The sequence below is a fragment of the Pseudoalteromonas sp. BMB genome (assembly GCF_001709235.1).
GTDB classification, from domain to species: domain Bacteria; phylum Pseudomonadota; class Gammaproteobacteria; order Enterobacterales; family Alteromonadaceae; genus Pseudoalteromonas; species Pseudoalteromonas maricaloris.
Window position 1 is genome coordinate 1 of record NZ_MBQA01000177.1, and the last position, 57,671, is coordinate 57,671.

General features: G+C 43.7%; 49 protein-coding genes and 1 pseudogene (1 of these 50 running past the window's edge). 22 read left to right on the plus strand and 28 right to left on the minus strand.

What is annotated here, in order from left to right:
• Positions 1 to 149: 149 nt before the first annotated feature.
• Together BB427_RS15655 and proB are read right to left on the minus strand one after the other, a co-directional pair.
• Positions 150 to 1,397 (minus strand): glutamate-5-semialdehyde dehydrogenase, encoded by a 1,248-nt coding sequence (locus BB427_RS15655; protein WP_039493024.1) that lies wholly within the window; start codon positions 1,395 to 1,397, stop codon positions 150 to 152.
• Positions 1,398 to 1,400: 3 nt separating this feature from the next.
• Positions 1,401 to 2,507: a glutamate 5-kinase gene (gene proB / locus BB427_RS15660; protein WP_069021860.1), complete on the minus strand. Its 1,107-nt coding sequence runs from the start codon at positions 2,505 to 2,507 to the stop codon at positions 1,401 to 1,403.
• A 565-nt stretch (positions 2,508 to 3,072) separates the two neighbouring features.
• Here proB and BB427_RS15665 point away from each other — a divergent pair.
• Positions 3,073 to 4,944, plus strand: coding sequence for a cation:proton antiporter (locus BB427_RS15665; RefSeq protein WP_069021798.1), 1,872 nt, complete (start codon positions 3,073 to 3,075; stop codon positions 4,942 to 4,944).
• A gap of 348 nt (positions 4,945 to 5,292) precedes the next feature.
• On the opposite strand, the gene BB427_RS15670 is transcribed toward BB427_RS15665, so the two are convergent.
• The 4 genes from BB427_RS15670 to BB427_RS15685 all read right to left on the minus strand — a co-directional run bounded on the left by BB427_RS15670 (position 5,293) and on the right by BB427_RS15685 (position 9,443).
• Positions 5,293 to 5,931 carry a tetratricopeptide repeat protein gene (locus BB427_RS15670; RefSeq protein ID WP_069021800.1) on the minus strand — a complete coding sequence of 213 codons (639 nt, stop codon included), beginning with the start codon at positions 5,929 to 5,931 and terminating at the stop codon, positions 5,293 to 5,295.
• 242 nt (positions 5,932 to 6,173) lie between these two features.
• Positions 6,174 to 7,490 (minus strand): adenylosuccinate synthase, encoded by a 1,317-nt coding sequence (locus BB427_RS15675; protein WP_010378944.1) that lies wholly within the window; start codon positions 7,488 to 7,490, stop codon positions 6,174 to 6,176.
• A gap of 339 nt (positions 7,491 to 7,829) precedes the next feature.
• The gene (recA, locus tag BB427_RS15680; RefSeq protein ID WP_017218478.1) at positions 7,830 to 8,885 is read right to left on the minus strand and encodes a recombinase RecA; all 1,056 of its coding nucleotides are present in this window, start codon (positions 8,883 to 8,885) and stop codon (positions 7,830 to 7,832) included.
• Between the two features lie 66 nt (positions 8,886 to 8,951).
• A complete protein-coding gene (locus BB427_RS15685) occupies positions 8,952 to 9,443 on the minus strand; it encodes a CinA family protein (protein ID WP_069021802.1) in 492 nt (163 codons plus the stop codon).
• A gap of 24 nt (positions 9,444 to 9,467) precedes the next feature.
• Here BB427_RS15685 and mutS point away from each other — a divergent pair, with 24 nt between their 5' ends.
• The gene (gene mutS / locus BB427_RS15690) at positions 9,468 to 12,059 is read left to right on the plus strand and encodes a DNA mismatch repair protein MutS (RefSeq protein ID WP_069021804.1); all 2,592 of its coding nucleotides are present in this window, start codon (positions 9,468 to 9,470) and stop codon (positions 12,057 to 12,059) included.
• Positions 12,060 to 12,105: 46 nt separating this feature from the next.
• On the opposite strand, the gene BB427_RS15695 is transcribed toward mutS, so the two are convergent.
• Entirely contained in the window at positions 12,106 to 13,362 is a 1,257-nt protein-coding gene (locus BB427_RS15695) for an outer membrane protein transport protein (RefSeq protein ID WP_069021806.1), read from the minus strand.
• Positions 13,363 to 13,735: 373 nt separating this feature from the next.
• Between BB427_RS15695 and BB427_RS15700 the strand changes: the two genes are divergently transcribed.
• Complete coding sequence (locus BB427_RS15700; RefSeq protein ID WP_010374094.1) at positions 13,736 to 14,053, plus strand: hypothetical protein; 318 nt, start codon at positions 13,736 to 13,738, stop codon at positions 14,051 to 14,053.
• On the opposite strand, the gene BB427_RS15705 is transcribed toward BB427_RS15700, so the two are convergent.
• From BB427_RS15705 to ftsY, 7 genes and pseudogenes are all read right to left on the minus strand, one after another.
• Positions 14,050 to 15,324 (minus strand): HD-GYP domain-containing protein, encoded by a 1,275-nt coding sequence (locus BB427_RS15705; protein ID WP_069021808.1) that lies wholly within the window; start codon positions 15,322 to 15,324, stop codon positions 14,050 to 14,052. The two genes, BB427_RS15700 and BB427_RS15705, sit on opposite strands and share 4 nt — an antisense overlap.
• Positions 15,325 to 15,549: 225 nt before the next feature.
• Positions 15,550 to 15,885, minus strand: a complete 336-nt coding sequence (gene rraB, locus BB427_RS15710; protein WP_010374098.1) for a ribonuclease E inhibitor RraB — start codon at positions 15,883 to 15,885, stop codon at positions 15,550 to 15,552.
• Positions 15,885 to 16,598 (minus strand): 1-acylglycerol-3-phosphate O-acyltransferase, encoded by a 714-nt coding sequence (locus tag BB427_RS15715; protein ID WP_010374100.1) that lies wholly within the window; start codon positions 16,596 to 16,598, stop codon positions 15,885 to 15,887. Before BB427_RS15715 ends, rraB begins: the two co-directional genes overlap by 1 nt.
• Positions 16,599 to 16,792: 194 nt before the next feature.
• Positions 16,793 to 17,650, minus strand: coding sequence for an RNA polymerase sigma factor RpoH (rpoH, locus tag BB427_RS15720; protein ID WP_010374102.1), 858 nt, complete (start codon positions 17,648 to 17,650; stop codon positions 16,793 to 16,795).
• 298 nt (positions 17,651 to 17,948) lie between these two features.
• Positions 17,949 to 18,935: a permease-like cell division protein FtsX gene (ftsX, locus tag BB427_RS15725; protein ID WP_039493009.1), complete on the minus strand. Its 987-nt coding sequence runs from the start codon at positions 18,933 to 18,935 to the stop codon at positions 17,949 to 17,951.
• Complete coding sequence (gene ftsE, locus BB427_RS15730) at positions 18,932 to 19,609, minus strand: cell division ATP-binding protein FtsE (protein WP_017218471.1); 678 nt, start codon at positions 19,607 to 19,609, stop codon at positions 18,932 to 18,934. The genes ftsX and ftsE overlap by 4 nt, the downstream gene beginning before the upstream one ends.
• 113 nt (positions 19,610 to 19,722) lie before the next feature.
• Positions 19,723 to 21,600 (minus strand): annotated as a pseudogene (ftsY, locus tag BB427_RS23935) (signal recognition particle-docking protein FtsY).
• 262 nt (positions 21,601 to 21,862) lie between these two features.
• Here ftsY and rsmD point away from each other — a divergent pair.
• From rsmD to BB427_RS15800, 12 genes are all read left to right on the plus strand, one after another.
• A complete protein-coding gene (gene rsmD / locus BB427_RS15745; RefSeq protein WP_069021812.1) occupies positions 21,863 to 22,447 on the plus strand; it encodes a 16S rRNA (guanine(966)-N(2))-methyltransferase RsmD in 585 nt (194 codons plus the stop codon).
• Positions 22,448 to 22,633: 186 nt separating this feature from the next.
• A complete protein-coding gene (rpsU, locus tag BB427_RS15750; protein ID WP_010362466.1) occupies positions 22,634 to 22,849 on the plus strand; it encodes a 30S ribosomal protein S21 in 216 nt (71 codons plus the stop codon).
• Positions 22,850 to 22,869: 20 nt separating this feature from the next.
• On the plus strand, positions 22,870 to 23,316 hold the full coding sequence (locus BB427_RS15755; protein WP_010374111.1) for a GatB/YqeY domain-containing protein: 447 nt from the start codon (positions 22,870 to 22,872) through the stop codon (positions 23,314 to 23,316).
• A gap of 177 nt (positions 23,317 to 23,493) precedes the next feature.
• Positions 23,494 to 25,233, plus strand: coding sequence for a DNA primase (gene dnaG / locus BB427_RS15760; protein ID WP_069021814.1), 1,740 nt, complete (start codon positions 23,494 to 23,496; stop codon positions 25,231 to 25,233).
• A 121-nt stretch (positions 25,234 to 25,354) separates the two neighbouring features.
• Complete coding sequence (gene rpoD / locus BB427_RS15765; RefSeq protein WP_010374116.1) at positions 25,355 to 27,205, plus strand: RNA polymerase sigma factor RpoD; 1,851 nt, start codon at positions 25,355 to 25,357, stop codon at positions 27,203 to 27,205.
• Between the two features lie 74 nt (positions 27,206 to 27,279).
• Positions 27,280 to 28,152: a 50S ribosomal protein L11 methyltransferase gene (gene prmA / locus BB427_RS15770; protein WP_069021815.1), complete on the plus strand. Its 873-nt coding sequence runs from the start codon at positions 27,280 to 27,282 to the stop codon at positions 28,150 to 28,152.
• A gap of 303 nt (positions 28,153 to 28,455) precedes the next feature.
• Positions 28,456 to 29,421 (plus strand): tRNA dihydrouridine synthase DusB, encoded by a 966-nt coding sequence (gene dusB / locus BB427_RS15775; RefSeq protein ID WP_010374120.1) that lies wholly within the window; start codon positions 28,456 to 28,458, stop codon positions 29,419 to 29,421.
• 45 nt (positions 29,422 to 29,466) lie between these two features.
• Positions 29,467 to 29,757 (plus strand): DNA-binding transcriptional regulator Fis, encoded by a 291-nt coding sequence (gene fis, locus BB427_RS15780; RefSeq protein ID WP_010374122.1) that lies wholly within the window; start codon positions 29,467 to 29,469, stop codon positions 29,755 to 29,757.
• 211 nt (positions 29,758 to 29,968) lie between these two features.
• Positions 29,969 to 31,555, plus strand: coding sequence for a bifunctional phosphoribosylaminoimidazolecarboxamide formyltransferase/IMP cyclohydrolase (purH, locus tag BB427_RS15785; protein WP_069021817.1), 1,587 nt, complete (start codon positions 29,969 to 29,971; stop codon positions 31,553 to 31,555).
• A 100-nt stretch (positions 31,556 to 31,655) separates the two neighbouring features.
• Entirely contained in the window at positions 31,656 to 32,492 is an 837-nt protein-coding gene (locus BB427_RS15790) for a class I SAM-dependent methyltransferase (RefSeq protein WP_039492706.1), read from the plus strand.
• A 15-nt stretch (positions 32,493 to 32,507) separates the two neighbouring features.
• Positions 32,508 to 33,791 (plus strand): phosphoribosylamine--glycine ligase, encoded by a 1,284-nt coding sequence (gene purD, locus BB427_RS15795; RefSeq protein WP_069021818.1) that lies wholly within the window; start codon positions 32,508 to 32,510, stop codon positions 33,789 to 33,791.
• Positions 33,792 to 33,905: 114 nt separating this feature from the next.
• Positions 33,906 to 34,727, plus strand: coding sequence for a DUF2797 domain-containing protein (locus BB427_RS15800; RefSeq protein ID WP_069021820.1), 822 nt, complete (start codon positions 33,906 to 33,908; stop codon positions 34,725 to 34,727).
• Here BB427_RS15800 and BB427_RS15805 read toward each other — a convergent pair.
• Positions 34,700 to 37,216, minus strand: coding sequence for an EAL domain-containing protein (locus BB427_RS15805; RefSeq protein WP_069021822.1), 2,517 nt, complete (start codon positions 37,214 to 37,216; stop codon positions 34,700 to 34,702). The two genes, BB427_RS15800 and BB427_RS15805, sit on opposite strands and share 28 nt — an antisense overlap.
• Before the next feature lie 76 nt (positions 37,217 to 37,292).
• Here BB427_RS15805 and BB427_RS15810 point away from each other — a divergent pair, with 76 nt between their 5' ends.
• Complete coding sequence (locus BB427_RS15810; protein WP_069021824.1) at positions 37,293 to 37,592, plus strand: DUF4144 family protein; 300 nt, start codon at positions 37,293 to 37,295, stop codon at positions 37,590 to 37,592.
• Here the strand turns inward: BB427_RS15810 and BB427_RS15815 are convergent.
• From BB427_RS15815 to BB427_RS15835, 5 genes are all read right to left on the minus strand, one after another.
• Positions 37,589 to 38,509 carry a histone deacetylase family protein gene (locus BB427_RS15815; protein WP_069021826.1) on the minus strand — a complete coding sequence of 307 codons (921 nt, stop codon included), beginning with the start codon at positions 38,507 to 38,509 and terminating at the stop codon, positions 37,589 to 37,591. The two genes, BB427_RS15810 and BB427_RS15815, sit on opposite strands and share 4 nt — an antisense overlap.
• A 104-nt stretch (positions 38,510 to 38,613) precedes the next feature.
• On the minus strand, positions 38,614 to 40,176 hold the full coding sequence (locus tag BB427_RS15820) for a serine hydrolase (RefSeq protein WP_069021828.1): 1,563 nt from the start codon (positions 40,174 to 40,176) through the stop codon (positions 38,614 to 38,616).
• Between the two features lie 45 nt (positions 40,177 to 40,221).
• Positions 40,222 to 40,752 carry a gamma-glutamylcyclotransferase family protein gene (locus BB427_RS15825; protein WP_039492719.1) on the minus strand — a complete coding sequence of 177 codons (531 nt, stop codon included), beginning with the start codon at positions 40,750 to 40,752 and terminating at the stop codon, positions 40,222 to 40,224.
• Positions 40,752 to 41,375, minus strand: coding sequence for a LysE family transporter (locus BB427_RS15830; protein WP_039492721.1), 624 nt, complete (start codon positions 41,373 to 41,375; stop codon positions 40,752 to 40,754). The genes BB427_RS15825 and BB427_RS15830 overlap by 1 nt, the downstream gene beginning before the upstream one ends.
• Positions 41,359 to 42,150, minus strand: coding sequence for a hypothetical protein (locus BB427_RS15835; RefSeq protein ID WP_069021830.1), 792 nt, complete (start codon positions 42,148 to 42,150; stop codon positions 41,359 to 41,361). The genes BB427_RS15830 and BB427_RS15835 overlap by 17 nt, the downstream gene beginning before the upstream one ends.
• A gap of 81 nt (positions 42,151 to 42,231) precedes the next feature.
• Between BB427_RS15835 and BB427_RS15840 the strand changes: the two genes are divergently transcribed.
• From BB427_RS15840 to BB427_RS15855, 5 genes are all read left to right on the plus strand, one after another.
• Positions 42,232 to 42,561 (plus strand): 5-carboxymethyl-2-hydroxymuconate Delta-isomerase, encoded by a 330-nt coding sequence (locus BB427_RS15840; RefSeq protein WP_017218460.1) that lies wholly within the window; start codon positions 42,232 to 42,234, stop codon positions 42,559 to 42,561.
• Between the two features lie 23 nt (positions 42,562 to 42,584).
• Complete coding sequence (gene rsuA / locus BB427_RS15845) at positions 42,585 to 43,295, plus strand: 16S rRNA pseudouridine(516) synthase RsuA (protein ID WP_045990377.1); 711 nt, start codon at positions 42,585 to 42,587, stop codon at positions 43,293 to 43,295.
• A gap of 99 nt (positions 43,296 to 43,394) precedes the next feature.
• On the plus strand, positions 43,395 to 45,053 hold the full coding sequence (locus BB427_RS15850) for a methyl-accepting chemotaxis protein (protein WP_254663654.1): 1,659 nt from the start codon (positions 43,395 to 43,397) through the stop codon (positions 45,051 to 45,053).
• 246 nt (positions 45,054 to 45,299) lie between these two features.
• Entirely contained in the window at positions 45,300 to 45,425 is a 126-nt protein-coding gene (locus BB427_RS24805; RefSeq protein WP_019647436.1) for a hypothetical protein, read from the plus strand.
• 9 nt (positions 45,426 to 45,434) lie between these two features.
• A complete protein-coding gene (locus BB427_RS15855; RefSeq protein WP_236596530.1) occupies positions 45,435 to 46,055 on the plus strand; it encodes a hypothetical protein in 621 nt (206 codons plus the stop codon).
• 5 nt (positions 46,056 to 46,060) lie between these two features.
• On the opposite strand, the gene BB427_RS15860 is transcribed toward BB427_RS15855, so the two are convergent.
• The 8 genes from BB427_RS15860 to queA form a co-directional block, all read right to left on the minus strand.
• On the minus strand, positions 46,061 to 46,852 hold the full coding sequence (locus BB427_RS15860; RefSeq protein ID WP_069021832.1) for a substrate-binding periplasmic protein: 792 nt from the start codon (positions 46,850 to 46,852) through the stop codon (positions 46,061 to 46,063).
• Positions 46,853 to 46,938: 86 nt separating this feature from the next.
• Positions 46,939 to 48,720, minus strand: a complete 1,782-nt coding sequence (locus BB427_RS15865; protein ID WP_017218453.1) for a bifunctional diguanylate cyclase/phosphodiesterase — start codon at positions 48,718 to 48,720, stop codon at positions 46,939 to 46,941.
• Between the two features lie 112 nt (positions 48,721 to 48,832).
• On the minus strand, positions 48,833 to 49,360 hold the full coding sequence (locus tag BB427_RS15870; RefSeq protein ID WP_069021834.1) for a hypothetical protein: 528 nt from the start codon (positions 49,358 to 49,360) through the stop codon (positions 48,833 to 48,835).
• A gap of 132 nt (positions 49,361 to 49,492) precedes the next feature.
• Positions 49,493 to 50,437: a protein translocase subunit SecF gene (secF, locus tag BB427_RS15875; RefSeq protein WP_039492733.1), complete on the minus strand. Its 945-nt coding sequence runs from the start codon at positions 50,435 to 50,437 to the stop codon at positions 49,493 to 49,495.
• A gap of 9 nt (positions 50,438 to 50,446) precedes the next feature.
• Positions 50,447 to 52,306: a protein translocase subunit SecD gene (secD, locus tag BB427_RS15880; RefSeq protein ID WP_069021836.1), complete on the minus strand. Its 1,860-nt coding sequence runs from the start codon at positions 52,304 to 52,306 to the stop codon at positions 50,447 to 50,449.
• A gap of 24 nt (positions 52,307 to 52,330) precedes the next feature.
• Complete coding sequence (gene yajC / locus BB427_RS15885; protein ID WP_010374166.1) at positions 52,331 to 52,669, minus strand: preprotein translocase subunit YajC; 339 nt, start codon at positions 52,667 to 52,669, stop codon at positions 52,331 to 52,333.
• Between the two features lie 20 nt (positions 52,670 to 52,689).
• Positions 52,690 to 53,829 (minus strand): tRNA guanosine(34) transglycosylase Tgt, encoded by a 1,140-nt coding sequence (gene tgt, locus BB427_RS15890; protein ID WP_010374167.1) that lies wholly within the window; start codon positions 53,827 to 53,829, stop codon positions 52,690 to 52,692.
• Positions 53,830 to 54,206: 377 nt separating this feature from the next.
• A complete protein-coding gene (gene queA / locus BB427_RS15900) occupies positions 54,207 to 55,244 on the minus strand; it encodes a tRNA preQ1(34) S-adenosylmethionine ribosyltransferase-isomerase QueA (protein WP_069021840.1) in 1,038 nt (345 codons plus the stop codon).
• A 320-nt stretch (positions 55,245 to 55,564) separates the two neighbouring features.
• On the opposite strand from queA, the gene BB427_RS15905 reads away from it, so the two are divergent.
• Positions 55,565 to 57,671, plus strand: the 5' portion of a protein-coding gene (locus BB427_RS15905; protein ID WP_017218450.1) for a two-component system response regulator. Its footprint extends 401 nt past the window's final position; 2,107 of the gene's 2,508 nt are visible here — the first part of the coding sequence; its start codon is at positions 55,565 to 55,567; its stop codon lies beyond the right edge, outside the window.

The window sequence follows — 57,671 nt, forward strand, 5'->3', positions numbered from 1 at the left end:
CTTCTTACTTCTTACTTCTTACAAAATTAACACCTTAAATCGAAAAGAAAAAAGCCCAAGTCTTTCGACCCGAGCTTTGCAGTTACTTATGTCATTCTGTGTATACCACTGAGTATGATTCTTCCATCTACTCAAGCAGCATCTGTTCATTATTCTCTGATTTGGCCTTCACCATTCACTAAAAACTTTTCGGTTGTTAGCGACTCCAAGCCCATAGGTCCGTATGCGTGCAATTTGGTGGTAGCAATACCAATCTCGGCACCTAAACCTAACGCTGAACCATCACTAAAGCGTGAAGAGGCGTTAACCATCACAACCGACGCATCTACACCGCGTTGGAACAAATCAGCAGCTGCTTTGTCTTCCGTACAGATAACTTCGGTATGGTGACTACCAAAGCGATCAATATGTGCAAGCGCTGCATTAAAATCAGCAACCTGACGAACCGCTATTTCAAGGCTCAAGTATTCTTCGCCAAATTCGTCATCGCTTAACTCAACTGCATTATCAAAATAAGCTACGGTTTGCTTACACGCATTAATTTTCACACCCCTTTCTGCTAGTGCTGCAGCAACTTTCGGTAAAAAAGTCGGAGCGATATCTTGATGAACGATTAACCCTTCAAGCGCATTACATACACCAGTACGCTGCGTTTTACCGTTTAACAGAAGCGCCATTGCTTTATCGAGATCAGCCGCTTTGTCTATATACAAGTGACACACGCCTTTAAAATGCTGGATCACTGGCACCGTACTATTCTCAGTAACGAAATTGATTAGACCCTCACCGCCACGTGGGATGATAAGGTCGATATATTCTTTTTGCTGCATCAGCTCCATTAACAACGCGCGGTCTGGATCCGGAATAACAGAAACCAACGCGGCAGGTAGATTATGTTTTTCGAGCGCCTTATGCATCGCTTTTGCGATCTCTAACGAACTCGCTAACGCTTCTTTACCACCACGCAAAATAACACCATTACCTGACTTAAAACACAGCGCACCGGCGTCAGCGGTGACATTGGGGCGCGCCTCATAAATCATGCAAACAACACCAAGTGGCACTCGCATTTTGCTGATTTTAATGCCATTTGGTCTTACGCCCATGTCTCTACGTGCACCCACTGGATCGTCCAGTTGAATGATGGTCTCAATGCCCTCAGCCATGCTTTCAATCCGCGCTTGGTTAAGCGTTAATCTATCTATCATGGCGTCGCTAAGTTGGTTATCACGAGCAGCAGCTAAGTCAGCTTCATTGGCTTTAATAATAGCATCGCTGTTATCACGGATCCCTTTTGCCATATCTGCTAACACCGCATTTTTTTGCTCTGTAGATAATAGTGCTAACTGTTTCGCTGCTTTTGCAGCCTGTGATGAAATATCTGTGATTAAACTCATGTCTTATGACTTCTCCAATAATGCAATATCTTGTTCTGAAATAACGGGTCCGATGCTATCTTGAATTCTTTCGCTGATCGGATCCTCTTCATGTTCAGTTAAAAAGTTCAGCAGGCAACTGCTGTAATTGGTGGTTGCTTTGGCTAAGCGCTTACCATCTTTGCTCCTCACGAGCACGGTATCTCCAACAGAAAACTCACCTTTTACTTCAGTGATTTCATCGCCACTTAACTGACCCACCACTTGATTTTCGCCTGAGCCATAATCGCTATCAACGACCAGCTCACCTTGCTCTGATGCCGTGTGAGTCATCCAATGCACCGCTTCTTGCATCGGTTTATCATAGGCTGTAAATACCGTGCCTGGATTTTTTCCCGCCAACAATAATTCAAAGGTTGTTTCTTCGAAGCCGTTAACAATATAGGTATCTATACCGTGAGACGTCGCCTTTTCAGCAGCTTCAATTTTGGTCTTCATACCACCGGTACCAACCTTACTCGTTGGACAACCTGCCATATCGTAGATTTCTTCAGTGATCTCTGTCACCTCTGAGATCAGCTCTGCATCTGCGTGTAAATTAGGGTTTTTGTTATATAAACCACTGACATCGGAGCAAATAATTAGCCCATCGGCATCTGCAGCTCCCGCTACCATGGCAGATAAATTATCGTTATCACCCACCTTCAGATCGTCTGTGGTTACGGTGTCATTTTCATTGATAATAGGCAGTATTCCGTGATCGAGTAAAGTGAATATTGTTTCACGAATACTGGTATATCGCTCCCTGTCACGCAGGTCGCCGTGAGTCAGCAATATCTGCGCCGACGGGAAGTCGAAGAAACGATCCCACGTAGCCATCATCTCGGTTTGGCCAGCTGCCGCCATCGCTTTTTTCACCGCGATGCTAGGCTGATCTGAGTTTGGAAATAAGTGCGATCCTGCTGCGACTGAACCTGAAGAGACGAGGATCACTTCGATACCTCGGGCTCGACAACGCACGATGAATTGCGCGATGCTGAGTAAATAGCGGGATCGACACCCATCTTGCTCTGGCGCGATCAACGCACTCCCGATCTTGATTACTATACGTTTTGACTGTTTCATCGACATAAATTCCTGCATTAAATTAACCACCCACTCACGAGTTGGTACTCCAAATATCTCCTATTAGAAGACAACAGAAAGCGCAATGCATCGACCAAAAAGTCGGCAAATAGATAAAACAGACAGACGTGCGACGGCGAAGACCTTAGTCCCATCATGTCGCCACACATGCTAAACCCAGACACAGCAACAATCGTTAACTGGCTGACATTTCACTAATAGAAGATTGATTGTGACATCAAGTACTTAACCCTTGACGTCGAGCCGTTTCCAACAGGGCCACCATGGTTTGGTGCGGCCGGAAAGGCTGTACCGCAATGAATAATTGCGTAATGAGTAGATTGTGAATGACGGCGCGATTTACTCCACGCCTTGAACGCTTATTACCTTAACGTAAGCTCGGGTAAGATTGCAACCCTATCCCATGTTAATTATTTATGACCACCATAAATCAATTTTATAATACCTTATTTTCAGTAATTTATTCACTTTACCCTCATTCGCGCTGTGTTATAACAGGATGCTAGCTATACTGATAAAAATGTTGGGATAATCCAACCGGGGAGAATCTATGTCAGCAATCTACATTGCAGGTATTGCAGTATGTTCTGTAATAGCACAATGGCTTGCTTGGGCCTTTAAGGTTCCTGCAATTTTGTTTTTACTTCTTATTGGCCTTGCTTTGGGGCCATTTAGTGGCACGCTGGATCCAGATGCTTTACTCGGGGATTTACTTTTTCCCGTCGTCTCACTTTCCGTTGCCGTTATCCTTTTTGAAGGTTCACTAACACTGCATTTTAAAGAACTCAAAGGAATTGGTAAGGTCGTACGAAACCTTTGTTCTATCGGGATGTTAGCAACCTTTGCGGTGATAGCAACGACCGCAATTTTCGTGCTGGAGCTTAACTGGCAAGTTGCCGCCGTTTTGGGCGCAGTACTTGTCGTGACCGGTCCAACGGTTATTGCCCCGATGCTGAACGCCATGCGCCCAGACAAAGACATAGACCGTATTTTACGTTGGGAAGGTATAGTCATAGACCCTATTGGTGCACTCTTTGCGGTACTCGTATTTGAAGCAGTCTCTTTAGTTGGTGGCGAAGGTATCTTTAGTCACACCTTGTGGGCGCTCGTATCAACGCTTGGTGTTGGGATAAGTATTGGTGTCGCATCAGGTTACCTAACCACATACCTAATAAGAAAAGAGTGGCTTCCCTTTGAGCTTCACAAATTCGCCATTTTAGCGCTGGTGTTGTTTAGCTTTACGCTATCGAATCATCTGAGCCATGAGTCTGGTTTACTGGCCGTGACTATCTTTGGTATTTGGCTCGCTAACCAAGATGACTTGGAAATAGACTCAGTGTTAGAGTTTAAAGAAGATCTCTCAATGATCCTGATTTCGAGCTTATTTATATTACTCGCGGCACGACTCAAGTTAGAAGATTTAATGCTGTTAGACACCGACGTCTTTATCTTTCTCGCAGTAGTATTATTTATTGCTCGACCACTGTCGATATTCTTATCGACGTTCAATACTGACTTACCGATAAAGTCTCGTATTCTGTTAAGCTGGATAGCTCCTCGAGGCATTGTTGCTGCAGCGGTAGGCTCAGTTTTTGCGCTGAGTATGACAAAATCACAAATAGCAGATGCGGATAAAATGGTGCCGCTTATTTTCACCGTCATCATTATCACCGTGGTACTACAAAGCCTAACTGCAACACCTTTCGCACGTCTTTTAGGAGTACGTCAACCAAAGCCCAATACCTTACTTATCATTGGTGCAAACCATGTAGCTAGAGCGGTGGCTAAAGGCTTAAAAGACCAAAATATTGATGTTTATCTCTCCGATCCCGCATGGGAAAACTGCAAGATGGCGAGAATGGACGGACTGCCTTGTTACTATGGTAACCCACAGTCGGAACATGCAGAGCGTTACCTCCCGTTGACCAGCTTAAAGTCAGTACTAGCGCTTTCACCTAACCGTCACCACAACGCTTTGGGTGTACAGTACTTTTCTCACTTACTTGGCGATCAATGTGTTTATTCGCTCAAATCATCCACTAACCACGCCAAGGCGAACAAAGATAGCGCCACTTTCCTTTCTCGCCAAATCTTATTTGGCGACGAAGGTAATTACGCCAAGCTAAGTAGCATGATGGCTAAGGGCGGTAAAGTGAGCGTAACGCGGATCTCAGAAGAGTTTAAATGGGAACAGTATAAAGAGGTTAACAGTGAAGCAATCCCGCTGTTTGTACTCACAGAGCAGAACAAAGATGAGGAACCCATCTTGATCCGCCCGTTTACCTCTGATATGAAGAAGCTTCCTGAAGAAGGCGATCGCGTATTGGCATTGCAGCCGCCGAAGTTAACGGTGCTTAAAGATCCAAATGCGAGTAAAGAAGGCCAAATTGGTGCAAAGCTTAGCAGCCAACAAATTACTTAACCTGAGATTTGGATACGAAATAAGCTAGCTTTACCGGCTTTATTTAGAAATAAGTAAAAACGGCGTAACTTACGCCGCTTTTACTTTCCACTCATAATCTGCTGAAAGTAAAACCTATTGATCCAACGGAGTTAACCTAAGCTCAGGTTATATAACCTGAACTCGGAATAAGAAGTAAGTTAATCCACTAAAATCACTAAGCTCAAAAGCGTAGTATCACTCTAGCCAGAAGTTATTTCTTAATACAAGGCAAATTTGTGCGTCAATAGCTGGCCTATTGCAAGCAAATTTAACGCAGTAGTAAGGGATAGCAGCTGCTAGAGAACAAGTTGTTATCCCGAGTTCAGGTTATATAGGCAATCTCGCGCGCTTGACCACACTATCAGGCATTTTGTTTGCCAATTGCCCTAGGGCTACCTGAATCCGCTTATGTAGCTTTTTATCTGCAACTGCGGAATGAAACAACCATCGATAAGCATCTTCATAATCTCTAGGACTACCGTGGCCTTGATTAAACACATCTACGAGCCTTAATTGAGCGTTTAAGTTGCCAAGTGCTGCGGCTTCTCTCAGATAGGTTACCGCCATCGCTTTATCTTCTTGCACCAACTGGCCAACATCATAGTAGCGACCTAATTGTTCAAGCGCCGCGGCAAGGCCCTGCTCTGCTGCCCTTTTCATATAATAAAGGCCGAGCTCAACATCTCTGTCTACACACACGGCATAAGCTAACATGTCACCATAAAGAAACTGATACGAAGGCAGCGCCATGATCTCAGCACGCGCTTCAATATCTTTAACCAGCTGGCACTCATCCGCTTTAACCCTAGCAAGGTGTTGATTTTTTTCAATGAGCGCTAGTAGCTCTTGCTGCGTATACAAAGGCACAGCTTCGATAGCCTCTTCGGCAAATACTTTGCTCTGAATACTGAGACTTAAGGAAACACTCAATGCTGAAGTTGCAAAATAACGAAGTAAGTAATTCATCGAAGACCCATCAAAGTAAAGCTGATTGTTTAACTATAGCAGGCTGCAAAGGCAAATTACTTGCTCTGCAGCAACATCGACACTCAAATTTGATTAAGCATTATTTACGCCAAAGCGAAGTCTAATTTTATCATATGAGCAAAAATTCACTTACTTATCGGCAGGAAGACAAAAACTTGTAGGGTAATAGACACAAAAAAAGCTGCCGTAGCAGCTTTTTTCTTTATCAATCGACAGCAGGATTATTCAGCAAAAGGGTTGCGAACAATCATTGTTTCAACGCGGTCTGGGCCTGTTGAGATGATATCAATTGGCACGCCAGTGATTTCTTCTAGGCGCTTGATATAGTTGATAGCGGCTTCTGGAAGCTGCTCAACAGAAGTTGCACCAAAGGTGTTTTCGCTCCAACCTGGCATTTCTTCGTAGACTGGAGTCACTTTCTCATAGCCTTCAGCAGCAAGAGGAGTCACATTAGTCACAGTGCCGTCTTCTAATTGGTAACCAGTACAGATTTTCACTTTTTCTAGACCATCAAGTACGTCTAGTTTAGTTAAGCAGAAACCACTGATGCTGTTGATTTGAACTGCACGGCGCATTGCCACTGCATCAAACCAACCGGTACGACGTAAACGACCAGTTGTTGCGCCAAACTCGTTACCTTTCTCGCCTAAGTGTCTGCCAACTGGGTCTTGCTTGTCTTGACCATCGTAAAGCTCTGTAGGGAAAGGACCTGAACCAACACGAGTTGTGTAAGCTTTAACAATACCTAAAACGTAATCTAAGTGTAGCGGACCAAAACCTGCACCAGTCGCAACACCACCGGCTGTAGTGTTTGATGAGGTTACGTACGGGTAAGTACCGTGGTCGATATCAAGTAATGTACCTTGCGCACCTTCAAATAGAATATGGTCGCCAGCATTACGCGCTTGATCAAGCAGTTCAGTAACGTCAACAATCATTGACTTAAGTACTTTTGCTACTTCCATTGCATCATCGTATGTCTTCTGGAAGTCTACTGGGTCTACTTTGTAGTAGTTAACCAAGGCGAAGTTGTGGAACTCTAGTACTTCTTTAAGCTTCGCAGCAAATTGCTCTGGGTTGAAAAGATCGCCAACACGTAAACCACGACGTGCAACCTTATCTTCGTACGCAGGACCGATACCACGGCCAGTTGTACCAATGGCTTTTTCACCACGCGCTAGTTCACGCGCTTGGTCTAGTGCAACGTGGTAAGGCAAGATCAAAGGACATGCTTCGCTGATCAATAGACGCTCACGTACAGGAACGCCACGCGCTTCAAGCATGTGGATTTCTTTCATTAGCGCATCTGGTGCTAGTACTACACCATTACCAATTACACATTTAACGTCTTCGCGTAGTACACCTGATGGGATCAAGTGTAGTACCGTTTTCTCACCGTTAATTACTAGTGTATGGCCAGCATTGTGTCCGCCTTGGTAGCGAACAACTAAAGAAGCCTTATCTGTAAGTAGGTCAACTACTTTACCTTTACCTTCGTCACCCCATTGGGTGCCTAATACAACGACGTTTTTACCCATTGCAAATTCACTTAGAAAAAATTAGGCGCAGATTTTACCAGAAAACCATAGTCGAAATCACCCCAATTTGCCTAATTTTTCTGCTTTCAATAAGATTGATGATGTAAAGCATCAAGGCAAGTTACATAACTTGTTGAAAAGGTGGATTAATAGCTGAAAATCAAACAACGTATTTTATTTTTATATCAAAATAGCTGTATTGTTCGGATTAATCGATAACTATCTCTTTGTTATCAAAAGTAAACTTTTATAAAACGTAAAAAGCCCAAAGGTTAACCTTTGGGCTTTTTAAAATATAGCTCAAGCTTGCTCGCGAGCAGTTAAGCTTGAGTGACTAGCCTATAGCTCTAAATCGTCTTCAACTTCAGCAAGGCCTTTATCTTCTCCCTCTTCTGGCATAATAACCGCTTGCGCTAGGAGCATTTCTCTCAACTTGCCTTCAATTTCGTTGGCAATCTCAACATTTTCTTTTAAGAACTTAATTGAGTTTGCTTTACCCTGGCCGATCTTATTGCCGTTGTAGCTAAACCAAGCACCCGCTTTATCAACCAGTTTGTGTTTCACACCTAAGTCTATCAACTCACCTTGTTTCGACGTACCTTCACCGTACATGATGATGAACTCAGCTTGCTTAAATGGTGGTGCTACTTTGTTTTTCACAACCTTAACACGAGTTTCGTTACCAACAACCTCATCACCTTCTTTCACTGAACCAATACGACGAATATCAAGACGTACGGATGCATAGAATTTAAGTGCGTTACCACCAGTTGTGGTTTCAGGGTTGCCAAACATCACACCAATCTTCATACGAATTTGGTTGATGAAAATACATAATGTGTTCGAGCGTTTGATATTAGCTGTAAGCTTACGCAATGCTTGTGACATGAGTCGAGCCTGCAAGCCAACGTGTGAATCACCCATATCGCCTTCGATTTCAGCTTTAGGGGTAAGTGCTGCTACCGAGTCAATAACAACCAAATCAACCGCACCAGAACGAACTAACATGTCACAAATTTCAAGCGCTTGTTCACCGGTGTCAGGCTGTGATACTAATAGCTCATCAACATTAACGCCTAGCTTTTCAGCATAGATTGGGTCGAGTGCGTGTTCAGCATCAACGAACGCACATGTTTTACCAAGCTTCTGCGCTTCTGCAATCGCTTGTAATGTTAGCGTTGTTTTACCTGATGATTCTGGACCATAGATTTCAACAATACGACCAGTTGGTAAGCCGCCGATACCAAGTGCAATATCCAGACCTAGTGAACCAGTTGAGATGGCTTCAATATCTAGCGCCTTGTTCTCACCCAGTTTCATGATTGAGCCTTTACCAAACTGACGCTCAATTTGTGATAGTGCTGCGTCTAATGCCTTTTGCTTGTTATCGTTCATTTGCTTCTCCAATTCAGCGTAATGACACCTAGTATACTGTATGAAATTACAGTATCAAGTAGAATTTTATGATTTTACCATCGCTATAGTATTTTTTAATGCAAATTCAATAGCTTGAACTCTTATTTCAGCCCTATTTCCAGTAAATACTTGGTGAAATGCCTGAACTTTGTCACTATTTGCAATAGCAAACCATACAGTACCTACTGGCTTATCAGCACTGCCCCCTGTTGGTCCTGCTATACCAGACACAGCAATGGCAACTTCAGCATGGGCTGCCCGCTGAGCGCCTTTGGCCATCTCCAAAACCGTTTGCTCACTCACTGCACCAAATTGCGTTAGCGTTTGTTGTGATACTCCTAATAATTCATGCTTAGCTTGATTACTGTATGTCACAAAACAACGTTCTATATATGCAGAGCTCCCCGGCGTATCTGTTAACGCATAACTCACCCCACCACCCGTACATGACTCTGCGGTAGTGATTGTTACGCCGTTATTCGTTAGAATAGCGCCCAATTGTGCCGCATATTCGGCTATCTCTTTGTAGTGCTCCATAGGAAAACCTTTTAGGTATCAACAATGTCGTCAGATCTATATTCAGAACACACTATAAACCAACAAACCCCAATGATGCAGCAATACCTGCGAATTAAAGCTCAGCATCAAGAAATCTTGCTGTTCTATCGCATGGGCGACTTTTATGAACTCTTCTTTGACGATGCCATTAGAGCGGCGCAGCTTCTCGATATTTCTCAAACCTATCGCGGCAAAGCCGGTGGCAATCCAATTCCAATGGCGGGTGTTCCCTATCATGCAGTTGAAAACTACTTAGCTCGCTTGGTACAACTGGGTGAATCTGTTGCTATTTGTGAGCAAGTTGGCGACCCCGCGACCAGTAAAGGTCCTGTAGAACGTAAAGTTGTGCGTATTGTTACTCCAGGTACCGTCACCGACGAAGCACTATTGCAAGAACGCCAAGATAATTTACTTGCGGCGGTCTACCAACATCCAAAAAACTTAGGTTATGGTATTGCCTATCTTGATATTAACTCGGGCCGATTTAATATCGTAGAGCTACAGACTGACGAAGCACTTAACTCTACGCTACAGCGCTTGCAGCCCGCAGAATTGTTATATCCAGAATCATTTCAGAACCTTTTAGTGCTAGAAAGTATTAAAGGCAGTCGTCGCCGCCCGGACTGGGAGTTCGATTTAGACACAGCAAAACATTTACTTTGCCAGCAGTTTGAAACCCGCGATTTAGTCGGTTTTGGTGTCGACAATGCCAATATGGGCTTAATCGCTGCGGGTTGTGTCATGCAATACGTGAAAGACACGCAGCGCACGGCATTACCTCATATTCGTGCGATCACGCTCGAAAAGAATGAGCACGCGGTGATCTTAGATGCCGCGACGCGCAAAAACTTAGAGCTAACACTGAACCTCTCTGGCGGTGTTGAAAATACCTTAGCGCAGATTTTAGATAAGTCTTCAACGGCCATGGGTTCGCGCTTACTAAAACGCCGTATTCATACGCCCGTGCGCGAACGCAAAGAGCTCAATGCTCGACTCAATGCGATTGCGAGCCTTATCGAACAACAACTATGCATGGAAGTTTACGACGCACTAAAACACATTGGCGATATTGAACGAGTTGTAGCACGGTTAGCGTTGTTTACCGCTCGTCCGCGTGATCTAACGCGTTTAAGAAGTGCATTACAAGCATTACCGCCATTGCATGATATTTTACAAGATGCAACGGATGCGAGACTTCAGTCTATCATTAGCCACTCACCGGCATTACCTAAGTTACAAGATTTGTTAGAACGAGCGGTTATCGACAATCCCCCTGTTCTCATTCGTGATGGTGGAGTGATAGCACAGGGTTACAATGCAGAGCTTGACGAGCTACGCGCATTAAGCGCAGGTGCCACGGATGTTTTAGAAAAACTTGAAGAAAGAGAGCGCGAACGCACAGGGATCTCGACATTAAAAATTGGCTATAACCGCGTTCACGGATTTTATATTGAGATCAGCCGCGCCAATTCGCATTTAGTGCCTGCAGAATACATTCGCAGACAAACACTGAAAAATAACGAACGCTATATTATTCCTGAGCTAAAAGAGCATGAAGACAAAGTGCTTGGAAGCCAATCGAAAGCACTAGCACTTGAAAAACGCCTATATGAAGAGCTCTTTGAACTCATCGCTCCTTATATTGAACAATTGCAAGTCATGGCAGCGGCGCTTGCCGATTTGGACGTACTAAACACCTTAGCTGAACGTGCTCAGACACTAGACTATTGCAAGCCCACGCTTACCGAGGGCACTGAAATTGATTTAGTGGATGGTCGCCACCCAGTCGTAGAACAAGTAAGTAAAGAGCCGTTCATTGCCAATCCAGTAAAACTCAATGATGAACGTAAAATGCTCATTATTACTGGACCAAATATGGGTGGTAAATCGACCTATATGCGTCAAACCGCGTTAATTGTGTTGATGGCGCATATTGGCAGCTATGTACCGGCAAGCGCGGCTACCATCGGTATTGTCGATCGTATTTTTACTCGCATTGGTGCCAGTGATGATCTTGCCTCTGGGCGCTCAACCTTTATGGTTGAAATGACCGAAACTGCAACCATTTTAAACAATGCAACCGCCCAGTCGTTAGTGCTGATGGACGAAATTGGTCGCGGGACAAGCACCTATGACGGTTTATCACTCGCTTATGCGACAGCGGATTATCTCGCCAGCAAAATTGCAGCAAAAACACTGTTTGCTACTCATTATTTTGAATTAACCGAATTGGCTGAGCAACAAGCTGGCCTTGTTAATGTGCATTTGGATGCCGTTGAACATAACGATACCATTGCCTTCAAACACACAGTAATGGAAGGAGCTGCAAGTAAGAGTTTTGGTTTACAGGTAGCAAGTCTTGCCGGCGTGCCAAAAGCGGTGATTAAGTTGGCGAAACAGAAACTCGCTTTGTTAGAGCAACATCAGAGCGTCGTTGGCGATAAGCCTGTTCATGTTACAGCGCCTGTACAGCAGAGCTTAATGCTTGCTAATGAGCCTTCTGAGGTTGAAGCGCTACTTGCAGATATGGATCCCGATGATATGACACCAAAGCAAGCTCATGCTTTGCTATATCAACTTAAATCTATGCTATAAAAAGTAAAAAGCGGCTAAAAGCCGCTTTTTTAATGTTCTCTTACAATTAGAACTTGTGGTTATACTGAAGACCAAAGATCATCGCATGGCCTTTAGAGCGATAGCCCCACTCACTGAATCTGTCAGCTTCAGTGAAAGTTTGTGTTTTACCTCTTAAAACACTGATCCCGAAATCTACAGTTGCTTGGTTAGCAAGTGTATACTCCGCACCAAATGAGTACCAAGTACGGTCTGTATCAGGAATTGAGATAGACAGATGGTTTTCATCCGCTGGTGATTCATCATACGCCATACCTGCACGTAGTTTCACCGCATTACTAAGCTGATAGTCAGCACCAACTGCAAAACGTAATGAATTAGAGAAGTTCTCTTCTTTAGTGAATACTGAACCTGCGTTACCAACTACAGCTTCCAGTTCATCAAAACTATTCCAGCCAGTCCAAAGTACACTGTAGTGTAGTGAGGTTTCTTGGTTTAGTTTATGAGAACCTGAGATCTCAGCAATCGCAGGTAACGTTACATCTACTGAACCTGGTAGTGACGCGCCATTCAAGCCGCCAATCGCTGCTGGTAAGTCGTTGCTAAAGTGGCCATCAAATGTGATATCTGTTTCACTACGGTAATGGAAGCCGATTAGGTTGTTTTCATCAATTTGATAAGCAACGCCTAGGTTCCAACCAAAGCCATAATCGTCACCTTCTAAATGTACTGCTTGAGTACTTGCTGGCAAACCTGTCGTTGTCGCGCCAAGGTTACGGACGATTTTAGCATCGGCATAAACTTCATTAATACCAAACGCTACGCTCCATTGCTCATCAATTTGGTAAGCAGCTGAAATGCCTAAGTTAACGGTCTTAATTTCAGTTTCACCCGCGATTTGGCCAGCAACATAATCCTTATCGAATTCTGTAGATAGGCCAAACTGTGAATAGATACCTGCACCAATCGACCATTGGTCATTATATTTGTGTGTTGCATAAATAGCAGGAATAACAGCACTTGGTGCGATGCTGTTGTCATTTAACGCTGCTGCAGGGATACCATTGCTAGTACCTGTTCCCGTCAGGCTTACGTCCGGTTGAACATACATAGCTGCTACTGATAATTGCGTGCCTGATAGCTTACCCATCAATGCTGGGTTACGTGCAACCACTGACGCATCGTCGGCTGCAGATGCTTCACCCGCATAAGCACGACCAAGGCCAGATACGTTTTGTTCCGCAAGTTGAAAGGCGGCAGCTAGTGCTTGTGATGACGATAAAATCGCACCTGATGCGATAAGACCTAATAATACTTTGTTCATACTCTAATCCCCTGTGAACTAACCATTTCCTGAGTAATGGTTAAAAAAACCAATTCGAGTAACACTGCGTAGCCTCACTTTGACCTTGCTCACCTAGCCAATATCCAGCTATGCCACACACCCACCAAATTGGCAGAATAATAAATTCATGACACCCTACCTAAAAGTGGAGTAGAAATCTCCTTTTTTGCGACTTTTCGTTGATTAAGTGAACATATAACGAACAAATTACGCACTTTATAAACTCATCGGATGAGACAAATTATCAAATGATAATAATTACCAATATCATTGACGTACCTTCATCCCTTATATACACTCTTCAATCTGAGTATGAGTCATTCTGTGTGCTAATCGTGCCAAGGAGAACAACATGTCGATAGCATTAATCGTTTGCGCATTGGTATTTTGCGGTCTCAGCGTATATTGCCTGTGCAAAGCAAACTACTGTGCCTGTCGCCACGCAGGAGAGTGTGATAATCCGGTCAGTCAATACTGGCTAGGTGCAATTGTCGCAGCGCTGCTATCACTGCTGCTAAGCTGTGCGGCGTTACATTCGGAAAAGGGAACATTACTGTGGATATTAATGATGGCAAGCTGTATGACTGGCGCAATGCTCTCTGCTAGATGGCAAAATCTCAAAAGACGCTGTAAAAACGCTTTCTTTCCGGTCGCGCAATCCAAACCTTAAATCAATAATTGATCTCTTAGCAATCGTGAGAGGTTAATTTGATAATCAAGCGGCCTGACACTTGCGATCACTTTGATGTCTGACTCGCTTAAATCCAAATCTTTTGCCGTAACATGGTGGAGATGTTTGGTATTGTAAAACACTCGTACAAGAGGCGCCGTGGGCGCATGTTTATTGCCTTCGAGTACCAATCCTAATCGCTCGTTGGTCAGTTTAACAATAGTCCCTACGGGGTGAACCCCCATACACTTAATAAAACGCTGCACTAGAATAGGATCAAATTGCTTTTTACTCGACAGCAAAAAGCGTAATGCATTAATAGGCTCATCAGCCTCTTTGTGGTGCTGATCTGAGGTTATGGCGTCGTATACATCCACAATCGCCATCATTCTTGCCGCGGTGCTGAGTGCGTCGTCTTTAATCCCTCTGGGATAGCCTGTACCATCTAAGCGTTCATGATGGTTGATGATCATGTCCAGCATGATTGGCGTGATCCCTGACTCTCCTTTGCTCAACCCTAAAGACTGTGCCACATGTTTTTTGACCGCACGATACTCAAGATCGGTAAAATTGCCCGGCTTATTGATCAGTCCCTGGGGTAACTTAGCGTGACCAATGTCATGCAACATCGCCCCCATGGCTAATTGTTCAATAATGTGATGTTGCAAACCGAGGTGCTTGGCAAATACGGTGATCAGAATTGCGCAGTTGGTCATATGACGCCAGTTGTACGCATCTTTGTCTTTAATCCGAGTTAAAATCGCCATCGCATTTGAATTGCGCAGTACCGAATCGACGATGTCTTTACTTACCTCATTGATGAGGCTCATATCGACCTTCAAACCCGATGTTACATCTCCATAGAGGCTTTGGATCTGACGGTTACTTTTTTCAAACTTTTGCATCGCAACCGCAAATTCTTGCTGCAAAGTTTGTTCTTTACTCACCGTTTTGGCTTTGGATTTTGGCTTGCTGCGAGCGGTGGAAAGACTGCCATCCATGCCATTTTTGGCGACAGGTTCTTCAGGGGCTTGTGGTGCTTCAGTGACCGGTTCTGCTGGCTGCTGGTATTTCTGTGGTACAGGAATATCGCTCTGCGTAAAGTCGATGGTGAGCTCCAGTACCCCTTTATCAATCAGTTTTTGAATGATGGCTTCATCTCTGACCATTCCCCGAGATTTGATCTTAATGCCCGCGTCAGACTTATGCTTGTGAACATTATCCACAAACATTCCTGGTCTAAGATCTTCAATGGGGAGGACAATCTGCATGAATCGCTTACACTACGTAGTTAGCCAATGAATATTAATACCATTGAATGAGGTGAAACACCATCTATTCAGATTAAATTCACACAAAGGTATGGTGAAATTACAACCACTCAGAAACGCTTGTTATACCAATTTGCTTAATTAAGTGATCTATTTTGAGGTATTCGTGAAGTGTTGCAGGAGGGGAAACCCAACACCGTATACATGCTGGGTTTTATACAGTTGCTATTCTTGGAAATAAGTTCCCCAGCCGTCGTATTCAACGCCAGCGTCTAGTGCAACCTTTTCTAACTTGTCTACGTCTTCCATGATAACGTCGGTATCCAGTTCGGCTTCTACTACAACATCAAAGCCCCAAATTTTACCGCCGTCTTCGAGCTCAAGCTCTGCTGGTTCTTCAACATCATAGCCCAATTTAAATGCCGCTAATGCTGCTGCTTCCAGCTTGTCAAAATCCTCGCTTACAAAGTGATGTTCTACTTCATAAAGGGTTTCAGGGTTTGAACCGTCTTCTAGCAATGAAGAAACGATGTCTTCACTTATCTCACGCCAGTTTTCCATTATTTTAATCTCGCTTTTGCATCTAGTTCAGCTATTCTTTGAGCCATTTTAGCATGGATCTGAGCAGCGTGATCCCTTGCCGGCACTTCTGGGTCTAAATATTCTGGCTCTAGTATATCGATATAGACCTTACCATTATTCCAACGATTGAGCTTTATCTGCTCATGTGTTGAACTCATACATACTGGGATAATAGGCACATTGGCGCTCATTGCAGTATGAAATGCCCCGGTTTTAAATGGCAACAAACCGCGACCATAGCTTCTGGTTCCTTCAGGGAACATCCAAACCGATAGTTTTGACTCGGTGATTTTTTTTGCTGATTTGGTCAGTGTACCTAAAGCTTTAGAGCGATTAGCTCTATCAATCAAAATGTTGCCAGATAGCCAATACATTTGCCCAAAGAACGGGATCCACTTTAAGCTTTTTTTCCCCATGCTGACGGTGTTTTTTGGCACCACGGCCGGCAGCGTAAAGAGATCATAATTATTTTGATGATTTGCAACATACATCGCAGGAACAACATGCTTGGCATTTTCATGCTGCGTGATCACCAACTCAACGCCTATCAACTTTGACATATAGCCATACCATTTGGCTATCGTGTGCACATTGTTGGCATGAAAAGGACGCACAATGCACAATAACAATCCGCAAATACCACTAACAATGATAAACACTGCTAATAAGAGAATTCGTATAATGGCAATCAATTTAACCACTCCAGAATTAAAATCTCGCGCATTATAGTAAAATAAGCGAACACTTGTAAGCTCAAAATGATCATAGTTTTGAGATTGCCAGATGAACCTCTAGGTATGATAGTTAAGGTATTGATCTATTTATAGAAAATAAAAATGCCGCTGGATAGCGGCATTTGACACACGATTTATCATTTTTGCAAAATTTAGCTCATTGCGTTTTGCAGCTTTTTCATTGCTGACTTTTCTAGCTGGCGTACACGCTCTGCCGACACGCTATATTTCTCAGCTAAATCTTGTAGCGTTGCCTTTTCGTCAGCAAGCCAACGTGCACTTACGATATCTTGAGAACGCTCATCAAGCGTTTTCAGTGCTGCAAATAGGCGATTATGTGACTGCTCTTGCCACTGCTCTTGCTCAACTTCTTCGGCAAGGTCACTACTTGTGTCTGTTAAATACTGTACTGGAGAGAAGTTACCCGCTTGGCTTTCGTCATCATCAGCAGATAGGTCAAAGCCCATATCTTGGCCTGCCATACGCGATTCCATCTCGCGAACTTCTTTCTCACTTACACCAAGCTCGTTTGCAACCGTTGTCACTTCGTCTTGGTTAAACCAACCTAAACGCTTTTTATTTTTGCGCAGATTGAAGAATAATTTACGCTGCGCTTTTGTCGTCGCAACTTTAACAATACGCCAGTTCTTTAATACATATTCATGGATTTCTGCTTTAATCCAATGTACCGCAAAAGAAACAAGGCGCACACCCACGCTTGGGTCAAAACGCTTTACTGCCTTCATCAATCCAATATTACCTTCTTGGATTAAGTCAGCCTGAGGTAGGCCATAGCCTGAATAACTTTTTGCGATGTGAGCAACAAATCTCAAATGAGACATAATGAGCTGCTTAGCCGCGTTAAGATCCCCTTCTTCCTGAAGACGTGTCGCAAGTTTTTTCTCTTCCTCAGCGCCAAGCATAGGTATTGTGCTTACAGATTGAAGGTAACCTTCAACACTTGCGCTTTGCTGCCCAGTTAGTGCTAATGCGTATAAATCTTTAGTCATGTTTCACCTCAGTGATAAACCGTTTCGTGTATATTTAGCACTCTAACATCTAGAGTGCTAAATGCAATCTACTTTATCTGATTTTTAAAATCAACCTTTTTAGAAGAACTTCAAAAATAAAATGTAACCTACTGAATAATATTAAAAATATTGAATTAACTAGGCTTCTTTTTACGATATTATTTTTTTATGACAGTGCTAAATTTAATTAGTTCTGATTGTTTGAGTGCTAAAACCTGATAGTAATTGGCAACCGACTGCTACACTTTAGCAGTCGGTTGGTGTTTGTAGCGTTAAATCATACCTTTTCAGGTTCAATCTCTTTGATATAACGGTGTACAGAAAGAAAAGAGCCTACAAACCCTAAAGTAATCGCAGTGCCAAGTAGCACTAGAAGTTCATTCCCTGCCATTCCCTGAAGCACAAAGTTGCTTTGATATACGCCAACAACTGTAGATACAGCTGACTCCAGCCACCACAACATAAGGCCAACACAGATAAAGGCAACCAAACCACCGACTATGCCATACCATACACCAGTCCAAAGAAACGGAGCCTGAATAAAGGTATTGGTCGCTCCCACCAGTTTTAGCACTTGAATTTCTTCTTTCTTGTCCATGATGGATAAGCGTATGGTATTTCCAATAATCAAGATAACGGCGCTAAGCAATAGAAACCCCACGGTGATCACACTTTCTTTTAGTAATCCCAGTAGTGCATTTAGACGCTCTAGCCATTCAATATCCAGCTTACCAAACTCGACCTCGCGTTCTTTTTCAAGTTTAGTGAGAAGCTCTGTTGCGGCTTGTGGTTTTCTAAAACGACTAACAGGCGTTACCAACACAACATTAGGCAGCGGGTTTTCTTCTAAATAGTTAAGCGCCTGACCAAAGCCTGACATTGACTTAAACTCGTCCAGAGCTTGGCTTTTACTAATCAGTACTACTTTTTCTATTTCTGGATAGAGTGCAAGCCGCTTCACCAAGGTTTGTGTCTGTGCCTCAGTCATTTCATCTTTAACGAACAATGATATTTCAGATGCCTCTTTAAACCCGCTACTTACCTGCTGTACATTTTTCACTACCACATAAAGCGTCGCTGGCAATGTCAGGCTGAGTCCCAAAACTAGAATAGTCATTAAAGAGGCCATTGGCGTACGCCACATTTCCCCAAGGCTCTGTACACCTTGACGAATAATCATCAAACAAAAAAAGTAAAAATGATGAAATACCGACTTTTTACTCTGTTCAGCCTGATTTCCTCGTCCTTTAAACAGCAAACTCATAGCGTGTCCTCCGCTAGCGGATCTTGTAGCATGCGTCCTTGGTTAAGCGTGAAGCTACGGTATTTCATACGTGCTATTAACCCCAAATCATGAGTAGCGATAAGAACGGATGTACCACGGCGATTAAATTCTTCAAATAGGTTCAGAATTTCCATCGATAGTTCTGGGTCTAAGTTCCCCGTAGGTTCGTCTGCAAGCAGCAAAGGCGGCGAGTTAACAATCGCTCTTGCTATGCCAACACGTTGCTGTTCACCTCCAGATAACACACTCGGATGGCACTTTGCTTTATCAAGCAAACCCACCTTGTCCAAAGCGGCATGTACTCTTTTGGTGATCTGTTTATGGTGAGTACCTTCAATAACTAAAGGTAGTGCGACGTTATCAAATACGCTGTAACGTTCGAGTAGGCGGTGGTTTTGAAAAATAATCCCAATATCTCGGCGAACGAAAGGAACCTGCCGGTTAGATACCGTATTGAGATCGACACCATTAATGTAGACACGGCCTGCTGATGGCCTTTCCATCACGCTCACCAACTTTAATAATGTACTTTTACCAGCGCCACTGTGGCCGGTTAAAAATGCGAGTTCTCCATTTGCAAGTTCAAAGCTCACTTTTTCCAGCGCTTTGTGCCCACCAGGATAAGTTTTGCTCACTTGCTCAAATTTAATCATGTTGGCCTCTTATACTTATTTTAACCATGACACTCAGTCCGTGGCATTGTAGCAATTCGGCAATCGAATAAAGCGGGCAAATTTGCCCGCTTTATTGCAACTGATGTCTCTATTTATTCTTGACTGAACAATGCCTCGATAAAGTCATCACTCTTAAAGGTGCGTAAGTCATCAATGCCTTCACCTACACCTATATATCGAATTGGTACCTTAAACTGATCCGCCACAGCAAAGATAACCCCACCTTTGGCTGTACCATCAAGCTTAGTTAACGTGATACCAGTTAAGCCAACCGCTTGATTAAACAGTTTTACCTGACTAATCGCATTCTGACCAGTTCCGGCATCAATCGTCAACATCACTTCATGTGGCGCATCAGGGTCTAACTTTTTCATTACTCGAGCTATCTTCTCAAGCTCTTGCATTAGGTTATCTTTATTTTGTAATCGACCCGCTGTATCCGCTATTAATACATCGATATTTCTCGCTTTAGCGGCTTGGAAGGCATCAAATACCACCGACGCAGAATCAGCACCTGTGTGCTGGGCAACAACGGGGATACTGTTTCTTTCACCCCATACCTGCAACTGCTCTACCGCAGCCGCGCGGAAAGTATCGCCAGCCGCCAACATGACGGATTTACCTTCGCTTTGAAACTGTTTGGCAAGCTTACCGATTGTTGTCGTTTTACCAACGCCATTTACGCCAACCATTAAGATAACAAAAGGTTTCTTATCGGCAGGGATCTCAAGCGGTTGCTCTGCCGTATTTAAGATCTCTGACATTTCTTTTTTCATTAGATCATATAAAGCTTCACCGTCTTTTAACTGCTTTCTATCAGCAGCATCAGTCAGGTTATCTATCAGCTTCATCGTGGTTTCAACACCAATATCAGCCGTTAGCAATTGCGTTTCTAGATCTTCGAACAACTCATCATCGATTTTCTTGCCTTTGAATACCGAAGCAAAGCCTGAGCCGATATTGGCCTTGGTTTTCAACAAGCCTTTTTTAAGACGGGAGAAGAAACCTTCTTTTTTCGGCTTTTCTTGTTCTTGAGCTAATTGTGCCTGACGTTCCGTTTCTTCACGCTCAGCCTGTTCTTTCGCTAATTGTGCCGTGCCTGACGTTCTGCTTCCTCACGCTCGGCTTGCTCTTTAGCCAATTGTGCCTGACGCTCTGCTTCTTCACGCTCAGCCTGTTCTTTGGCTAATTGCGCCTGACGTTCTGCTTCTTCACGCTCAGCCTGTTCTTTCGCAAGTTGTGCCTGACGTTCTGCTTCTTCACGCTCAGCTTGCTCTTTGGCTAACTGTTCTTGGCGTTCTGCTTCTTCACGCTCGGCTTGTTCTTTTGCAAGTTGTGCCTGACGTTCTGCTTCTTCACGCTCGGCTTGCTCTTTGGCTAACTGTTCTTGGCGTGCTGCTTCCTCACGCTCAGCTTGTTCTTTCGCAAGTTGTGCCTGACGTTCTGCTTCTTCACGCTCGGCTTGTTCTTTTGCAAGTTGTGCCTGACGTTCTGCTTCCTCACGCTCGGCTTGTTCTTTTGCTAATTGTGCCTGACGCTCCTTTCGCTAGTTGTGCCTGACGTTCCGCTTCTTCACGCTCAGCTTGTTCTTTTGCAAGTTGCGCCTGACGTTCTGCTTCCTCACGCTCGGCTTGCTCTTTCGCTAATTGTGCCTGACGCTCTGCCTCTTCACGCTCAGCTTGTTCTTTCGCTCGTTGCGCCTGACGTTCCGCTTCTTCACGCTCAGCTTGTTCTTGAGCTAATTTTTCTTGGCGTTCTGCTTCCTCACGCTCAGCTCGTTCTTTTGCTTGTTGCGCCTGACGCTCAGCCTCTTCACGCTCTGCTTGCTCTTGAGCTAATTTTGCTTGGCGTTCTGCTTCCTCACGCTCAGCTTGTTCTTTTGCTAACTGTTCTTGGCGTTCAGCTTCTTGTTGCCCTTTATCGGATTTACCAAAGCCCAACCAAGATAAAAATTTGTTTTTCTTTCCCATATTCACTTATGACCGTGTTAGATAAATTGCATAAACCCAAAGCAAAATGTTGATGATCTTGCTACCATACTCGAAAACGCCAATCCGCATCAGCTTATTGCTTTTACTTGGATTGATATCACACTTAATTTTGGGCTCGAAAGGCAAGCCGAGGATGGCAACCTTAGTGCTTAGACAAAATTGCGTGCAAGTGTACCATGTTCCGTAAGGATGAAAAATCCTGACACCAAGAACCTTTAATAAAGAAGCAAATTACGTCGCTATGAGAAAATCTAAGCCCAAGTCAAATACCAAACAGTCTGGTTTCATCCGCCTGATCAGTGGTAAGCATAAAGGTCGCAAGTTACCTGTTCATGATGTTGTGGGATTAAGACCAACAACAGATAGAATGAAAGAAACTGTTTTTAATTGGCTCATGCAGGACGTAAGAGACGCAAAAGTACTCGATTGCTTTGCTGGTGCTGGCAGTCTAGGATTTGAGGCTATTTCGCGCTTCGCTGCAAGCGGGACCTTTATCGAACTGGATAAAACCGCGGCGACGCAGCTTAGCAATAATGCAACTTTACTCAAACTGGATAACGTTGAAATCATTAATACCGACGCGTTAACCATGCTGGCAAATAACCTTAAGCAACAGCAATATGACTTGGTTTTTATTGACCCCCCCTTTCGCAAAGGGCTTGTGACTCCTTGTTGTGATTTACTTGAATCACAATCTTGGCTCAGCGAAGACGCACTCATCTATCTTGAATTTGAACAAGAAGCACAACCTGAAACACCAGAAAATTGGCAAGTGATTAAAGAAAAGCATGCAGGACAAGTGATCTGCCGCCTTTATCAGCGCTGAAATTCCCTCATAAAGAATGAAAAAACAGCCGCTAGCGTATGACATGACAGGGCTGGTGTTTTTAGCTATAATTTAGGCTTTACATGCGGTCTTGCTTCAGATTACAATACCGCACCATTTTTGAACCAATTGGCTAGTTTTTAGCCAGATAGAGCTAAGCTCATTAATTAGGTAGGTGAATTTTTAATGCCAGTAATTAAAGTAAGAGAAAACGAGCCGTTTGACGTTGCACTACGTCGTTTCAAACGTTCATGTGAAAAAGCAGGTATCCTTTCTGAAGTTCGTCGTCGCGAGCACTACGAGAAGCCAACTGCTGAGCGTAAGCGCAAAAAAGCTGCAGCGGTTAAGCGTCACATGAAGAAGCTTTCTCGCGAAAACGCACGTCGCGTTAAATTATACTAATCAGTATTGGTCTTGTATCAATGAGCTTATTAGTTACGCTAAAAGACGCGCAAAAAGAAGCGATGAAAGCCAAAGAGAAACTTCGTCTTGGCGCGATTCGTGCGGTACTTGCTGAAATTAAACAGCGAGAAATCGACAACCAAACAACACTAGACGACGCAGGCATTACTGCGGTTTTAGTTAAGTTGGTTAAGCAGCGTCGCGATTCTTATACCCAGTATAAAGATGCAGGGCGTGAAGACTTAGCTGATATCGAAGCTAACGAAATTAGCGTACTTGAGACATTCCTTCCTAAGCCACTTAGCGAAGATGAAATTGTCGAGCTAATTGATGCCGTGATTGCACAAACTGGTGCGTCAGGCATGCAAGACATGGGCAAAGTAATGGGTGCGATTAAAGCAGAAGCTGAAGGTCGTGCTGATATGGGTAAAGTCTCTGGTTTAATTAAGCAAAGACTTACCGCTTAAGCCCACATACAATTGTATGATTGATAAGTGAACCGAGCCTAGCGCTCGGTTTCTTCGTTTTAGGCGTCATGCGTATCAATGCAGCGCTAATAAGATACCTTAATTGAATTAAGTTGATTTTTTCTCGTTGCTACTTGATATAATGCGCTCACTCACTAGTACAACTTCGGAACTTAAATGAAAGGCAAAATCCCTAGACAGTTTATTGATGACTTGCTCGCAAGAGCGGACATTGTCGAGCTCATAGACGGTCGTGTGGGATTAAAAAAAGCAGGAAAAGACTATCAAGCCTGCTGTCCATTTCACAATGAAAAAACGCCTTCATTTACCGTGTCACGTGATAAACAGTTTTATCATTGCTTCGGCTGTGGTGCTAATGGCAACGCGATTTCCTTTTTAATGGAATACGACAAGCTTGAGTTTGTCGATGCTATTGAAGAATTAGCCGCCCTATTAAACTTAGAAGTACCACGCGAAAATGCACCACAAGGGCCGCAGCGTTCAATGGAAGAAAAAAAGTCTGACTATGACTTAATGCTCCAAGCCGCTAAGTTTTACCAGCATCAGTTAAAACACCATAGCAATGCCACTCAAGTAATTGACTACGTAAAAGGCCGCGGCCTGAGTGGCGAAACTGTACAAAAGTTTATGATTGGTTATGCACCACCTGAGTGGGAGTCATTGTGTAATCAAATAGCCCGCAAGCCTGAGCACAAACAACAGCTGCTTGATTTAAAGTTAGCATCAGAAAAGTCAGCTGGCCGCCAATTTGACTTCTTCCGCGATCGCTTGATGTTCCCTATTCGTGATAAACGTGGTCGTGTCATCGCATTTGGCGGAAGGATAATGGGTGCAGATCAAGGCCCTAAATATCTAAACTCGCCTGAAACACGCATTTTCCATAAAAGTTTCGAGCTTTATGGTTTTTATGAAGCTAAGCAAGCCCATAAACATTTAGATAAAGTGTTGATTGTGGAAGGCTATATGGACGTCGTTGCCCTAGCAGAAAAGGGCATTGATTACGCTGTTGCCGCATTAGGCACGGCAACCACCGCTGAACATATGCAAACATTGTTTCGTAATACCGATAGAGTGATCTGCTGCTACGACGGTGACAGAGCTGGCCGCGATGCAGCTTGGCGCGCACTTGACCATGCTTTACCTAACTTAAAAGATGGTAAGTCACTACAGTTTGTCTTTTTACCTGATGGTGAAGATCCAGACTCATTGGTACAGCAAGAAGGCAAAGATGCCTTTGAAGCACGGCTAGAAACAGCAAGCGATTATACGCAAGTATTGTTTACCAAATTACGTGAGCAATGCGACCTTACAAATGATGCAGGCAAATCCAAGCTGCTTACCGATGCCATTCCACTGATCAGCAAAATACCCAGTGACTACTACCAAGAGAGTTTATTAACGACCTTAGCCAGGTTAATTGGTCGTACTCGTGAGCAACTTAGTGCTAAATTGGCAAGTAACAAACAGCAGAATAAAATTGAGCGCCAATTTAAAGTGACGCCGATGCGTCGAGCGATTGGCTTACTGCTCCAACATCCACAGCTTGCGCAAACGGTTGAGTATATGCCTGAACTCGGTGAAATGGCGATCCCAGGTATTCAACTGCTGCTGAGCTTACAAATGTTATGTCACGATAATCCGCAAATAAACACAGCACAGTTACTTGAACATTATCGCGATCAGGCTGAATTCGACGCCTTGAAAAAGCTTGCGGTGTGGCAACATGGCGTTGCTGAAGATAGGCTAGAAGACGAATTTAAAAATACTTTTCAATTTATTGAAGATCAGTGTTTAAATTATCGCCTAGAGACCCTATTAATAAAGGAGAAAACCGAAGGCCTAACAAATGATGAGCGGCTAGAATGCGCACTCCTTACCCAAGCGCTTAAACAGTAGAAGTTCTAGTCAATAGCAATTTTCGGTGCTATAATGTTCTATTCACTGCGTCATCAAAATTTAGCTGTTAAATAGCTGGCGCCTGTTGTATCAACTTTTCAGAGTGGAAGCAAATTTCTCTATGGATCAATCTCCTCAGTCACAACTCAAACTTCTGATTCAGAAAGGTAAAGAGCAAGGTTATTTAACTTTTGCAGAAGTTAACGATCATCTTCCACAAGACATCATAGACTCAGATCAGGTAGAAGATATCATCAGCATGATCAACGATATGGGTATTCAGGTCTCTGAAAATGCGCCTGATGCTGATGAGTTGATGATGCAAGAAACAACAACAGATGAGGATGCTGCGGAAGCAGCGGCTGCGGCTTTAGCAACAGTAGAAAAAGAAATTGGCCGCACAACTGACCCTGTTCGTATGTATATGCGTGAAATGGGTACGGTAGAACTTCTAACTCGTGAAGGCGAAATCCAAATCGCTAAGCGTATTGAAGAAGGGATCAACCAAGTACAGATTTCTGTTGCAGAATACCCTGAAGCTATTACTTACCTGCTAGAGCAATGGGACAAGTACGAAGCGGAAGAAATGCGCCTAAGCGACATTGTTTCTGGTTTCTTTGATCCTAATGCTATCGAGGAAGACGAAGCACCAATTTCAGCAACACACATCGGTTCTGAGCTAAGTGATGAAGACTTAGATGACGAAGATGATGATGAAGATGATGACGATGATGACTCAGAAGAAGGCGATTCAGGTCCAGATCCTGAAGAAGCTCGTGAGCATTTTGAACAACTTCGTACGCTGTACAATAAAGCGCGAGAAATTTTTGAAAGTAAAGGTCGCTCGCACCCAGATGCGAAAGCTGCAATTCAGGAAATCGGCGATCACTTCCGTACTTTCAAGTTAGTTCCTAAGCAATTCGACCGCATGGTAAATAACATGCGCGACATGATGGATAAAGTGCGTGTTCAAGAACGCATCATCATGAAGCAAGCAGTTCAGATTGCTAAGGTTCCAAAAAAGGTTTTCGTTAAGCACTTTGCTAACAATGAAACCGATACCGCATGGATCGATGCTGAAATTGCATCAGGCGAAAAACACTCAGCAAAACTTGCTGAAGTAAAACCTGAAATCGAGCGTTGTGTTAACAAACTTAAAGCGTTTGAAGATAGCACAGGTCTTAGCATTGAGCGTATTAAAGACATCAACCGTCGTATGAGTATTGGTGAAGCAAAAGCTCGCCGTGCGAAGAAAGAAATGGTTGAAGCGAACTTACGTCTTGTAATTTCAATCGCTAAAAAGTATACCAACCGTGGTCTGCAGTTCTTGGATCTGATCCAAGAAGGTAACATCGGTCTGATGAAAGCGGTTGATAAATTTGAATACCGTCGTGGTTATAAGTTTTCAACATACGCAACTTGGTGGATCCGTCAGGCGATTACTCGCTCAATTGCGGATCAGGCAAGAACTATCCGTATTCCAGTGCATATGATTGAAACAATCAATAAGCTGAATCGTATCTCTCGTCAAATGCTACAGGAAATGGGCCGTGAGCCAAGTCCTGAAGAATTGGCAGAACGTATGATGATGCCTGAAGACAAGATCCGCAAAGTGTTAAAAATCGCCAAAGAGCCGATCTCAATGGAGACGCCAATTGGTGATGATGAAGATTCACATCTTGGTGACTTTATCGAAGACACTACTATCGAGTCACCGATTGATTCAGCAACGATGGAAAGTCTTCGTGGCGCGACCAACGAGGTACTTGCAGGTCTTACCGCTCGTGAAGCTAAAGTACTACGTATGCGTTTCGGTATCGATATGAATACAGACCACACGTTAGAAGAAGTGGGTAAACAGTTTGATGTAACACGTGAGCGTATTCGTCAGATTGAAGCTAAAGCGCTACGTAAGCTACGCCACCCTTCTCGCTCAGATCTATTAAAGAGCTTTTTAGACGTTAAGGGCTAAAAAGTAGCAAATAAGATTAAGGCCGCTATTCAGCGGCCTTTTTTATAGTAATTGGATTAAATAGGTATACACACATGGCTTGGATCCAAATCCGAATTTATTCAGATAAAGCCGATGCCGATGCTTTAAGCGATATGCTTATGGATGTCGGTTGTCCGTCTGTCACATTCATGGATAGTAAAAACAATCCCGTTTACGAACCAAAACCTGGCGAAGTCATCTTATGGCCTGAGACAACGGTGATCGGTTTATTTGAAGCGAACCATGATATGCAAGCAGTCGTTGACTTTGTCCAGTCACAATTTGACAAGCCGTTAAACTACAAGCTTGAACAGCTAGAAGACAAAGACTGGGAACGCGAGTGGATGGATAATTTCCACCCAATTAAGTTTGGCGAGAGATTGTGGATTTGCCCAAGCTGGCGTGATGTGCCAGATCCCAATGCCGTCAATGTGCTACTGGATCCTGGTCTTGCATTTGGTACTGGTACCCATGCCACAACCGCACTTTGCCTGCAATGGTTAGAACAACAAGACCTCAGCGGCAAAACGGTCGTTGATTTTGGCTGTGGCTCTGGGATTTTAGGCATCGCAGCAATCAAATTAGGCGCTGAGCGTGTGATTGGTATTGATATCGATCCACAAGCGCTTATCGCAAGCCGCGATAATGCCGAGCGTAATGGCGTTGCAGATAAGCTAGAAGTGTATTTACCTGAAAATCAGCCGCAATTCAGTGCAGATATCGTTGTTGCTAATATTCTTGCACAGCCGCTGAGAGAGCTACACGAAATCATTCTCGGCTTCTTGGGCGACAAAGGTGCCATCGCCATGTCTGGGATTTTAGAAGAGCAAGCGCAATCTGTTGCGGATGTTTATGCGCCATTTTTAAAGCTAGACAACATTGCTCAACAGGGTGAATGGACGCGCGTCAGCGGTGTGAAAAAATAAGGCTGCTAACGTAACGCTGACAAAAGTATCAGCGAGTCAATGAAAGTTAGTAAGTTTTAACTGGTAAAGCCTGTAATTAACAGGCTTTACGCATTTTTCACAGCTTAAATTTTCGGCTCAAATTGTACCTTTAAAATTGTTTTTGCATAAATTTCGTGCAAATTATCTGAGCTCTCAGGTTGTTATCAAATGTCAACCCATAAAGTTCAAAAAAAAAGCAATTATGTTCAATTTATAACCTTTGATTTTTGCGAAAAAAACCGTAAACTTAGCGCCCCTTGAGGTAAGGCGGATTAAACTGTAGTGCGTATTGGTCCATACCAACTTGAAAACAATCTTATCGTAGCACCAATGGCTGGGATCACCGACAGACCGTTTCGACAACTGTGTCGACGTCTAGGTGCTGGGCTTGCGGTATCAGAAATGTTGTCTTCAAATCCAAAAGTGTGGAAAACCGATAAGTCGCAAAATCGCATGGATCACAGCGGTGAATCGGGCATTCGCTCGGTACAAATCGCAGGAGCAGATCCTGAGTTGATGGCGCAAGCAGCACAATTTAATGTCGCAAACGGTGCGCAGATCATAGATATCAATATGGGCTGCCCCGCTAAGAAAGTGAACAAGAAGCTTGCAGGCTCAGCATTGTTGCAATATCCAGAGTTGGTTGACGAAATCGTAACCGCTGTGGTTGCTGCCGTTGACGTACCTGTGTCGTTAAAAATCCGTACAGGATGGGACACAGACAATCGTAACGGTGTTGAGATTGCTCGCATAGCTGAACGTCGAGGCATTGCTTCGCTAGCCGTGCATGGCCGTACAAGAGCATGTATGTATAAGGGCGAAGCTGAATACGCCACGATCAGAGAAATTAAACGTTCAGTATCTATTCCTGTGGTAGCAAACGGTGACATTACGTCTCCTGAAAAAGCGAAACAGGTGCTGGAATACACGGGCGCAGATGCCATTATGATTGGTCGAGCCGCCCAAGGTCGTCCTTGGATTTTCCGAGAAATAGACCACTATTTGCAAACCGGTGAACATTTGCCAGAACCTGAAATAGCAGAGGTTCGAGCAATATTGATGGAGCACTTAGTAAATCTTCATCAATTCTATGGTGAGCCAATGGGAGCGCGCATCGCACGCAAGCATGTATCTTGGTATTTGCAGGCCCATGACCAAGAAGGTCAATTTAGGCGAGTATTCAATGCCTTGGAGACGCCAGAAGCGCAAATCGAGGCATTAGAAGACTATTTTGAAACATTAGGGTGAATGAATTTATTCATCCTTCAGGCTAACTAAGAAAGAGACATAACGATGTTCGAACAAAATGTGACTTCTCCATTTATTACTAACGCTCATGTTCAGTCACAAGAGAAACCGCAACCTTTGCGCGATGCAGTTAAAAAAGCTGTACATCACTACCTAAAGCAGCTTAATGGTCAAGACGTACAAGACGTTTATGAGTTAGTTCTTTCTGAGCTTGAAGCGCCTCTACTTGAAGAGGTTATGACTTATACTCGTGGTAACCAGACTCGTGCAGCGATCCTTTTAGGCATCAACCGTGGCACACTTCGCAAGAAGCTAAAAAAATACGGCATGAACTAAGCACTGCTAGTAAAATTTAGTTGATAAAAAAGCACCTTCAGGTGCTTTTTTATTGTTTAAAATTCAGCATCTAGCGGACATTTATCCTTTTCATATCGCACTTTTCTCATGTTTATCTCGCCTTTTAACATCGTCATCTTAACAATAATGCGCTAAAATACCGGCTTTCTAAGCTAGCCCTTAACTAATCATTGAGGAAACCTGAACCATCATGGATATACATCGTCCAATTCGTCGCGCCCTACTAAGCGTGTCAGATAAAACCGGTATCGTTGAATTCGCCACAGCACTTGCAGCTCAAGGCGTAGAAATTTTATCAACTGGCGGTACTTGCAAACTACTTGCAGACAACGGCATTAAAGTAACAGAAGTATCTGATTACACTGGCCACCCAGAAATCATGGATGGTCGCGTTAAAACGCTTCACCCAAAAGTGCACGGCGGTATCTTAGGACGTCGCGGTCAAGACGAAGACGTCATGACTGAAAACAATATTTCAGCAATCGATATGGTAGTAGTCAACTTATACCCCTTCGCACAAACTGTTGCGAAAGCTGACTGTAGCCTAGAAGATGCAATCGAAAATATCGATATTGGTGGTCCAACTATGGTTCGTGCTGCGGCTAAGAACCACAAAGACGTGACCATTGTTGTAAATGCGAATGACTACAGCCGTGTCATTGAAGAAATGAAGGCAAACTCAGGCTCTACAACATACAAGACACGTTTCGACCTTGCTATTGCGGCCTACGAGCATACCGCTCAGTATGACGGCATGATTGCCAACTACTTCGGTAAAATGGTTCCGGATTATACGGAAGAGGCGGCTGAGGAAACCAAATTCCCTCGCACTATCAATATGCAATTCACCAAGAAGCAAGATATGCGCTACGGTGAAAACTCGCATCAAGACGCTGCTTTCTATGTTGAAAACAACATTGAAGAAGCATCCGTCGCGACAGCTAGACAACTTCAAGGTAAAGCGCTGTCTTATAACAACATCGCTGATACCGATGCAGCACTTGAGTGTGTTAAAGAGTTTGATAAGCCGGCTTGTGTTATCGTAAAACACGCAAACCCTTGTGGTGTTGCGGTAGATGAAAACATTCTTGCCGCCTATGACCGCGCATTTAAGACCGACCCAACTTCTGCCTTCGGTGGTATCATCGCCTTTAACCGAGAGCTAGACGGCGACACGGCGGAAGCCATCGTAGCGCGTCAGTTTGTTGAAGTTATCATCGCACCTAGCGTATCAGAAGAAGCCGCACAAATCGTTGCTGCGAAGCAAAATGTACGTTTACTAGAATGTGGTCAGTGGTCAAACAAAACCACAGGTACTGATATTAAACGTGTTAATGGCGGTATCTTAGTACAAGATCGTGACCAAGGTATGGTTGGTTTGGACGACCTTAAGGTGGTTTCAAAACGTCAACCTACAGAGCAAGAACTAAAAGATCTACTGTTCTGCTGGAAAGTCGCTAAATTTGTTAAGTCCAACGCGATTGTTTACGCCCGTGATGGTATGACTATTGGTGTGGGCGCAGGCCAAATGAGCCGCGTATACTCTGCAAAAATCGCAGGGATCAAAGCCGCAGACGAGAACCTAGAAGTTCCAGGTTCTGTGATGGCTTCTGATGCGTTCTTCCCATTCCGTGATGGTATTGACGCCGCTGCAGCTGCGGGTATCACTGCGGTTATCCAGCCGGGTGGTTCAATGCGTGATGAAGAGGTGATTGCCGCCGCTGATGAAGCGGGAATGGCAATGGTGTTTACCGGCATGCGCCACTTCCGCCATTAATCAATAAAGCGCGAAACTTATGAGTTTCGCGCTTTTTGTTTCAGCTAATTTCCAGTATTCTGGCTACAGCATAATCATAACAGAATGAAGGAAGCTAACGATGAATCTAGGTATGAAATCTCTTATCGCTGCTGCAGTATTTACTACTTTAGTAGGCTGTAACGCGACAGAATCCAACTCCAGCCAAGCAGTACCAAGCGCGATTGCAAAAGCCGTTGCTAGCGACAATCGAGCTGAGAAAAATAGAGCCCGAGACCAATATCGCCACCCAAGTGAAACGCTTGCTTTTTTTGGCATTGAGCCATCAATGACCGTGGTAGAAATTGCACCAGGTGGTGGTTGGTATAGCGAGATTTTAGCGCCGCTGGTTAAAGGTCAAGGCACCTATTATGCAGCGCACTTCCCTGCTGATTCAGATGTTGGCTACTATCAACGCTCATTAAAAGGCTACAAAGAAAAGGTAGCAACCAACCCAGACTATAGTGAAGTAAAGATCACGGAATTTGCACCAGTGACGCACAGTAATATTGCGCCACAAGGCAGTGCAGACGTGGTACTTACCTTCCGTAACGTACATAACTGGTACATGGGTAAAGGGGATGAAGGTGTACTTAGCGCATTCAACGCATTTAATAAGGCACTGAAACCTGGTGGCATTTTAGGTGTGGTTGAACACCGTCTGCCTGAGCACCGTCAACTTGAGGATCAAAAGTCGTCAGGTTATATGAAGCAAAGTTATGTTGTTGATATCGCCAAGCAAGCTGGGTTTGAATTAGTTGCAAGCAGCGACATTAACGCCAACCCGCTAGACAGCGCCAATCATCCAAAAGGCGTCTGGACTCTGCCACCTCGCTTAGCGCTAGGTGATGAAAAAGCAGCGCAATATAAAGCGATTGGGGAAAGCGACCGCATGACCTTAAAATTCAAAAAGCTTTAATAGGAAAATTTCGCCATGAATGTACTAGTCATTGGCAGCGGTGGACGTGAGCATGCGCTTGCGTTCAAAGCCGCACAAAACCCATCTGTAAAAACAGTTTTTGTAGCACCTGGTAACGCAGGTACTGCGCTTGAGCCTAAACTCGAAAACGTAGCTATCGGCGTTGAAGATATCGATGCCTTGGTCGTCTTTGCTAAAGAAAACAATGTGCAATTAACCATTGTTGGCCCTGAAGCGCCACTGGTTATCGGTGTAGTTGACCGTTTCCGTGAAGAAGGCTTAGCTATTTTTGGACCTACTCAAGCGGCTGCGCAGTTGGAAGGTTCAAAGTCGTTTACTAAAGACTTTTTAGCACGTCACGATATTCCGACTGCGGCTTATCAAACGTTTGAAGAGATTGAGCCTGCGCTTGCCTACTTGAAAGCACAAGGAGCACCTATCGTCGTTAAGGCTGATGGTCTTGCTGCTGGTAAAGGGGTCATCGTGGCAATGACCGAAGCGGAAGCGGAAGAAGCTATCCGCGATATGCTTGCGGGTAATGCTTTTGGCGAAGCAGGCAGCCGTGTGGTTATTGAAGAGTTTTTAGAAGGTGAAGAAGCCTCTTTCATCGTCATGGTTGACGGCAAAAATGTACTTCCTTTTGCCACCAGCCAAGATCACAAGCGTGCATACGATGGTGATAAAGGCCCAAACACAGGTGGTATGGGTGCATACTCTCCAGCTCCTGTAGTCACGCCAGATATTCATGACCGCATCATGGCCGAAGTGATCAATCCAACGGTTGAAGGTATGGCGAAAGAAGGTCACCCTTATACAGGTTTCCTATACGCTGGTTTGATGATCACAGCAGACGGCATACCAAAAGTTATCGAGTATAACTGCCGCTTTGGCGACCCAGAAACACAGCCTATCATGTTACGCCTCCAATCTGATTTAGTTGAGCTAATTGAAGCGGCAAACCGTGAAGAGCTTGATCAAACATCGATTGAATTCGATCCGCGAGCTGCTGTTGGTGTTGTGCTTGCAGCTAGTGGCTACCCAGGCAACTACCCTAAGGGTGATGCTATTTCAGGTCTTCAAGTGAACTACCCTGAAGGTGAAAAAGTGTTCCATGCTGGTACTAAGCAAGATGGCGAGCATGTAGTCACCGCTGGTGGTCGAGTATTGTGTGCAACGGCCCTTGGCCACACGGTAACCGAAGCGCAAAAACGCGCCTACTCTCTAGTGAAAGACATTCACTGGGATGGCGTAGAATACCGCACAGATATCGCATATCGTGCAATCGCACGCGAAAGCTAATTCACATTAAGCTTTGCAAGGCCAGCCCGACGCTGGCCTTTTTCATTTTTACACACTGCGTTTCTAAGTTTGTAATGGTATCCTACCCTTTTATGAGCATTTTTAGGGGCAAAGATGCAAGTACAAGGTACACTCAGCAAGTTAAAGTCAGCGCTTGTTGAACCTATTCAATATCAATTACCCGTGGGTGATAACTTAGTATCGCTCAGCGATTACTTTGGTAAACCAATTACTCTTACTTTCACCGGCAATATATTTTGCAGTAGCTGTGGTAAAAAAACCAAAAAGAGCTATTCGCAAGGCCACTGTTTCGTGTGTATGAAAAAGCTCGCTAGCTGCGACATGTGCATTATGAAGCCAGAGACCTGCCACTATGATCAAGGTACCTGTCGTGAACCCCAATGGGGAGAAGAGAACTGTATGATCCCGCACTATGTGTACTTGGCCAATACCTCAGGTCTTAAAGTTGGGATCACTCGTCATACGCAGATCCCAACACGTTGGATAGATCAAGGCGCAACGCAAGCACTGCCGATTTTTAAGGTGCAGACCCGTCACCAGTCAGGATTAGTGGAAGTGGCACTGGCTCAGTTTATTGCCGATAAGACTAACTGGCGCAATATGCTCAAAGGCATCAATCCTGAAATAGACCTCAAAGCAGAAGCCGCTAAGCTTATTCCCGAGATCCAAGCAAAGCTCGACGAACTTGCTGAACTCTTTGGTGCAACCGCCATTGAAGTGCTGGACGAGGAAGTGGTTGATCTCACTTTCCCTGTAGAGCAGCACCCGAGTAAAATCAGCTCGTTTAACTTTGATAAAGACCCTGTAGTATCAGGTGTGCTTGAAGGGATCAAAGGCCAATACCTTATTTTTGATAATGGCGTGATCAATATTCGTAAGTTTACTTCTTACGAAATTACCTTCTCTGACGAATAAAATGCATGCCAATCGTCTTCTGTAAGTGGCTTACAGAAGACGTAACCTTGGATTGTATGACAACCAAGCTTGCGCAAGTAACGTTTCTGTACAGGCTTTTCTACGCCCTCAGCTACAACTTGCAGGTTGAGCGCCTTAGCCATCGCTACAATTGCCGAAACAATTTCGCTGTTGCCATATTCATCGGGCACTTTAGCAATAAAACTAGCATCTATTTTTAGGATATCGATGGGCAGTTTAGCCAAGTAACTGAGCGCAGAATACCCGGTACCAAAGTCATCAATCGCCAGTTTTACCCCCAGCTCCTTGAGTTTTTTCAAGGTGTACTTAGCCTCAAGCAGATTACCGATAAAGCTATTTTCAGTAAGCTCAAGCTCAAGATACTTGCCGTCGACGTTGTGCTTCTTTAATGCCTGCGCAACACATTGATAAAGATCGCCTTGAGTGACATGTGACGCCGAGATATTAATCGCCAAGCGCCTAATATCCACACCTGCGCGTTGCCATTTAGCCAAGTGCTGACAGGCTTTATCTATTACCCACTGATCTAAGCGAATAATAAGCCCAAGTTCCTCAGCAAGTGGAATAAATTGGGCCGGCGAGATCATCCCAAGATTTGGGTCACGCCATCTTAGCAAACACTCAACACTGGAAATGCGACTGCTGGTTAAACATTGCAATGGCTGAAAATGCAGTTCAAACTCGTCATTTTCCAAGGCATTCTGAAAACGACTTAACATGGATAAACGCTCAAATGAACGTGCATTCATCGAAGCTTCGAATAACTGAAAAGAGTTGCGCCCTACTTCTTTGGAGCGATACATAGCAACATCGGCGTGTTTAAGCAATGTTTCCGTGTCATGACCATCTTCGGGATAAATAGCAGCCCCCATCGAGGCCGTCGCTGCCACCTGCATATCACCAAGTTGAAAGGGGTTCGATAGTGCCATCAACATTTGGTCAGCAAACTCAATGACCTCCGACATGCCATTCACTTCGCTCAGTAGCACAACAAATTCATCGCCACCAAGTCGCGCTAAGGTGTCACCTTCGTTTAGAATAGACTTTATCCGCTCGCTAACCTGTACCAATAACTCATCTCCGGCGCTGTGACCAAGAGAGTCATTCACTTCCTTAAAGCGGTCTAAATCTATAAACATCACACTGAGTTTTTGCTTGTAGCGGTGCGCTGATGCCAATGCCATAGAGAGTCTGTCGTAAAATAAGCGGCGATTAGGCAGCCCAGTCAATTCATCAAAATAGGCTAAGCGAGCAATTTTTTCTTCAGCATTTTTACGCTCCGTAATGTCACTAAAAATGGCTGCGTAGAGCATGTCGTCACTGTACGGCTCTCTGATCTCAATTATCGTAAGCCATTCAACATAAATCTCACCGCTCTTTTTACGATTACAGATCTCGCCCTGCCACACACCTGTTTCTCTCAGCGTTTGCCACATGCTCTGATAATAGCATTCATCATGTAGCCCTGAGCTCAATATGCTTGGGTTTTTCCCTAGTACTTCGTAATCTTTGTAGCCGGTAAGCGCACTAAACGCTGGGTTGATCTGGATTATTTCACCTGAACTTTTGGTGATCATAATGCCATCGAGAGAAGCATCAATGATGCGGTTAGCTAGATAAAGATTCTTCTCCGATTTTTGCAGTGCAATATCACGTTGTACTAGGACTTTTTCCAGCTCGCTACAATACGCAGTTTCAATTTCAGTCAGGACATTTTTGAGCGCCAATAGCCCTATCACTTGTTGCAAGTCTGGGGAAGTCACTACCAAATGACGAATGGAGTTTACCGTCATCAGCCGGTAAGCATCGAATAGGCTGTCTTTTGGCGTCATGGAGAGCATCGGATAGCTGGCTAATTGCCAGCAAGGCTGACGCCAATCAGGGTTGAGAATAATATACGCAATATCTCGCTGAGTAATAATGCCATACTCGTTTAATTCACGGTTATACACCAGCACAGCGGTAAGCTTAAGCTCACGCATATTATTGATAACATCAGAGACGCAGTCTTCACTGTCTAAAATCACAATGCTCGAGTCAAAGTGCTGCTCAATTGGTCTAAAATGCAAATAATGGTCGAGCCCTTGGCTGCGCACAATATCGGATAAAGAGACCACACCACAAGGCAGATTATCCGAGTCCACCACGAGTAAGTGACGGATCCCTAGTTGGTGGAACTTGACCGTCGCCTCACTCAAGGTTTTATCAATTTGAATTTTTTGCACCGGTGTAGTCATCACTTCTCGGATCGGCACCTGGGCAAAGTCAGGATCGTTAAAGTTGAGCTTAACGCAATCCGACTCAGTCCAGATACCAATAATGTCATCGGCACGGGTAATAAAGATCGAGCTCACTCTGCTCGCTCGCATTTGCGCAACCGCATCATATAGACTGGTTTGCTCATCGCAACATAACAAGCTATTGGTAAATACTTCTTTGATCTGTAACTGACGTGAATCACCAACCATAAGCACACTCTCGCAATATTATTCCAATTTGAAGTATACTGGGCGACACTTTTGATAACTTGACCAAGAACAAATTATGGCGATAAAAACCTATCCTTTATTGCTGGTATTAGACCAAAGTATAGAGTTTATCGAAGATGAAAAAGCACTTAGAGATGCAACGCATCTGCTCGATGATGCGTCACTCAAACGGTTAATTCTAGTATACCCAAACGATTGCTGCAGCAACGCACACGGTGCGCCCGTACAAGGTATTGATTTGAAATATTTAACCGAATTAGTGCAACAATATCTCGTTGACGAAGGCCAGTGTTGTGTGAGCAAAATCCAACTGAGAAATACTCAGCAGGCTTTTGATTTATTAAGTCTAACCTAACCGGCTTCAACCAGCGCTTTGATATGTGTCACGGCGCTGCGGCCTAAAGAAGAAAGATCATAACCCCCTTCTAAGTAAGAAATAATCCCCAAACAGTCCGATGAGTTTGCAAACTCAACCACTTGCTCAGTAAACCACTGGTAATCTTGTTCAACAAACTTGAGTCCACCCATATCATCTTCTAAATGACCATCAAACCCTGCGCTGATAAAAATGAGCTGAGGTTTAAATGATTGCAGCTTAGGTAACCATTGTTGCTCCACCAAGGCTTTTAAGTCTGTACCATCCGCTCCCGCACTCAAAGGAGAATTGATAAGTGTTTGATGATTCTCAATTGCGGTATTTGGATAAAAAGGGTGTTGAAACAAAGAGCAAAGTAACACGCTATGATCGTCTTTGAAAATATCTTGTGTGCCATTACCATGATGTACATCGATGTCCAATATAGCTACCCGCTCTACGCCCTTTGTCTTGGCATAAGCGGCGGCAATGGCAACATTATTAAAGACACAAAATCCCGATGAAGTACTTTGATTGGCGTGATGCCCAGGAGGTCTAACAGAACAAAATGCAGCATCAAGTTTACCTGCAACCACTTCGTCCACCGCAAGTATTCCTGCGCCGACAGCGCGTTCAATCGCTTTCATAGAATCAGGACAAAGCCAAGTGTCGCCGTCTAACTCGGTTAACCCTTCATTAGGGATTTTCTCCATTACTTCTTTGATCATGGCTTGATCATGAACCAATGCATAGTGTGAGGTATCGGCTTTCAGCGCCGTTTTGTGTTCAATGGCGATATCAAGTCCAGACGCTAGCAACCGGTCTGATATCGCATCTAACCTCGCAGGACACTCAGGATGTTCCTCGGTCATTTTATGCTTGCGGCAATATGGATGAGTAATAATTGCAGTACGCATAACGAATATACATCCTATGTTAGTTTGCGACGTGGTTGATTTAAGTAGTTATCCTTTCACTATATCAAAGCCACATAGTTGTGGCTTTGATACTTTGGTATATCCTAATGCTGGATTTCTTTCGCCTTTAAATCCAAGTTATGAAAATCGAAACTAAAGTCGGTTATTTCCGGATTAACAAATTCCATTGCAGCAGACTCAACCCGTTGAGATTTATCCATCACAAAATTGATGTAAGCATCTGCTTCAAGTAATGGCTCATCCCAACGTACCACAAAGGTGTTACCGGTTAGGTGCTCAAGTTTCCCCTTTAGGCGCTTCGTATGCGTAAAATCAATGCGCAGTTCCTTACCAAGCTTTTCCACCACCACATCGCCATACCAAGCGCTAGTTAGTGTCCCTGTGTAGTTGTTTAATGGTAAAGCAGGTTGTGGTTTTGCAACTTCGATTATCCCAGCTTTAGCATATTTTTCTTGTTGCGCCTTAAAGTAATCATCGGCGATGATCTGCACCCAGTCTTTATCTTCTAGACCAAGCGCATCTTCAAACACTTCATTGATAATCGCGGAAAGTGCAGGGTATTTTTGCTGGTTTGATAAGACCACCACACCCAATTTTTTCTCTGGGATCATCGCCACTTGTGACACCATACCTAAAATCCCACCGCCGTGACCTACCTTTTTATAACCAAAGTAGTCTTCTACCGCCCAGCCAAGGCCGTACCCTCTAAACTGCTGGTGGTATACTTCTGCGGCTTTTGCTGCGGGAATACGCGTAATGTGTGGGTGCCACATTTGCACTTGTTGCTCTTGGCTAAATAGCTGCTCGCCAGAAGGTAAGCGACCACCTTCAAGCTGAGTTTGCAACCACTTGGTCATGTCATCCACGTTAGACGCAATGGCGCCAGCACCACGGAAATCTTCTAGGTAGTTAACAAAGAACGGCGTAAGTTTGCCATCCATCGGAATATGGCCAGTCGCCCAATTACTATTGTTAGCCGGGATCCGAGAGAATCCAGCCTTTGAGTCATCCATATCTAGCTTGGTAAACATTTCCTGCTCAACAAAATCGCGCCAATCTTTGCCACTGACTCGGCTTACGACTTCTCCTGCAACAACAAACATCAAATTGTTATAAGCGTAATGGCTGCGGAAACTTGAATCCGGTTTGAGATGTGAAATACCTGCCAGCAATTCAGTCATGGTTTTATCAGTATCAGGCCAGATCATAAGGTCACCTGCCCCGAGGCCCAACCCACTTCGATGACTTAATAAATCGCGGATCGTCATCTCTTGAGTTACATAACTATCGTAAAGCTTAAATTCTGGAATGTGTTTGGTGACTTTGTCATCCCAACTCAGTTTGCCTTGATCTATCAACATCGCCAGCGCTGCTGCCGTAAATGCTTTGGTGTTAGATGCAATACCAAACAAGGTATCCGCATTGACCTTGGCTGGCTTATTTAAATGCGTCACTCCGAAGCCCTTGGTCATCACAACCTTACCATCTTCTACGATACCAATTGCCAAACCTGGAATATTAAACTTTGCCATTGCACTTTTTACCGCAGCTTCAACATCCTGTTGGTTTACTGCCGCGCTTGCCTGCGCACTAAGAAAACTTGCAGCAACTAGGCCTGAGGTTAATAGCCATTGTTTTATTTTCATTATTTTTCCTTGGTTTTTTGCCACAACCAATCATGATGTTACCAGTCAAGCTTTGAGATTTAACTTCGTAATATCACATTGATAGATGGCTAATTCTTGTTGTTGTCTGTCACTATTATTATCTGTAACGTGTGATTGCGCCGAAATTGCCTGTAAATAGCTGGTCGGAAACTGATGCTCCTTTGCCCCGGCCAACACATGATGTACGTACCAATCGAAAGGTAATTGATGTTCCACAAAGGTGTTAGCAATATAGCACCAGGCGTCCACCATACCGCCATCTTGCCTTTCAACAGGCAAACAATGACAGCTGTAGCGCTCCCCTTCAATGTCGTCCAAACGCGCCTTTTCTTGCTCATCCAACGCATACAAAACGCCATAAACATGGCTATTTGCTTTAGTGCTCGGCGTAATACTGCACTTGGCTGAACCATCGGTGCTCAACATATCAAAAGTCAGCCGATAACCATGCAATTTCCCCACTCCAAGTAGCTTCGCTTGTGGTAAGCGAGCAAGCAGACGTGCGGTCGACATATTTGAACCAAAACTAAAGTTAATAATGTTTTTGTCACACATTAGATCACCAATCTTACTGCAAGCAGTAACATGATCACACCGATCCCGCGATCAAACCAATGTCCTGCACGACGAAAAAATTGCCTTACCCTTGTTTTTGATAAAACTAAAGATAAAAATGAAAACCAAGCCCAGGTAGCCAACGCCATATAAACACCGTAAAACAACTGCACACTGCTTGGTGTGGTTGGCTCAATCACTAAGGTAAAAAGCGATAAGAAAAACAGCGTTGCTTTAGGATTTAAGGCGTTGACTAAAAAACCTCGTTTTAACGCAGTCCAATTAGACTCAGTAACAGCGTGTTCAGTGATATTTTCTTGCTCTGAATTGGGTTTTGCATACCGCAACGCTTGAACACCAAGGTAAGCGAGGTAAAGCGCGGCTAAGTATTTTACTGCTGTGAACAAGGTTTCAGATTGAGATAGCAGTAACGCAACCCCCAATAAGCAATAACTGACATGTACTAAAATACCAAGGCCAACCCCAAAACTTGTCCAAAGGGCGTTTGCTCTACCCTGCTGTACACTTTGTTTAAGCACTATCGCAAAATCAGGACCGGGACTTGCGACAGCAAAAAAATGTGCCAGCGCAATTAAGATAAACTCATCAAGATAAACGAGCATGTGCATGCTCCTGTAAGGCCAGTAAATCACCTCGCTCTGAGTTATCCATTAAGGTATTAATTTGCTTTTTCGCCTTTTTATACTGACTCACAAGGTGTGACTTAAGATGCTTATGACCATCTTTCACCCCTTTAAAATGGCATACTAGGGCATGCACAAAAACACTCTGCTGCTCCGTCAGTGCAGCTTTTCGGTTGGCATATTGGTTGTAGCAAGAACCACATCCTCCCCTAAAGTGATATACGGTATTAGACACCATGACCCCAAAGCCAAAAAAGCTCGCCAGCACATCACAAGCCGCGTCTAATTGCGCTTCCCCACCTGGAGGTAACACGCCACGCTGTAAAATTAAAACTTTTGCCATGACACCGGCATAACTGGCGATCAGATCTTGAGGCTGATTTATTTGATTGGGATTATAAGAAATCAAAATAGGCGCAGCCGCTTCAGCGATGACCGCTTGCTCACCGCGCCAACGCCCTGCAATGTTTAACTTAGTCATGCTGGTCGACGCGAGCATGCGTTCAGGCGCAACCAAAGTGATTGGCCACTGTTGTAATCCCGCATAGGACTTTACTCGGGAGAAAACCACTGCCGCCATCTCTTCAATACTGGATACCGGCTCAGGAAAACAACTGGGAGTCGGAGTAATGATCTGCGTTTCATTTAAAAAGTACTCGCCATCAAAATGCTCAAATGCCCAGACAAAGGTATCAATTAACCATTGAGTTTCTTCATCGCTAAGCAAAGGTGAGACTTTAAATAAGGACAGCATGCTAATAATTCACTCTTTTCTGGAATAACCCCTGATAAATAGCATAAACTCTGAGCCTAATGCAAAAACATGGAGTTTCACATGCCACACTTTATTCTCGAACACTCAGCTAATTTGCCAATTGAAACCGAGGCATTAGTATCACAGGTGCAGCAATTTGCCTGTGCCAGTGGCTTGTTTGATCCAACTTCCGTCAAAACCCGTGCTGTTGCTTTTGAGCATTTTCAGTTAGGTGATGGCAAACAAGGATTTATTCACCTACAGATCCATATGATGGCTGGTAGAACATTAGAGCAAAAACAAATGCTCACGGAAGGTGCTCTAAAGCTTTTGCTCGCAAAGGTCGGGGAGCATTTTGCTCTCAGTGTCCATTGCTATGATTTATTATCCGATATTTACCGCAAAAACTAATTTATTATTCGAGTTATTTAGCTATGAAATTTCCATGTAGATTGGAGAAATTTTTGAGCCACGTTGCAGAGATGCCGCGCAGCAAGGTCAAAATTAATATTAAAAAAGGTCTAGTTACCGTTAATGGCAATGTCGTCAAAAAAGGCGATATCCAAGTCACCCCAGCAGACCACATTACTTTCGATGGCAAACGCCTAGAGTATTTGGGTTTACGCTACTATATGCTAAACAAACCACAAGGTTATGTGTGTGCAAATAGTGATGAATTACACCCAACAGTATTCGATTTAATCGAAGAACCTAACTTAAAAGATTTTCATGTTGCAGGTAGGCTGGACATCGATACGACAGGTTTGGTTCTGCTCACTAACGATGGTGATTGGTCTCATCAAATCACCTCGCCGAAAAAACAAAAGTTTAAAACTTATGTACTAGAAAGTCGCGATGAACTCACTGAAGAGGCGCTAACACAGCTTGAGCAAGGCGTTGAGTTACACGGTGAAAGACAAGCGACCTTGCCAGCAAAAGCGGAGCTTATTGATAAATTTGCACTACGCTTATCCATTTGCGAAGGAAAATATCATCAAGTCAAACGCATGCTTGCCGCTGTTGGCAACCAAGTAGTTGAACTTCATAGAGAAAACATTGCAGGAATCGAACTTGATCCAACCCTTGCTGAGGGAGAATATCGCCCGTTAACTGATGAAGAAATAAGCATAATTAATGCAAATTAGTCTTCGCCCTTAGGTAGTATGAGTAAATATCATCTCAAAATAACCCTCGTAGGACATTAACCTACTTACAAACTCCCCCTAAACATGCTAAATCATGTAATGAGAGTATTTTTAGGGGGCGATCCTGTGTTTTCTAGTTTCACATTAAAAGCAAAAATAATTACCTTTGCCGCCGCAATATTTGTTTCATTACTTGCCGTTGCCTTTGTAGGTCTTCAAGCTCTGCGCCACGCCAGTGAAAGCGATAATATTGCGCGTATCAACCAATTAATGAAAAGCACCGTTAATATTGTTAAACAGTTTGAGCGCTTTGCAGAACAAGGAAAACTGACTGAGCAACAAGCAAAAGAGATGGCAATTCAGGTTTTACGAGAAAATAAATACCATGACTCTGAGTATGTGTATGTTGTTAATGATAAAATGGATTTCGTAGCGACACCTCATGACCCCCAACTACATAACACCAGCTTTAATGACTTTGAGGATGCTGACGGCAAAAGCATAGGCAGCATGGTAAAGCGCTTAGTCGGTAACCAATTTGATCGGATTATTACCTACAATTGGACCTCATTACGAGATGGAGAAGTTGTCGACCTGACCTCAGTGGTTCAAAAAACCCCAGGATTTGGCTGGTATGTCGGCACTGGTATTAGTTATAAAGAAGTGAACGAGCGCTATTGGGACACCGCAATCTGGTTAGTTGCACTTTCTTTAGTGGTTGCCGTTGCATTAACCACCGCACTTGCGCGGTTTGGCCTGTCTTTGAATAACAAACTTGGTGCGGAAATCAATGATGTGCTCGAAATCGTGAAGCATGTTTCAAGAGGAAACCTGACTACACCAATCAATACTGCTGACTGTCAAGATTATAGTATTCTCGCAGCTATGGCCTATATGCAAGGCGGACTAAGAGGTGTAGTTGAAGGACTTAAGGAAGCAACCAAGGCGCTACAAAACCAAACATCAGACAGCGAGGTACGATCAGTAGAACTCGAGAATCTAACTCGTAGTTTAAATGCAGAAACTCAAATGGTGGCTTCAGCAATTACCGAACTCACAGCATCAGCACAAACCGTAGTCGAACATGCCGAGCAAGCTGCAGATTCAGTTCAAGAGGCTGAAAAGCAAGGTAATGCAGCCGACAAACTGACTGCTCAGGCAGCGACTGAAATTGCATTATTAGAGCAACAAATTGACAGCGCTGGTAATAACATTCAAGTGCTAGATGAAGAAGTATCTAATATCGCCAATGTACTTACCGTAATCCAATCTATCGCCGAGCAAACCAATTTACTGGCTCTCAATGCTGCGATAGAGGCAGCACGAGCTGGAGAGCAAGGACGAGGCTTTGCTGTCGTAGCGGACGAGGTCAGACAGCTTGCTCAGCGCACTCAAAGCAGTACAGAAGAGATCCGTACCATGATCACTAAACTGCAAAGTGCGACTCAAGATGCGAAGGCTTCGGTAAGCTTGAGTATTGCAACAAGTGAAAAGACGGTGAGTATGTCATCTAAAGCATCCCAAGCGCTTGTGCAAGTCGCCGACTCTTTAAAATCTATATCACAGATGAGTCATCAAATAGCTCAAGCAGCCAAAGAGCAATTGGATGCAGGTGAAGATACAGCCAAACGTGTTGTTATTATTTCTGATACCGCATCGCAAACGGCTAGCGTCTCAGAAAAAGCGCATAAAGCGACAGATACGATTAAATCATTATCCGGAAATCTGGAGCTTGAGATGGCTAAATTTAAGGTGTAAAAAACTAATTTTATCTTTACTTTTCATACCATTAGAATAGTGTAAATATATCTAAACTATTATTTGAAAATTTTCTTTAATTTTTCATTCACCTTGTGTTTATTTGGTGTTAAGTTTGTACCTGTCGGGAGTGTCGGTTGAGTAGTCTGGCACGGCCCTCCTGAAGTTGTGATAATCACAATAAAAGATAAACCCAATACTATTTGATCACTTGGAATTCAAGTGAGTTCAATAAGGACTATGATAATGCAAAAGCTAAATTTGAAAGAATGCAAAAAGGTTTCTGGTGGTAATATTTACGAGCCAAACGATCCTAAAGCCGCAAAGAGCGAAACGCCAACAGCAAAAAATGAAGCTAGCAAAAAAGATTAGCACTCACCTATGAAGAAAAACTTTTCATTAGGAGACTTACTCATTCCATACGCCATTGTGGCAGTAGGTCTCCTTGTTCTGTACGATATTAGGTTTCATTTCTATCTCATTTACCTGTTAATCGTTTTAACGGTCTTTATTTTGGGGGCTCGATTAAAAGACATCAATATATGCGCTTTATCTCTTCTTGCCATTGTACCGTTTACCCTAGAAACAGCGGTGTTTTCCTCCGGCCTCATCAGTTTAGAATCGTCTAAAGATCAGAGGTTACTTCAAAATACTCTCATTTTTGGAGCACACTTTTTAATCGACTTAATGATCGTATTCCCTCTTACATATCGTGTCGAATTGACGAAAAAGTTATTTCCTAAATTCAAAACCCGCTATACCTTTGCTGATGCAATAATGCCTTGGTTAGCAATATTTAGCGTATGTATGAGCTTTGCTGCACTAGTTGAAAATTACTTTAGAAATGCAAAGGGTGTGAACCTGACATTTTTCTTCTACAGTTTTGATGTTAGCGGTTACCTGATATACAGCGCAAACTGCCTAATTTTATTAATTTTAGCCGCCGTTACTTACAAAGAAGCGTATGATTATGCACTTCCAAGCCTGAGGAAAAAGAGATAATCAACTCAAAAGTAAGGGTTGACTAGCTCGATACTCTCACTTTCAAGTTGCTTGTTAAGACCATACTTTTGTTTTAAAATTTGTAACTCGCCAGACGCTTGAAGTTTGGCAAGTCCCTCTTTCAAGGCTGTTGCTAAAGCCGGTTTGTCCTTATTCACAAAGAAATAAAATGCGGTTGAATACGATAGATGAAAATCAGGTACGATCATGAGGTTCTCGTTATTTTGTGCGATTAACTCTGAATTTGCCTCAATCACCGAGCGCGGAAAGTAATCCGCTTTCTTATCCGCAATCAAATTAAACATAGTTTGATAATCAGAAATCGGTCTGACCTTAAGGCCGTTATAGCTTAGAATTTTGGTATCAGGCCAATCGTGCCCCTGAACTGCGGTAAAACGCTTTAATTCGTTAAGTGACCGAACTGCTTTTATGGCTGGATAAATATCTTTATGAACAATCAGCACACGTTTACCAATAAGTCCATCATACAAGGGGACCTTAATAGGAATAGCAATTTGCTCACGAGCAGGGCTGGTCATCGACCAATGTAAATCAACCTTACCTCGGCTTAGTGCCATTAGCGTGCGCTGTTGATGAGGGTGGATTTTGATGTGTTCAATTTGAGCTGAGTACTTAGCAGCCGCCAGCGCCTTTTCTAGTAATTCGTAAAGATAAAGATCGCGATCGTACAAGGTTCGCGCTTCTTTCGCGACATAGATTAACTCGGGGCTTTGCGCCGCTATACAAGCGCTTTGAAACACCAGAGCAGAGATAATTACACTCAACTTTAACTTCATCGCACAACCCTCTTTTAGGGGAAACAATACTACAATCAAGAGTATTCTTACGGATTGCTATTACTATTGCGTAATTAAAAATATAGTCAACCTGCATTTTCCAATCGTACAGTCGATACTGTCGGCTTGCGACGGTTACATACAAATAAATAGCTATTACGATAGCGCTTTGCTTCTTTCTTAGCATCCGTTGCTAAAGCTGCAACTTGGTGCGAATTGATACAGTGTTGTAAATCTGGTCTCACTAAACCAATCGATAAAGTGAGTAAAGGTACAAATTGCTTTTGCCCTTCACGATTTGTTGCCCAGTAACCGCCAGCACTAACATGCTCGGGAGTAAAAAAGGCTTTTGATTTAAGCTCAAACTGAGTGATGATCTCATGACACAACACTTCTGCATCATTATTATCGAACACCACCATAAAGTCGTCACCCCCGATATGCCCAACAAAACTTGAGCTCTGTGCACATACATCAACTGTCACCTCGGCAAGTAGCTTAATCACGCTATCGCCACTGGCATATCCATATAAATCATTAAACTGTTTAAAATGATTAAGGTCGATATATGCAAGAGAAAAGTCATGATGTGAACGTAACCTTTGCTCTATTGCCTCATTTATCGCGACATTGCCCGGCAACATGGTTAATGGATTGGCATGTTGAGCATGACGAATTTTTTCTTCTGTAATGTGCTTGAGTATGTCTCTCAAGGGCGCTAAGCCAAGATAACGACCATCTCTAGTAATAATGATATGACGTCGAATATCAAATTCATGGTCGGTTATTTGCTTACTCACCGTATCAAGCTCTTGCTGCTCATCCACCACTAACGGCTGTTTATCCATCAACTTAATCACTGATTTCTTATCAAAGAGTGCATGGCCATATGGTGCCGCAAAGACCTCAGTCAGTTGATCTCGGTGTAGCAGCCCTACAGGCTCTCTAGCATCATTAACCACAGCAAGGCTGGTTAGCTTACGATCTTGTTCAAACAACCTATGAGCATCGATACATTGCGTACATTCATGGATAGCATTGGCCTCTTTGGCAAGCCAACCGATTGCCATCGACTGCTCAAATTGATTGAAGGCCGTTTTGGATTCCGTGTGTAAAGATTTAAACAGTGCGAGTTCAGTGGGAGGTTTGCGAGTAGGCTTAGCAAGTAAGAAGCCCTGCGCAATCACTATACCGAGCTGCTCAATAAGCTTCAGCTCTTCAATTCGCTCAATTCCCTCGGCAATTACTTGAGTGCTAGTGGCTTTAGCAAGTTCAATAATGGACTTTAAAAACTCGCGTTTCACCACACTTTGGTCACAATGGTCGATAAAATATCTGTCTACTTTGACGTAGTCAGGGCATAACTCCGACCACTTCTTGAGACCAGAATAACCCGCTCCCAAATCATCAATCGCAATTTGAAACCCAAGTTCTCGATAATGGGTAATTGTAGTCAGTAGCAGATTCGCGTCATCTACTTTGTCTTGCTCAGTCACTTCAATGACGACACGCTTGGGATCGAGCCCATACACTTCTGTAAGATGTCTGGTTTCGCCCTTTGGGTGGCTCGGATCAAGTAACGCTTTTGGACTAACGTTTAAAAATAACTTACCAGGAAGGTTGAGTGAGACGAACTGCTTAATAGCGGCTTCACGACAGATAATCTCCAGTTCTGACAAACGCTCCTGCTTACTCGCAATCGCAAAAAGCTTGTCTGGAGATTCCAACAATGAGCCGGACATGCCACGACTTAATGCTTCAAACCCTAAGATTTGCCGTTTCGCAAGATCGTAGATAGGCTGAAACAGAGTAAATACAGCTTTTTCTTTTATTATTGTATTAAGTACTAACGTGCGCGAAGGATCCACAGCATTAAACTCACTGTAAAAGTATAATCGCGCACGGTAGCAACAGAGTATGACAGATATATGTCAATCGGGTGAAATGTACCCAATTTGCAATTGAATGATTTTCAACCGCTTACTTCAGCGCTCGTTCTACCTGATCAAAGTGTGCAATCACTTCCACAATTTCCATCTCTGCGCTCTTATAGTCTTCAGCGCCGCTAAACCCTTTCATCGCAATCGCTTGCACAGTTGCTGGATGCACTAATAAATCTTTTGCGTGGTAGCAAACAGGGTCATCAAACTTGGGTAATTTGCCATCTGCGTGATAGCCAGTTTCGATCTCTTCAAGTGGTAAAGTAGGAATGATATCAGCGGCTTTATCTAAGGCATCTAGATAAGTCTGACACTGAGGATACTTGGCCACAAACTCATTAAGCAAAGTTTTAGAGAGAGTCACTAGATCGGCGGATTGTGCTTCAAGTGCAGCAGCATCTTTCTCGATACGAATATCCGCAAGTAAAGTCTCGGCTTGTGCTTTATATTGCGCCAAAGATGAGGTTGCTTCCGTGGGAGCGGACTCTGTGCGTTGTTCTAATTCAGGTTGCTTAGAACATGCGGTTATTAATGTTAATGCGCCAACCGCCATCACAAGTTTGTACATAAGTATCTCCTTTATTGATAACGATTATCATTATATACTACTGTCATTTTTTAGAAACAATAAAATGACGTTTTACAAACAACAAAAAAGCGGCACAAAGGCCGCTTTCGATTATCACAACAATTTCTGTGATTAAGGCATAGCGTCTAGGTCTGCACCTTCTTTTTCAACTTCTACCGGGATCAAATCTTCTTTGCTTACGCCCATTGCTACTGCAACTGAACTCGCTACATAAACAGAAGAATAGGTACCGATAAATACACCGAACAGTAAGGCCGTCGCAAAACCATGAATGGTTTGACCACCCCATACAAATAGCGCAATCAATACAAGGATAGTCGTAATTGAGGTCACTAGTGTCCGATTAAGCGTTTGTGTCAGTGAAATATTGATGATCTCTAAGGTGTCGTCAATGCGTACTTTACGGAAGTTTTCACGAATACGGTCAGACACAACGATAGTATCGTTAAGTGAGTAACCAATTACCGCCAATATTGCCGCCAAAATCGTTAAGTCAAATTCCAGACCTAAGATAGAAAACAGACCCATTGTCAGTACAACATCGTGGAAGAGTGCAAATACAGCACCTACCGCAAAGCGCCATTCAAAACGAAAAGCAACATAAATCAAGATACAGATAAGCGCGGTTAGCATCGCCAAGCCACCCTGCTCTTTGAGATCTTCACCAACACTTGGACCTACGAATTCAATGCGGCGCATCACCACACTTTCGTCCGCTTGTTTAAGTGCCGCAATAAGCTGGTTACCTAATACCTCAGCTTTCACGTCGTCCCCACGAGGGGCGAGTCGCACTAATACCTCTTGGCTTGAACCAAAAAGTTGCACAGACGCATCGGCAAAACCATTTTCGGCTAATACACTACGTACCTTTGCTAAGTCTGCTGGCTGTGAAAATCCAACTTCAACTGCCGTACCACCGGTAAAGTCCAAACCAAAGTTTAGTCCTTTCACCATAAACGAGCCGATTGAAGCCAAGATCAACAAAACAGAGAAAGCCATGGAAAGCTTTCTTGCCGACATAAAACGGATAGTGCCTTTTAAGTTTAATAATTGCATGTCCGTCTCCTAGATTGATAGCTTAGTGATACGTCTGCCACCGATGATGGCATTAATAACTGCACGCGTACCAACGATCGCTGTAAACATCGAGGTAATGATACCGATAGCTAAGGTTACCGCGAAGCCTGCAATTGGACCTGTACCAACAGAGAATAGGATCACCGCAGCAATTAAAGTCGTGATGTTGGCATCAAAAATCGTACTAAATGCACTATCGTAACCATGGTGAACGGCTTGCTGCGGACTGCGGCCTTCCGCAATTTCTTCACGAATACGTTCAAAGATAAGTACGTTAGCGTCAACGGCCATACCGACGGTCAATACGATACCGGCAATACCTGGCAACGTCAGCGTCGCGCCTGGGATCACCGACATCACACCCACAATCATGATGAGGTTAGCCGCAAGCGCTAAGTTTGCTACCAGACCAAAGCCTTTGTAGTACAGCAGCATAAAGGCAAGAACAAAAGCAAAACCAAGGACAACCGCAGTCATACCTGCTTCGATATTTTCCTGACCAAGGCTTGGACCTACAGTACGCTCTTCAACGATTTGAATTGGCGCAACCAGTGCTCCTGCACGTAGTAGCAAGCTTAAGTTATGTGCTTCTGCTGGGCTATCAATACCAGTAATACGGAAAGAGCTATTTAAACGCGCTTGAATCGTGGCAACGTTAATCACTTCTTCCACTTTGATTGGTGGTAACGCTTTGCCGTTTTCATCTTTCTTGCCAGATGGTTTGTACTCGATAAAAACCGTCGCCATACGTTTGCCGATAGCACGTTTAGTAAAGGCATTCATTTTTGCCCCACCTTTGCTATCAAGCTTGATATTCACCTGAGGGCGCTGATATTCATCCATACCAGATTGCGCACCTGTGATATGCGTACCTTCAAGAATAACGCGCTTTTTAAGCACAACAGGATAGCCATCTTTATGTGGGATCACTTCTGTGCCAGGAGGAATGCGGCCTTGTGCTGCTGCACGCACGTCGGCATTTTCGTCTACTTCACGGAACTCAAGCGTTGCAGTAGCACCAAGGATCTCTTTCGCACGAGCCGTGTCCTGAACACCTGGAAGTTGAACAATTATGCGCTCACCACCTTGACGTTGAACATTTGGTTCAGCAACACCCAGTTGGTTAATACGATTACGAATAATAGTTTCGTTTTGCTTGATAGCGTATTCACGCAGCTCTTTGTATTTAAGGTCGCTAAGGCTTGAGAAGAAAGCGAGGCTATCGCTGCTATCATTGATAAAGTCGTTACCCGGGTAACGTTTTCTCAAGAAGCTCATTGCCGCGTCTTTATCTTCTTCCGAGCGCATCGTTACTTGTACACGTTCAGTATTAGAAACACGACGAACAGCACGATAACGCAATTTCTCATCACGTAAATCGCTCTTGAAATCTTGCTCCATTTGCTCAAGTGCATTGTCCATCGCCGTGACCATATCCACTTCCATTGTGAAGTGAACACCACCACTTAAATCTAGACCGAGCTTCATTGGGTTTGCACCTAAGTCTTTTAACCACTCAGGTTGTGCCGGAGACATATTGATTGCTGAAATGTAATCATCACTTAAGCTATTTCGCAAAATATCTTGTGCTTTAAGCTGATCTTCAACATTTTTGAAGCGAACAAGGATTTGACCGTCTTCTAACACAGAAGATTTTACGGCAAGGCTGTTCTTTTGTAGGGTTTCGTTAACTTGATCTAATACACTGAGCGTCGCATCAGCACCTTTTGTGCCAGACACTTGTATGGCCGGATCGCGACCATACAAGTTTGGTGTGGCATAAAGAATACCGATAGCTAACACAGCGAGAACAAGTAAGTACTTCCACATTGGATACTTGTTTAACACTGGGCTATCCCTTTATTGTTATTCTTATAGTGATTTCATTGTACCTTTAGGTAACACAGCTGAAACCGCTGACTTTTGCACTGTCACTTCAGTTTGATCGTTTAGTGCGATTACAACAAAGTCTTTGTCATCAGCAACTTTTGTGATTTTACCCACTAGTCCACCTTGAGTTAGTACTTCATCACCCTTGCCTAATGCCCCCATTAGGTCTTTGTGTTCTTTAACACGCTTGGCTTGTGGACGGTAAATTAAAAAATAAAATACCAAACCAAAAATACCTAACATGATTAGCATTTCCATGCCACCACCAGCAGGTGCTGCCGCAGCAGTGCTAGCATGCGCGTTTGAGATAAAAAAGCTCATTTCACTTCCTCGTTTATAAATTAATTATTTTCTGTCAAACCAACGTCAGCCAACTCTGGCACCGCAATGCCACGGCGCGCATAAAAGTCTTCGACAAATTCATCAAATGTGCCTTCAGATAAGGCATTTCTCATTCCTTCCATCAAACGTTGATAATAACGTAAGTTATGGATGGTATTGAGTCGAGCGCCTAGAATTTCATTACACTTATCTAGGTGATGTAAGTACGCTCGAGAGTAATTCTTACAAGTGTGGCAATCACACTCCGCATCTAGTGGACTGGTATCTGTTTTGTGTGCTGCATTACGGATTTTCACCACGCCACCGGTTACAAATAAGTGACCATTACGAGCGTTACGCGTTGGCATTACACAGTCAAACATGTCGATACCACGACGCACAGCTTCAACCAAATCTTCTGGTTTACCAACACCCATTAAATAGCGTGGTTTGTTTTCTGGCATTTTATAGGCACATTGGTCAAGAATATTGATCATGTCTTCTTTAGGCTCACCAACCGATAAACCACCAAGTGCATAACCGTCAAAGCCGATTTCTTCTAAACCCTTTTGCGACTCGGCACGAAGCTCTGGGTACATACCACCCTGAATAATACCGAACAGTGCAGAAGGATTGTCAGCATGTGCATCTTTAGAGCGCTTAGCCCAACGTAAGCTTAGCTCCATCGAGTCTTTTGCTTCTTTTTCTGTCGCTGGATACGGCGTACATTCGTCAAAAATCATCACGATATCTGACCCTAAGTCGCGCTGTACTTCCATCGCTTTTTCTGGAGACAACATGATTTTCTCACCATTAACTGGTGACTTGAACAACACACCTTCTTCCGAAATTTTACGCATTGCACCAAGACTAAATACTTGGAAGCCGCCTGAATCGGTCAGAATCGGTTTATCCCAGTTCATAAAATCATGCAGATCGCCGTGCTGTTTGATGATCTCTGTGCCAGGTCTTAGCATCAAGTGAAAGGTATTTCCTAAACAGATATGTGCGCCCGTTTCTTTGAGCTCATCAGGGGTCATGCCTTTTACTGTGCCGTAAGTACCAACAGGCATAAATGCAGGCGTTTCTACCACACCACGGTCAAAAATCAAGCGACCTCGGCGAGCCTTACCCTGTTTGCTATCTAATTCAAATTTCATTGTTACCTCGTTGTCGGAAAAACAGTCCAACTTTGACTAAAAAACGTGCTAAGCCAATGCTTAGGGCAGTGATCTTTCGATTCTACCAAGATTACTAGCGCAATTCTAATACCAATTATCTTAATTAAGTGTTCTATTTTGAGGCGAGAAAATCTTGTCGATAACAAGGCAAAAATTTTGATATTTAGTTGCTCTAAATAAGAAATTTTTAACGCAGTTAGCGTCAGATTTACTCCTTCAAATTGAGCAAGCGTTAAGACTAATTGGTATAATATTGGGATAAAAAACACAAAGTCCATATCGAGCTTGCAACTTTACAGCCATAAAACGCAAAATGCCCAGCAACACTGGGCATTTAAATAGTTGTATGGCGTGAGTTACTTATCTTGCTTTTGCAAGAACATCGCATCACCGTAACTAAAGAAGCGGTATTTTTGCTCAATTGCGGTTTGGTAGGCCTTCATAATATGCTGTTGCCCTGCAAACGCACTCACTAACATGATTAGCGTTGATTCTGGTAAGTGAAAGTTAGTCACCATTGCATCTACCACGTTAAAACGGTAGCCCGGATAAATAAAAATATCGGTATCGCCGTAAAGTGGAGCTACTTCACCGCCGTTTGCTTTAGCCGCAGACTCAAGTGAGCGCACCGACGTAGTACCTACCGCGATGACGCGTCCTCCTCTGGCTTTTGCCGCTTTGATTGCCTCCACGACTTCGGCTGAGACCTCGATATATTCTGAGTGCATAACATGCTCTTCCACCGAATCGACTCGCACTGGCTGGAACGTACCTGCGCCCACATGCAAAGTAACAAAGGCCATCTCAACACCTTTGTCTTTTAGCGTGGCCATCAATTCATCATCAAAGTGCAGTCCAGCGGTAGGTGCAGCGACTGCGCCAGGTTTCTCACCATACACCGTCTGATAACGCTCTTTATCTTCTTCGTCATCCGGTCTGTCGATATAAGGAGGCAAAGGCATATGGCCAATTTTATCTAAAATAGCCAATACATTTTCTTCGCCCTCAAATCTCAACTCAAATAATTCACCATGGCGCTGAACCATCTCTGCGGTTGCTTGGCCTTCAAGCTCAATCTTAGTACCAGGTTTTGGCGACTTGCTCGCTCTTACGTGAGCAAGCACAGTTCGCTCATCTACGACGCGCTCAACCAGTACTTCGAGTTTTCCACCACTGGCTTTTTGACCAAACATACGAGCAGGAATAACTTTAGTGTTATTAAAGATGATTAAGTCTTCTGGATTAATAAGTGCCAAAATATCTCTAAATACTTTGTGTTCTATTTCACCACTATTGCCATTTAAGGTAAGAAGACGACTGCTAGAGCGTTCCTTCATTGGGTGTCTGGCAATCAACTCATCAGGAAGATCAAAACTAAAGTCTGCTACGCGCATGGAAAGGCCTCATTTCTAAAAGTGCGCCAAGTCTAGTGCGGTGTTTTGGCGAAATCAAGTGCTTGTAACCTTGCGTAAATACCTTTAACCTAGCGAGTCTAAAACGGTAATCACCATGTAAAATTTTGTACGGTGTGCACCTTTGTTTAGTGCGTTCTTTATTCTTTACGTTTAAACAATAACTTATCGCTATCGGCTATGATTTCCGAGCAAAGTTCGCGTCACTGTTTGATTATTATCAAGCGGCGGTTAAGTACGATTTGCTAACTTTAAGATAAGCCCAATGATTGTGTCGCAGTATCTGGTGAGGTTTTTTTATTGTGTCTAGACAACTAACGTTGCTCATTGTTAACGCCAGTGCTCACGAGCGTCAAACCTTGACTAAAACTCTTAGTGCATTAGATGTCTTTACTATCATTGCCAAGTCCGACTCTCAAGATGCCCTAAGCTTATTGAAGACGCAAGCTGTCGATTTAGTGATCACCGGCTTGGATGTTGGCAAAATTGACGGCTGGCGATTCTCTCGCATGATCCGCTCAGGTCTGCTGGCAACGCCCAAAAACACCCCCATTGTACTTATTCCGCCAACTTATTGTGAACGAATAGCCGAAACCACCGCCCGTAGCTACAGTATTGATGCCGTGCTGCCATTTGAGCGTCAAGACATGTTGCCGCAAATTCTGGCCAATGTGTTGTCAACGCATTTAGATAAAAGCAGCCGCCTCAACTTACTGTTGTTAGAGCCCAACCAACAACGTGCGCAAAAAATATGTGAGCACTTATCGCACAATTTCGTTTGCACACATGTAAGCTCGGCGGCCAGCGCTTTATCACTATTTCTACAAGATCACTATGCCATTGTTTTAATGGACACTACGTCTAACTTGTCAGGTTCCGCAGAAAGCTTAGTCGAAAGTATTCTCAAACATCGTCCAAGCCAAGCCATTGTAACCATTATTGACAAACGCGATGCCGACCATGCCGAACAACTATTATTGTTGGGTGTTACCGACTTTGTTCGAGCGCCATACGACATGCCCTTTTTAAGCAAGGTATGCGACCATGCGGCGCGGCGAGAAGACTTTATGGTGAGCTATGCTGAGTTTGCTAATAAAGTTGAGCAACTCAGTCGCAGTGAAAGTCGCTATAAAGATTTATTTTCTGCGCACCAAAGGATCTTACTGCACCTCAGAACGGTAGTCGTCGAATTGGATTTGGAAGGTGCGATCCGCTTTATAAATCCAGCATGGGAATATCTCTCGGGCTTTGGTATTAAGTCGAGCCTCAATACTCAACTCAGCAACTACATTGCCAAAGATGAACTTGCAACTTTCAACAAAGTCATTCGAGAAATTCAAAGTGGGGTAAGGCAACATGCGCAAGTCGAGTTGCAGCTCTGCCATAAAGCTGGACATCTAGTGTGGGTCGAGTGCCGCCTGCAACTTATCAAGAATACCTCAAGTTCGGTCGCAATAACTGCAACTCTCGATAACATTCACGAGCGCAAGCAAGCTGAACTACAACTCAGACACTTAGCACTGCATGATACGCTTACCGGCTTACACAACCGCTACTATTTTGACCAGCAATTAAATCAGCTGTGCAATGAAGTAAAGTCTGCAGAAGAGATAGAACACGCGCTAATTTACATCGACTTAGATCACTTTAAGATCATCAATGACAGTAAAGGCCATCAGCAAGGAGATATCGTACTCAAAGAAGTATCTGAGTTGTTTGGCGACAAAATAGGCGAAGAGCATCTCACTTTCCGTATTGGTGGAGACGAATTTGCTGTACTGCTTAAGCACACCAATTTACTCGACGCTCATATGTGCGCTGAAAGTATTTGCATGGCTATCGAAGAACATAAATTTCACTTTGAAGACAATGCATACTCTCTCAGTTGTTCTATCGGATTAACGCAAATTACCAATGAAAATGCGGATCCCAGTGAGTGTTTGAAACAAGCTGACATAGCCCTTTATATTGCCAAGAATCTCGGCCGCAACTTAGTTCATTGTTATAACAAAGAAGATGAACAAAACCAGACACTGCAAACCGGTTTAGAATGGGGCCATAGTGTTAGGCAAGCGCTTCAAAACGACAGCATAGAACTCCACTATCAACCGATCTGGGATTTCAAAAAACAACAAATAGCCTATTACGAAGCACTGCTTAGATTAAAGATCAACGGTGAGACAATATACCCAAATCAGTTTATTCCTGCATTAGAGCTACTTAATGATACATTTTTGATGGATCAATGCGTGATCAGAACAGCCATTAAAGCACTGGCTGAACATGAGATTTTGAGCCAAGTGGCGATTAATTTATCTGCTCATTCATTTTTAGATGAACGACTGCAGCCACACATTCAAGCCTGCTTAAAAGAGCATCAAGTTTCAGCTAATCGCGTTATTTTTGAGA

Excerpts from the sequence above, each read along its gene's own strand:
- BB427_RS15655 (WP_039493024.1), bottom strand. The coding sequence starts at position 1,397 with ATGAGTTTAATCACAGATATTTCATCACAGGCTGCAAAAGCAGCGAAA.
- proB (WP_069021860.1), bottom strand. The coding sequence starts at position 2,507 with ATGTCGATGAAACAGTCAAAACGTATAGTAATCAAGATCGGGAGTGCG.
- BB427_RS15665 (WP_069021798.1), top strand. The coding sequence starts at position 3,073 with ATGTCAGCAATCTACATTGCAGGTATTGCAGTATGTTCTGTAATAGCA.
- BB427_RS15670 (WP_069021800.1), bottom strand. The coding sequence starts at position 5,931 with ATGAATTACTTACTTCGTTATTTTGCAACTTCAGCATTGAGTGTTTCC.
- BB427_RS15675 (WP_010378944.1), bottom strand. The coding sequence starts at position 7,490 with ATGGGTAAAAACGTCGTTGTATTAGGCACCCAATGGGGTGACGAAGGT.
- recA (WP_017218478.1), bottom strand. The coding sequence starts at position 8,885 with ATGAACGATAACAAGCAAAAGGCATTAGACGCAGCACTATCACAAATT.
- BB427_RS15685 (WP_069021802.1), bottom strand. The coding sequence starts at position 9,443 with ATGGAGCACTACAAAGAGATAGCCGAATATGCGGCACAATTGGGCGCT.
- mutS (WP_069021804.1), top strand. The coding sequence starts at position 9,468 with ATGTCGTCAGATCTATATTCAGAACACACTATAAACCAACAAACCCCA.
- BB427_RS15695 (WP_069021806.1), bottom strand. The coding sequence starts at position 13,362 with ATGAACAAAGTATTATTAGGTCTTATCGCATCAGGTGCGATTTTATCG.
- BB427_RS15700 (WP_010374094.1), top strand. The coding sequence starts at position 13,736 with ATGTCGATAGCATTAATCGTTTGCGCATTGGTATTTTGCGGTCTCAGC.
- BB427_RS15705 (WP_069021808.1), bottom strand. The coding sequence starts at position 15,324 with ATGCAGATTGTCCTCCCCATTGAAGATCTTAGACCAGGAATGTTTGTG.
- rraB (WP_010374098.1), bottom strand. The coding sequence starts at position 15,885 with ATGGAAAACTGGCGTGAGATAAGTGAAGACATCGTTTCTTCATTGCTA.
- rpoH (WP_010374102.1), bottom strand. The coding sequence starts at position 17,650 with ATGACTAAAGATTTATACGCATTAGCACTAACTGGGCAGCAAAGCGCA.
- ftsX (WP_039493009.1), bottom strand. The coding sequence starts at position 18,935 with ATGAGTTTGCTGTTTAAAGGACGAGGAAATCAGGCTGAACAGAGTAAA.
- ftsE (WP_017218471.1), bottom strand. The coding sequence starts at position 19,609 with ATGATTAAATTTGAGCAAGTGAGCAAAACTTATCCTGGTGGGCACAAA.
- rsmD (WP_069021812.1), top strand. The coding sequence starts at position 21,863 with ATGAGAAAATCTAAGCCCAAGTCAAATACCAAACAGTCTGGTTTCATC.
- rpsU (WP_010362466.1), top strand. The coding sequence starts at position 22,634 with ATGCCAGTAATTAAAGTAAGAGAAAACGAGCCGTTTGACGTTGCACTA.
- BB427_RS15755 (WP_010374111.1), top strand. The coding sequence starts at position 22,870 with ATGAGCTTATTAGTTACGCTAAAAGACGCGCAAAAAGAAGCGATGAAA.
- dnaG (WP_069021814.1), top strand. The coding sequence starts at position 23,494 with ATGAAAGGCAAAATCCCTAGACAGTTTATTGATGACTTGCTCGCAAGA.
- rpoD (WP_010374116.1), top strand. The coding sequence starts at position 25,355 with ATGGATCAATCTCCTCAGTCACAACTCAAACTTCTGATTCAGAAAGGT.
- prmA (WP_069021815.1), top strand. The coding sequence starts at position 27,280 with ATGGCTTGGATCCAAATCCGAATTTATTCAGATAAAGCCGATGCCGAT.
- fis (WP_010374122.1), top strand. The coding sequence starts at position 29,467 with ATGTTCGAACAAAATGTGACTTCTCCATTTATTACTAACGCTCATGTT.
- purH (WP_069021817.1), top strand. The coding sequence starts at position 29,969 with ATGGATATACATCGTCCAATTCGTCGCGCCCTACTAAGCGTGTCAGAT.
- BB427_RS15790 (WP_039492706.1), top strand. The coding sequence starts at position 31,656 with ATGAATCTAGGTATGAAATCTCTTATCGCTGCTGCAGTATTTACTACT.
- purD (WP_069021818.1), top strand. The coding sequence starts at position 32,508 with ATGAATGTACTAGTCATTGGCAGCGGTGGACGTGAGCATGCGCTTGCG.
- BB427_RS15800 (WP_069021820.1), top strand. The coding sequence starts at position 33,906 with ATGCAAGTACAAGGTACACTCAGCAAGTTAAAGTCAGCGCTTGTTGAA.
- BB427_RS15805 (WP_069021822.1), bottom strand. The coding sequence starts at position 37,216 with ATGGTTGGTGATTCACGTCAGTTACAGATCAAAGAAGTATTTACCAAT.
- BB427_RS15810 (WP_069021824.1), top strand. The coding sequence starts at position 37,293 with ATGGCGATAAAAACCTATCCTTTATTGCTGGTATTAGACCAAAGTATA.
- BB427_RS15815 (WP_069021826.1), bottom strand. The coding sequence starts at position 38,509 with ATGCGTACTGCAATTATTACTCATCCATATTGCCGCAAGCATAAAATG.
- BB427_RS15820 (WP_069021828.1), bottom strand. The coding sequence starts at position 40,176 with ATGAAAATAAAACAATGGCTATTAACCTCAGGCCTAGTTGCTGCAAGT.
- BB427_RS15825 (WP_039492719.1), bottom strand. The coding sequence starts at position 40,752 with ATGTGTGACAAAAACATTATTAACTTTAGTTTTGGTTCAAATATGTCG.
- BB427_RS15830 (WP_039492721.1), bottom strand. The coding sequence starts at position 41,375 with ATGCTCGTTTATCTTGATGAGTTTATCTTAATTGCGCTGGCACATTTT.
- BB427_RS15835 (WP_069021830.1), bottom strand. The coding sequence starts at position 42,150 with ATGCTGTCCTTATTTAAAGTCTCACCTTTGCTTAGCGATGAAGAAACT.
- BB427_RS15840 (WP_017218460.1), top strand. The coding sequence starts at position 42,232 with ATGCCACACTTTATTCTCGAACACTCAGCTAATTTGCCAATTGAAACC.
- rsuA (WP_045990377.1), top strand. The coding sequence starts at position 42,585 with ATGAAATTTCCATGTAGATTGGAGAAATTTTTGAGCCACGTTGCAGAG.
- BB427_RS15850 (WP_254663654.1), top strand. The coding sequence starts at position 43,395 with ATGAGAGTATTTTTAGGGGGCGATCCTGTGTTTTCTAGTTTCACATTA.
- BB427_RS24805 (WP_019647436.1), top strand. The coding sequence starts at position 45,300 with ATGCAAAAGCTAAATTTGAAAGAATGCAAAAAGGTTTCTGGTGGTAAT.
- BB427_RS15855 (WP_236596530.1), top strand. The coding sequence starts at position 45,435 with ATGAAGAAAAACTTTTCATTAGGAGACTTACTCATTCCATACGCCATT.
- BB427_RS15860 (WP_069021832.1), bottom strand. The coding sequence starts at position 46,852 with ATGAAGTTAAAGTTGAGTGTAATTATCTCTGCTCTGGTGTTTCAAAGC.
- BB427_RS15870 (WP_069021834.1), bottom strand. The coding sequence starts at position 49,360 with ATGTACAAACTTGTGATGGCGGTTGGCGCATTAACATTAATAACCGCA.
- secF (WP_039492733.1), bottom strand. The coding sequence starts at position 50,437 with ATGCAATTATTAAACTTAAAAGGCACTATCCGTTTTATGTCGGCAAGA.
- yajC (WP_010374166.1), bottom strand. The coding sequence starts at position 52,669 with ATGAGCTTTTTTATCTCAAACGCGCATGCTAGCACTGCTGCGGCAGCA.
- tgt (WP_010374167.1), bottom strand. The coding sequence starts at position 53,829 with ATGAAATTTGAATTAGATAGCAAACAGGGTAAGGCTCGCCGAGGTCGC.
- queA (WP_069021840.1), bottom strand. The coding sequence starts at position 55,244 with ATGCGCGTAGCAGACTTTAGTTTTGATCTTCCTGATGAGTTGATTGCC.